Raw genomic sequence first — 56,355 nt, forward strand, 5'->3', positions numbered from 1 at the left:
GCTGGCCCCTGCGAAAACGCCTCCAGCCGCGATTGCCAGGATGAACGCGGCTCTGAATGAGACCTTGAAAAAGCCTGACGTCCGCGAGGGTCTGGTGAAGCTGGGTTTCCGCCTGGAAGAAGGGTCTTCCGCGCAATTCGGCCTATTGCTGGCCCGAGAAGATGCGAGATATCGGCAGGTGGCGTCTACCGTCAAGTTCGATCGCTGACCTCGGACGTTTTGCATGATCTGCCTTTCCGACGAAGCTTCGACCACCCCAGCCGGCCAAGTCTTGCGGGAGATATTTTCCGCGCGCTCGAGCATTGCGCGCATCATGGCCTTCGAGGCCGCGTTGGCGCGCGCGCAGGCGCGCCGCGGATTGATCCCTCAGGCCGCTGCCGACGACATTGCCGAGAAGGCGCATCTGGCGTTTTTCCCCCAGGATGAATGGGAGCGTCAGCGTGCGCGCCTGGGGCATCCGCTGGTGGCTATCCTTGAAGCGTGGATGACAGGACTGGCCCCTGAAAGCAGGGAATGGCTGCACTATGGGGCCACGACGGCAGATCTGTTCAATACGGTCCTGATTCTGCAATTGCAGGAGGCCGGACACCGATTGGTCGATCAGTTGCTCGATATCGAGAAATGCCTCGCGAAACTGGCTGCTGAATACCGTGATACGCCCATGGTGGCGCGCACGCTGGGGCGTCATGCATTGCCTTTCACCTTCGGCATGAAAGTTGCCACCTGGCTTGCGGAGCATGGCCGCAGCATCGAGCGCTTGCAGGTATGGCTTCAGAAATATCGTTCAGGAATCCTGAGTGGCGCCGTCGGCACATACGCGGCTTTCGGCGACCAAGGCCCCGCGATCGAACGGGAGGTCATGGCCGAGCTGGGGTTGGCGCCTCCGGAACCGGTGGACTGGAAAGGCAGCCGGGACCGATTCGCCGAATTCGGGTGTGCCGTGGCTCTGGCGGCCAGAACCTGCGGACATATTGCCCAAGAAATCTTCCTGCTCAGTGGCGATGACCTGGATGAGGTGCGGGAGGCCAATGGGGCGGTGGGCTCTTCGACCATGCCTCACAAGGCGAATCCCACGTTCTGTATTGATGTCGTCTCGCGGTCGCGCGAAGTCAGCGCGCGGTTGCAGCCGCTGCTGGAGTGGATTCTTGTCGTGTACGACCGGGACTCTTCGCAGCATGGGGATGCGCTGCGCGATATGTGCGTCGGGATGGGTGACCTCCTTGCCAATCTCAGGAGCTTGCTTGCTGTGTTGGTGGTGCTGCCCGAGAACATGCAGGCCAACCTTCATCGGACCAAGGGAATGATCCTGTCGGAGGCGATGGCCTTCGCATTGGCCAGGCGCGTGGGCAAGCACACCGCTCATGTCCAGATGCAAAGGCTGACCCGTGCCGCGCGCGAACGCGGATGCTCGCTTGAGGAGGCTGCGTTGTCCGATGACAGCTTTCGCTCCCTGCTGACGGAGGTGCCGGATCTTCTGGAGGTGGCCAAGTACACAGGGCAGGCACCGCAGATCGCCGACGCCGCCGTCGAATGGGTTCGTCAGAGGCGCTAGCGGGCTGAAGTTCTTACCAGGCGTGCTGCTCGTTATGAGGGAACGATCCGTCCTTGACGGCTGCCACATAGGCCGCAAAAGCAGCATCGATGCCTGGCGCCCCGTGCATGAAGTTGCGCACGAACTTCGCCATGCGTCCCAGATTCAGGCCCAGCATGTCGTGCATGACCAGGACTTGCCCCGCCGTGCCATTGCCCGCGCCAATGCCGATCGTCGCGCATGAGCGCATATCGCTGGTGATGCTGGCCGCCAACTGGGCGGGAACCATTTCCAGCACGAGCATCGAAGCGCCGGCTGCTTCAAGGGCTGCCGCGTCGGCCCGCATCTGGTGGGCGGCTTCGGCCTGGCGCCCCTGGACCTTGTAGCCGCCGAGCGCGGCGACGGTCTGCGGGGTCAGCCCGAGATGCGCGCAGACGGGAACGCCCCGCGCCGTCAGGAAGGCGACGACGTCGACCGTCCAGCCGCCGCCCTCCAGCTTGATCATCTGGGCGCCTGCCTGCATGAGCTGTATGGATGAAGCGATCGCCTGTTCGCGCGATTGCTGATAGCTGCCGTAGGGCAAATCTGCGATCAATAGCGCCGCGCTACCGTGGCGTTCGAGCCCGCGGGCCACGCATTGCGTGTGATAGCTCATCTCCTCCATCGACACGCCGACGGTGGAGGTCCTTCCCTGGCAGACCATGCCCAGAGAGTCGCCGACCAGAAGGCAGTCGACACCTGCTGCGTCTGCCACCGCCGCGAATGTGGCGTCATAGGCCGTGAGCATCGCGATCTTTTCCCCGTCCGCCCGCATCTGGGCAATCCGGGTGGTGGTGACCTTCCTGCGTTTCTGATCCACGCCTGGCTGGGGCTGGGCGCCGCCATAGGGCGCGGCGGCCGCATGGCCCGGGTCGGGGGAGACTATCCCTTCTTTGGGTTTGCTGTTTGTCATTTTCGGATGATCCAGGAGAAAGAAAAAAGCAAAAAAGAAAACCGCTTCATTGAAGGCGGTTCCACAGCGCGCATTCTTTCATGGATGGGATGCCCCGCTCTTTTTTGTTGGGCGGTGGCCATCATCCTTTGGTTTTCAGATATTCAAATGCGCGGAGATTCGTTGGCCTTCGCGGCAAGGGCTTGCAACATGCAGTCTTCAACCTCACCCACGGAGCATCTGTATGAATACGCGTCTCAACCCTGCCAAGGTTTCACGTTCAGCGGCCGTCAAGAATCGTCTCGATCACCCCGTCATCGATACGGATGTCCACGTGAATGATTACACGCCCGTCCTGGAGGACTATATCGGGCAGTACGGTGGCAGCAAGCTGGTGGACGCCCTGCGCAAGGCGCTGGGCGGGCGGTTCGTGACCCGCAACGGCGGAGGCAAGGACTGGTATCAGCAAACGCCCGAGGAGCGGGCCTACCACCGCACGCTGCGTGCGCCATGGTGGGCGCGCGTGACGCGCAATACCTACGATCTGGCGACCTACACCATTCCCGCGCTGCTGCATGAGCGCCTGGCTGAGCAAGGCTCGGACTACTCGGTGCTGTTTCCCAATGATGTGCTGTCGCCCGCTGCGGCAGGCACGGAGTTCCGCCAGCCGCTGCACCGTGCGCTCAATCACTTCCATGCCGATCAGTACCGCAAGTACGCCGACCGCCTCACGCCGGTGGCGGGCATTCCCATGAACACGCCACAGGAAGCGATCGAAGAGCTGGACTTCGCGATCAATACGCTAGGCCTGAAGGTCATCAATATCCCGGGTGGTGTGCGCCGGCCGATTCAGGCCATTGCCGACAAATACCCGAAGGAGCAGCACCCCGACATTGCCAAGCATACGGGCTATATCGATTTCTACGGCATTGACAGTCCCCATGACTACGATCCGTTCTGGGCGAGGGTAGTGGAGCTCGGCGTGCCGGTCACCACACACTATGGCAGCCAGGGCTGGACAGGGCGCAGTTCGATCACGAACTACATGAACAACCACATCGGCCACTTTGCCGATGGTTCGCAGGCGTTCGCGAAGGCGCTGTTCTTTGGCGGCGTGACGCGGCGCTTCCCCGGACTGCGCTTGGGCTTGCTCGAAGGCGGCGCGGACTGGGGTTCGCATGTCTATACGCATCTGGTCGACCGCTGGGAAAAGCGCAACCGGGAGGCCGTGCGCAACTACGATCCGGCGGAAGTGGATGTCGATCTGCTCGAAGCCCTATTCGAACGCCACGGCGCGGAGTTGCTGCAAGGCCGCAAGGTCGACAAAAGTTCTCTGGTGCGTGACAGCCTGGGCATTTCGGCATTGCCGCACAGCCGCGAGCCTCGTGAGGAGGAACTGGACGATTTCGCGCTGGCTGGCATCGAGAAGGTGGAGGACATCCGCGCGCGCTGGGTGGATTCGTTCTATTTCGGCTCCGAGGCGGACGACCGCACCGTGGCTGCGGCGTTCAATGACCGTGTGAATCCCGGCAAGGTGAAGATCAATGCGATCTGGTCGTCCGATGTGGGTCATTGGGATGTGCCCGAGTTCACCGAGCCGCTGGCCGAAACCTGGGATCTCGTGGAGCAGGGCGTGATCTCGCCGCAGGATTTCAAAGCCTTCGTCTTCGGCAATCCGCTGCGTTTTTATACCGAGGCGAATCCGCGCTTTTTCGAAGGTACGGAAGTGGGCCGCAAGCTGGCCTCAGCACCCACGAGCGCCACCACGCGGAAGAAGTGAGGGGAGGGTAGTTCCAATGGCTTTTCAGATTTTCTCTACGATCCGCCGGTGGTATGGTGCGCTTGGGGCTGCGCTGCTTCTAGGGGGGCCTTGAGCGCGCATGCGGCGCCGCCGGAAACCGTTCGCATTGGAGTGGCGACCGCTGGCGGTGGTGATCCGGTCACTTGGGGCGGCTCACCCGGCAGCGTGGCACGCAACCAGCGCTGGCTTGAAGATGCCTTCAAGGACTCCGGCGTCAAAGTGGAGTGGCTCTTCTTCAAGGGCGCTGGTCCCGCCGTGAACGAGGCGCTTTCCAACAAACAGATCGACTTCGCGTATCAGGGCGATCTGCCATCCCTGGTAGGCCGCTCGAACGGATTGAACACCAAGCTGCTGTTGGCGAGCGGCACCCGCAACAACCTCTATCTGGTTACGCCCGCCAAATCCGACATTCAATCCATTCAGCAGTTGAAGGACCGCAAGGTCTCGATCTTCCGAGGTACCAACGGGCATCTGGTGGTGGTCAACCTGTTGGCTGCCAATGGCCTGACAGAGCGTGACATCAAGGGCGTGAACCTGGATTCCGGCAGCGCGCAGGCGGCACTGGTGTCGAACGGGGTGGACGCGGCCTTTGGCGGTTACGAGTGGTTCAAGGTGCGCGACCAGGGGCTGGCCCGCATCGTGTTCTCTACCCAAGGCAAGGACCCGGCGTTTACACGGCAGGCAGGGCTGGTGGTGCGTTCGGAGTTCGAGCAGGCGCATCCGCAGGAAGTGCAGCGCGTGGTCGATGTCTTCGTGCGCGCTGCGCGGTGGGCCTCCGACGAGAACAATCGTAGCGCGTTGTTCGCCGAGTGGGCCAAGAGCGGAACGCCGGTGGCTTCGTGGACGGCTGAGTTCGAGGGCCAGTCGCTGGCACAGCGAAACTCTCCCTTGCTCGATGATTTCGTGGTGGGCCGCTACAAGGCCGTCGTGAGCGATGGGCTCAAGCTCAAGCTGCTGCGCAAGAGCGTGACCGTGGAAGACTGGGTCGAGCCCAAGTACTTGCGCGCCGCGCTCAAGAGCCAGGGACTGGAAAACCACTGGACGCCTTACGACAAGGCAGGCAAGCCTCTGGCGGCTCCTGCCTCGGTGGCTTCCGCCCGCTGAGACCGAACCAGGAGCACGAGCATGAGCGCCAAACAGACATTCACATTGTGGCCGACAGGGGCCGGCGGGCTGCCTGACCTACTTCCGACTGGAAAGATCGCCGCGCAGGTCCGCCGCGCGGCTTACGCAGCGGCACCCTGGCTGTTGCCGCTTGCATTGTTCGCGCTGTGGAGCTTGGGCGCCGCGCAGGGCTGGATCGCGCCACAGGTGCTGCCGGCACCGGCGCAGGTGTGGGAGGTTCTGCGAGATCTGGCCGTGAGCGGTGAGCTTTGGACGCACGTGGCCGCCAGTTTGCAGCGGGTGCTTGTCGGCTTCGCGGTTGGCGCTGTGCTTGGGCTCGTGCTGGGCGCCGCCATGGGCCTTTCACGAAGGGCCGAAGCGTATCTGCTGCCCAGCTTCAACGCGCTCGTGCAGATCCCGGTGCTGGGCTGGCTGCCGTTCGTGCTGCTGCTTGTGGGCATTGGCGAGCCGCTCAAATATATTCTCATCGCCAAAGCCGCTATGGTGCCGGTGGCGCTCAACACCTTGCAGGGATTCCGGCAGACACCGGCCTCATTGCGCGAAGTGGGGCGAGTCTATGGGTTCAGCCAGCGGCAACAGGTCCTGGAGATCGTGCTGCCGCACGCCGTGCCGACCTTGTTCACGGGGCTCCGGCTGGGCTTCACCAAAGCCTGGTTGTCGCTCGTGGTGGTGGAACTGGTGGCTTCGAGCGAAGGGCTGGGCTTTCTTATCGTCTATGGGCGGCAATTGTTCCAGCTCGATCAGGTGATGGCCGCCGTGATCGTGGTGGGGGCCATCGGCTTTGCTATCGATCGCGTCCTGGATGTGGCCGAGCGGCGCATGGCCCGGGCGAGGAGCACGCGATGAGCGCGCTGGCCAGCAGCAGCGACCGTGCGGAGCTGTCGTCCACGCTGACGCCGCTGCGCTTGCGTGGCAGCGGGCGTTGGCGTGGCTGGGTGCTGCCGCTCGCGGCGCTGGCACTGTGGTGGCTTTCGTCGCACCTGCAACTGGTGAACTCCGCGCTGCTGGTGTCGCCGGAAAAAGTGGTGACCACAGCCTGGGAGCAGATCGAGAGCGGCCGCTTGTGGCGCGCGCTGTCCGCGAGCCTGGCGCGCGAGGCCACGGGCTTTCTGATCGGCACGGTGGGCGGACTGGCCCTGGGCGCACTGCTGGGGCTCTCGCCCTGGTTCAACCGGCTGGTGGGGCCGAGCTTCAACACCTTCAAGCAGATTTCGCTGTTCGCATGGATCTCGCTCATTTCGGTGTGGTTCGGGTTGGGCGATGTGGCCAAGGTGGTCTTCCTGTCGCTCGCGGCGCTGGTGCCCGTGGTGGTCAACACCTGCGATGGCATCCGCACCACGCCTCCAGCCTTGCTGGACGTGGCGCGGGTGTACCGGTTCACGCGGTGGCAGACCGTGGCCCAGGTGGTGCTGCCCGCCGCGTTGCCCGCCATTTTCACGGGCATCTACCTGGCGCTGATCTATTCGTGGCTGGCGACCATTGGCGCGGAATACCTGCTCGTGGCCGGTGCAGGCATCGGCAACACGCTGGTTGAGGGCAGCGAGCACTTCCGTATGGACCTGGTGCTGTTCGGCATGGTGGTGATTGGCGGCGTGGGCTGGCTGCTCAATGCATCCGCACGCGTATTGGAGCGGCGCCTGTCGCGCTGGCTTGGGCGAGCTTGAGGATCAAGGAGAGGACATCATGACCCATCGAAACGGCCAAACCGGCATCGGCAATGAGCTGAGCATCCAGCACCTGTCGAAACGCTATGCAAGCGCGCAGGCCGAGGGCGGCCAGCTTCAGGTGCTGCAGAACATCAACCTGCATGCGAGCGCGGGCAGTTTTGTCAGCATCGTGGGGGCAAGCGGTTGCGGAAAATCCACGCTGCTACGATTGATTCTAGGCCTTGACGATGAGTACGACGGACGCATCGAGCTGGACGGCAAGCCGATCCAGGGCACAGGGCTGGAGCGCGGCATCGTTTTTCAGGACCACAGGTTGTTCCCGTGGCTCACGGTGGAGCAGAACATCCTGGTGGGCCTGCGCAATGCGCCGCTGTCGAGCGCCGAGAAAAAGGAACGTGTCGCGGAGCACGTCGCGCTCGTGGGCCTTGCGGGATTCGAGCAATCCTGGCCCCATCAGATCTCAGGCGGCATGGCGCAACGCGTGGCCATTGCGCGCGGTCTCGTGAACCGGCCGCGCGTGCTGCTGCTCGATGAACCCTTCGGCGCGCTCGACGCCTTGACGCGCGCGCGATTACAGAACGAGTTGCAGCGCATCTGGCAGACCGAGCGGATCACTATGCTGCTCGTGACGCACGATGTGGATGAGGCGGTGTATCTTGGCGATCAGGTCGTGGTGATGGAGCCTCATCCGGGCCGCATCCGGCGCATTGTCGATGTGGACCTGCCACGGCCCAGGCACCGCAGCGATCCGCGCTTCATTGCGTTGCGCGACGACGTGCTGGGGGATTTTCTGGAGCCGCAGGCATTGGCTCAGGCTGCTTGAAGTGGCAATGAAGCCGTAAACTTCAATAGTCAATGGCTATTTTTAGCCTTCGCGAAGGCACAAGGTGGCTTGCAAACGACAACGGCGCCCAAGGGCGCCGTTGTCGTTTCCGATAGCGGATCGGCCGATCAGAGTGCTGGAATGCGCAGCTTCTGGCCCGGGTAGATCTTGTTCGGATCGCTCAGCATGGGCTTGTTGGCTTCGAAGATCACGTTGTACTTGTTGGCATCGCCATAGTATTTCTTGGAGATGGCCGAGAGGGTGTCTCCGCTGACCACGTCGTGGTATTGGGACGCGGTGCCTGGGGGGTATTGGAGGTTGTTTTCCACATCGCTCACGCTGGAGACGTTGCCCGCTGAAAGGCCAGCCTTCTCGGCGGCTTCCTGGCTGGGGGCATTGCCGCTCAACGACACCTTGCCGGAGGCGCCATCAAAGGCCACGGCGAGATTGGAAAGACCCAGGTTCTGCTTGTCGATATAGCTCTTGATGGCTTCGGCAGCCTTGGCGTTCAGGTCTGCCAGATTGGGCGCGCTGGACGCTGCTGCTGCCTGGACTTCCTTACCTCCGAACAGCTTTTCACCGGCATCCTTGATGAAACTGAACAATCCCATGCGATTTCTCCTTTGCGTTTGTAAACGGGGAATACGGCGTGCCGTGCACGCTCCGAGCACTTTAACCGCAGAGCATGGCATTTATTTCATCGCCAGGCAGTGCGCTGCGTAGGACAAAGCCGTTATATTGCGGAACCATGACGTTTCTGGCAATTGATGTCGGGAATACGCGACTGAAGTGGACGCTCTACGAGCGCACCGGGCCCGGCGCTGCCGTGCTGGCTTCAGGCGCGGAATTCCTGGAGCAGATAGACCGCCTGGCCGAGGGGGCCTGGGCTCGCTTGCCTGAGCCGGCCACCATGCTGGGCTGCATTGTGGCTGGCCAGGCGGTCAAGCATCGGGTGCAGGAGCAGATGGAAATCTGGAATGTCGAGCCGCGATGGGTCGTCGCCAGCAACGCCGAGGCGGGCTTGAGCAACGGCTACGATTTCCCTTCGCGCCTGGGCGCGGACCGTTGGGTGGCCATGATCGGCGCCTACCATCGCATGCTGGCCAAGGGGCCCGCACGGCCGATGGTGGTGGTCATGGTGGGCACGGCGGTCACGGTGGAGGCCGTGGACGCGAGCGGGCGCTTCCTGGGGGGGCTGATCCTGCCGGGGCACGGGATCATGCTGCGCGCGCTCGAATCGGGCACGGCGGGGCTGCATGTGCCTACGGGCGATGTGTGCAAGTTTCCTACCAATACCAGTGATGGCCTGACCAGCGGGGGTACCTATGCCATCGCGGGCGCTTGTGAGCGCATGGCCCAGCATCTGCGGCAGCACTGCGGCACCGAGCCGATGTGCATCATGACGGGCGGTGCAGGCTGGAAGATGCTGCCCAGCATGGGGCGGCCGTTCGAGTTGGTGGAGAGCTTGATATTTGATGGGTTGCTGGTGATTGCGCAGGAGCGCGAGGCGGTGATGAGCCGGCTTTGAGGGCTGCGGCTCATTCACGAGCGTGTCATACGCGACCGGTTCTGCGGCCTTTCGCTTTCGTATTGATGTATTGATCTCCCCATACGTCATGACCCCGACCAACCGCCGATCCGATTTCCGCCCGAGCCGTCTCGAAGATCGCAGGCCGCCCATCGTCCGAAGTCTGCAAGACATCGTGTAGCAGGGCGGCAGGGTGCCGTGAAATCCATGGCAGATCTGAGATCATTCGAATCTCGGGCTACCCGGATCGTCGGGGAATTCAGTCTATTTGAAGTGGGTTGCCTGCTGCATCACCCCGGCAATATTCCTACCCTTTGCCAGGGTGTTCTGAAGTTCTTTAGCAAACATCACCGTAGATTTGAAAAACATTTCCCAATGTTGATAAGCGAAAATTTATTTATCACAAATCATCCACACCATTGCATGTGATAGAGGGTGACTGGCAAGAGAGCCGTATTTTCAACCTATCAAGCTTGACTCAGGGAGGGGGATTTCATGCATGCGTTTAACTTGGTCCTTTGTCGAGGTCGCGCGTACCTTGTTGCAGCGGCACTTTTGCTTTCTGGGGGTATGGCACAAGCGCAGCCGGCGCTGATTACCTGCCCTGTTGGTCAAGGCTATTCCCCAACCCTGGCCGTGTGCGCGGTGGTAATTCCGGAAGCTACCCCAGACTCGGGAAACGCGGTGGCGGGCGCGGCCTCAACCCCCATTGCTGATGTACGAGCAAATGACGGTCTGCTTTGGGGTGGCCTCCCCCCGCAGAAACCGCAAGCGCCAGCAATTCCGCATTAACTGTGGTGACAGCAGCCTCCAATGCAGGTGTGGTGCTGAATACGACCACTGGCGCGGTGACGACGACGGCAGCCGTACCGGCCGGCACTTACACCATCGACTACCAATTTTGCGTCTTCAATCAGTTCACCAGCACAGACACAGGCAATGTGCTCAGTCCCACCGCAACCGATGGGGCTGCATGTGCATCGAGCACGGCCACCGTGACCGTCACAGGGTCGCCGGCTGTAACTTCCGTGCCGACGCTGGGCGAATGGGGGCTGATCGCGCTGACTTCGCTGCTGGCGACATTGGGGCTGGCGCGTATGCGCAGGCGCCCATACTGAGGGTTGAGCCGCCTCCGAGCTACTCCACCTTCACCTTCCCTTGCTGAATCACCGTACGCCAGCGCGCAATCTCGCTCGTGATGAGCTTGGCGAACACTTCGGGCGGATTGGGAGTGGGCTCGGCGCCCTCGCTGGCCAGGCGCCCGCCGACTTCCGGCGACGACAGCATCAGATTGATCTGCTGATTGAGCTTGGTGATCACGTCTTTCGGCGTATTGGCGGGCGCCACCACGCCATACCACTGGTCGGCTTCGAAGCCGGGGTAGCCGCTTTCGGCCACGGTAGGCAGCTCCGGCACCGCTTTCACGCGCTGCGGCGATGACACCGCGATGGCCCGCAACTGCCCGGCTTTCACCTGGGTCATCACGGCCGGCACGCCGGTGAACATCAACTGGATCTGGCCAGCCACCAGGTCTGTCACGGCCGGCGCCGTGCCTTTGTAGGGGACGTGCTGCATCTGTGTGCCGGTTTGCAGCTTCAGGTATTCGGTGGCAATGTGGGCGGCACTGCCGTTGCCACCGGAGCCGTAGTTGATCTTGCCGGGATTGGCTTTGGCGTAAGCCACCAGTTCCTGCACGGTCTTGGCGGGCACCGAAGGGTGTACCACCAGCACGTTGGGCACCCGCGCCACCCAGGCCACCGCCGCGAACGCCTTGATCGGGTCGTAGGGGAGCTTGGCGTACAGCGAAGGCGTGACCGCCAGCGTGCCGATGTGGCCCATCAGCAAGGTGTAGCCGTCTGCGGGTGCCTTGGCCACTTTGTCCGCGCCGATGGAGCCGCCGGCACCCGGCACGTTCTCGATCACCACCGGCTGGTGCCAGGCCTGCGTGAGCTGCAAGCCGATGGTGCGGCCCAGGATGTCGGTGGAGCCGCCGGGGGTGAACGGCACGACCAGGCGAATGGGCTTGCTCGGGTAGGCCTTGGCGTCTTCAGCGCGCGCGCTGACAAAAGGCGCGGCCAGGGCGCCGGCCGCCGCGGCGGCCATCAGGCTGCGGCGGCGGATGTTGACTCGGCGGTTTTCTGGGGTGGATTGGGTGAACGATTTCTGCATGGTTTGTCTCCGTTAATGGTTTGTTCAGGTGATGAAATCGGCTGGCAGCACCTTGCCGGGGTTGAGCAGTCCGAGCGGGTCGAGCGCTGCCTTGATCCGCCGCAGCAGATCGGCTTCGACCGGCGATTTGGCGCGCAGCGATTCGTCGCGCCGCAACACACCCAGGCCATGCTCGGCGGAAATGGAGCCGCCGTACGCGATCGCGAGGTCATGCACGATGCGGTTGAGAGGATCTTCCAGGGCCTCGAAGACGCCCGGCGCTATGCCGCCTTCGGGTGGAGAGATGTTGTAGTGCAGGTTGCCATCACCCATGTGGCCAAAGACCACCAGGCGCACCGCCGGTGCGTAGGACCGTACCGCCTGGGCCGCCTCTTCGACGAAGCGGGCAATCGCCGAGATCGGCAAGCTAATGTCATGCTTGATGGTCTTGCCCTCCGCGCCTTGGGATTCGGAAATGCCTTCGCGCAGCAGCCACAGGGCTTTGAATTGGGCAAGCGAGGCGGAAACCGCGGCGTCTTCCAGCAGATTCTGCTCGAACGCTTCTTCCAGCAGGGCCTGCATGGCCGCGCCCGGTCCGCTGCCGGCGTTCTGATGCGGCTCCGATGCCTCCAGCAACAGGTACCAGGGGGTCGTGGTTTCCATCGGATGCCGCGCGGCGGGCAGATGGCGCAGCACCAGGGCCAGGCTTACATCGGAGATCAGTTCGCAGGCCGTCAGCGCGGGGCCGAGGTGGCGGCGCGCGAGATTGAGCACGTCGAGGGCCTGCTGCGGCGAGGCGATGGCGCAGAAGGCCGCCACGCGGCTAGCCGGTTGAGGCGCGAGCTTGAGTACCGCGCCGGTGATGATGCCCAGCGTGCCTTCGCTGCCGATGTAGACGTCGCGCAGCGCATAGCCGGTGTTGTCCTTGCGCAAGGCGCGAAGACCGTTCCAGATCTGCCCCTCAGCGGTCACCACTTCCAGCCCCAGGCATTGTTCGCGCGCGTTGCCGTAGCGCAGCACCTGCACGCCGCCCGCGTTCGTGGCCAGGTTGCCGCCAATGGTGCAACTGCCTTCGGCCGCCAGACTCAATGGGAACAGCCGGCCCGCCGATTCCGCGGCCTGCTGCACGGCCAGCAGGGTGCAGCCGGCATCGACCGTGATGGTGTCATTGATGGTGTCGATGCCGCGTATCCGCTGCATGCGCGCGAGCGACAGCACGACCCCGTGGCCCTCCGCATCGGGCGTGGCGCCGCCGGATAGGCCTGTATTGCCGCCCTGCGCCACGATGGGCCGCCGCTGCTGCACGCACCAGCGCACCACCGCCGCGACATCTTCGGCGCTCTCCGGCTGAGCCACGGCGTAGGCGCTGCCTGTCCATTTGCGGCGCCAGTCCGTGAGAAACGGCGCCATGTCTTCCGCAGCGGTGAGCCACCGGCCGGCGAAGGCCGGACGATGGGTGTCGCTCACGGCCTCCTTCATGCCTGGTCTGCCTTGCGCTGGGCCAGCAGCCGGTCGGCATAGTCCTGCCAGGGTGACTTGCCTGACAGGCCTTCGAAAACACCCGCGCGCGCCAGGCCGGCCACCCAGTCCTGTTTTTCGGCGATGGCGCTGGCCATGAAGGGATTGAAGCCAGCTTCCTTCACAGTATTGGCAGATTCACGCATCTCTTCCGCGCGGCGCTTGCCGTGCTGCACCACACGGCTGAAGAAGTAGGCGCCTTGCTGGCTCCAGTCGATCTGGGGAAAGGTTTCCTGCAGGGTGGGCAGCACGTGGTCTTCCACGCCGTAGGCGCGTGCATTGGTATAGGCCTCGATCACCAGCGCCTCCAGGCCCTTGATCATGATGCTGCGGCTCATCTTGATGGCCGATGCCACCCCCAGCTTTTCGGACACCGCCTTGGCGTCCATGCCCCATCTGTTCAGCGTGCGCGCCAGATCGGCCGCCTGCGCGCCGCCCAGCAGCATCGGCACCTTGATGCCGTAAGGGGGCACGGAGGTCATCACGCCCGCCTCGACATAGTGGCCGCCCGCGCTTTCGATGGCGGCAGCCGCGCGCTGCTTGGTGCCCGGCGAAGCGGAGTTGAGATCCAGGAACACCGTGCCCGGACGCAGATAGCGGGCGGCTTCTTCGGCCACAGCCAGGGTGTTGGATGCGGTCACGGCAGAAATGAGCAGCGTGGCCTGGGCGCACAGGCTTTGCATGCTGCCGGCGGGGGCGATGCTGTCGGCGCTGGCGGCCTCTTGCGCACGGGGGCCTTCGGCGCCGGCGAACTTCAGGTCCCAGGCATGCACGGCCTCTACGCCGTCCTTGCCGCGCAGCCCGCGGCCGAAGATGCCACCGACTTCGCCGAAACCGATGATGCCCAGAGTGATGCTTGCCATGTGTCGTGTCCTTGTGTCGAATGAAGAAAGATCTCAGCTATCCATTGCGCAGCGCGCCACCTGCGCTGCATGAAACATAAAAGCCCCAAAGGCCGCGGAGCAGGCCATACCAGGGCCACCGCGGAGCGGGCTTGGCCCGGCCGCCGGAGGCGTCCCCCTTGGGGGAGGGCGCGTAAGCGACTCAGGGGGGACTCCATTTCAGAATCCATAGAGCCTGGCGGGGTTGTCCACCAGCAGCCGTTGCAGCGTGGCGCCGTCTCCATCGTCATAGTGCGCGAGCAGGTCGACCAGATCGCCATCGTCGGGCATCTCACGCACGTTGGGGTGGGGCCAGTCGGTTCCCCAGACGGCGCGGTCCGGCGCGGCATCCAGGAGCTGGCGGGCGAAGGGCACCACATCATCGTAGGGGAACGCTCCGCCGCTGGCGAGCGTGCTGGAAATGCGTTCAGGCCCGCTCAGCTTGATCCAGGCCCGCGGGTCCGCCAGCAACTCCAGCAACACGGCGCAGGCCTCCTGCCGCAGGCCGCCCGTCACCGGCGTGCGGCCCATGTGATCGATGGCGAACGGGCTGGGCAACTGGCGAAGAAATCCCTGCTGGGCCATCACGTCTTCCGCGCCCAGATGCACTTGCACATGCCAGCCGAGCGGCGCGATGCGTTCCGCCAGCCGCAGGACGGCATCGGTATCAGGCGTTTCCCGCAGGTGCCGCACGAAATTGAAGCGCACGCCGCGCACACCTGCGGCGTGCAGGCGATGCAATTCGGCGTCGCTGATATCCGTGCGCACCAGCGCCACGCCACGGCTGTGCGCCGGGGCGCGGGCGATGGCATCCAGAATGGCCGCGTTGTCGTAGCCGTGCACCGTGGCCTGCACATAGACCGCGCGGCTGATGCCCAGCAGGGCATGCAGTTCCGACAATCGTTCTACCGGTGCGTCGTCCGGCGTGTAGGGGCGCTCGGCCGCGTACGGAAAGCGGGCGGCTGGCCCATAGACGTGCACGTGGCTGTCGCATGCATCCGGCGGCAATGCGAAGCGGGGGGCGTGTGGGTGCGGGTGCGGCGGAGGCACCTTTCGGGCTTCGGTCATTCCGGTTCAATGCCCGCGAGCTTGACGGCTTCGCGCGAGCGTTCGTAGTCGGTGCGAAGAAACTCGCCAAAACCCGCGGCTGTGCGTTCCTTGGGGCTGGCTACCTGGAGCCCCAGGCCTTTCAGCCGTTCGGCCATCTCGGGGGTGCCGATGGAGGCCACCGCGGTGGCCTCCAGCTTGCGCAGAATATCGGCGGGCGTACGTGCCGGGGCCAGCAGGCCGACAAAGCTTTGCGCGGTAAACCCGGCCACACCAGCGTCGATGAAGGTCGGCAGATCAGGTGCCAGGGGACTGCGCTGCGCGCCCGCGACCGCCAGAATGCGCGCCTTGCCCGCTTTATGTAGCGGCAGCGCCGTCGAAAACTCCATCGATGCCAGCGGCACGGTGCCGCTCAGCAGATCGGGCACCAGTGAACTGCCACCGCGGTAAGGGACGTGCGTGATGCGCGCGCCTGCCTGCGCCTTGAAGCGCTCCAGCGTCAGCTGCGTCGCGCTGCCGATGCCGGAAGAAGAGCAGGCTACATCCTGCTTCTTCGACAGGGCGATCAGCTCCTGCAGGTTCTTGGCCGGAAAGTTGTTGGCGGCGATCAGCACATGCGGCACGAAACCCACCAGGGCGATGGGCGCGAGATCCTTCAGCGGGTCGTAAGGCATCTTGGCCTGTACGAAAGGGTTGATGGTCAGTGGCCCGTTCGAACCCACCAATAGCGTGAGCCCATCAGCAGGGCCTTGGGCCACCACGCCGGCACCCAGGGTCCCGCCGGCCCCTGCGCGGTTGTCCACCACCACAGGTTGGCCCAGCGCCGGTCCCATGGCAGCGCCCAGCAACCGGCCCACACCGTCCACGTTGCCGCCGGCACCGAAGGGCACGATGAACTTGACCGGCCGATCAGGGAAGTTGGCAGCCAGCGCCGTGCGCGGCAGCGCTCCTAGGGTGGCCAGCATGCCTGAGACAGGCAGGGCGGCGGCCATGCGCAGCAGTTGTCTGCGCGCCGGTTGGCAGTAGGAAGATGACATGGCTGGTGTCTCCATATGTCTTTGTGTATGGGGCCCGCGGCGGGGCGATCGAGTGGCCTATTGTTGAAATTTATGCCGGACTCAAGGTTGCTTTGTGTGCCGATTACTGTTCGAATTCATGAATGAGCGGGGTGCGCTGGATATGATGAAATACCCGCATGCTTCCGTTGCATCACATCCGGACCCTCAGCGCGGTCGCGCGCGCGGGCGGGGTGCGGCCGTCATCGGAATCGCTGCTGCGCGCGGCCTCTGCCGTGAGCCGCTCAGTGGCGCTGCTGGAGGCCAGGGTGGGCATGCCCCTGTTCGAACGCAAGGGGCGCGGCATGTTGCCGACGTCCGCAGGGGCGCTGGTGCTGGCCCGTTTCGATCGCATCCAGCAGGAGCTGTCTGCTGTCCTGGAGGAGGCCGCTGACGGTACCGGGGCGGCGGTTCTACCTGCCGCAGCCGAGGATGTTCTCTACGACGAACGCCGTCTTCGGGCGGCATCCCTGGTGGCTGAATTGCACCACCTGCCCACGGTGGGCCGGCGGCTAGGCGTATCCCAACCGGCGGTGAGCAATGCCCTGGCCCGGCTGGAGAGCGCGCTGAGGCAGAAGCTGTTCCTGCGTACCGCCTTCGGCCTCATGCCCACTGATGCCGGGACACGCTGGGTGCTGCGCTTCGATCGGGCGCTGGCGGAGTTGCGCTACCTGGAAGACGACATGGCCGCTGCCCGGGGAAGCCTGCAGGGCTTGATCACCGTCGGCACACTCCCATTGGCCCGTACGCGCGTGCTGCCACGGGCGATCGGTGCATTGCGCGCGGCGCATCCGGGTCTGCGCATTCACTCCCTGGAGAGCCCCTATGAGCAGTTGTATGCAGGCCTCATGAGCGGCAAGGTGGATTTCATCATTGGCGCGCTGCGCCCGGTGGCCGACCGTGCGCTGGCGGTGGAAACCTTGTTCGAGGACGAACTGGGCCTGATGGCCGCGGCCACACACCCATTGGCACTCAAGCGCCACATAGGATTTGGCGATCTGCGCGGCCAGTCGTGGGTGCTGTCACGGCCTGGCACGCCGCTGCGCGCGTCGCTCGATCAGTTCTTCGTGGACCACGGCGAGCAGGCTCTGGTGCCAGCCGTTGAAACGGGCGATCTGGCCTTGGTGCGCGGCATGCTCATGGAAGGCGGCATGCTCACCGTGCTGTCCACCCACCAACTGCGCTATGAAGTCGATGCCGGTCACCTTCGGGTGTTGCCATTTCCGATGGACGGCCTGCGCCGCTACATCGGCCTGGCCACCCGCGCCGGGGCCAGACTGCCGCCGGGAACCTTGATGCTGATGGACGAGATCCGGCACTTCAGTCGATAGCTTTCGCGATTCCTGAGGATAGAACCTTATGAATTGATTCATTAGGTTCTATTTTTTTGTTTTCATTAAATATAATTAGTACAAAGGTTTTATTTTTATCAAAAAAAGACAAGGTGATGCGAATGAGTTTCCGGCTATTGAGCGAACTGCCGCTCAAACGTGGTGCCCAAGTAATGGCCTGTGTTCTGGCGCTGTGGTCTACCTGCCAAATGCCTGCAGCAGCGGCAGGCGCCGAAGCTCATCATTGCCCGGTCCATGGGTGCGATCTGCTGGCTGATGGTGATTACACCGGTGTGCTGATCGGCCGCCTCGAAGCCTTGCTGAGCGACAAGCAAAGTCGTCAATTGCTGCGAGCTGTTCAGGCCCAGGGGCGATGGGCCGGGTTGCCTGCCGACAGCCAGCAATTTGCCGAGCGCATCCAAGCCGTGGCCGTGCGCGTGCCCATCGGCACTGGCGGCAGCCTGCGCGTCATAGCCCTCATGTCTATGGAGGAAAGCGAGGCCATGCCGCTGAAAAAGGGTGATCTGGTGCGCTTTCGCCCCCATGGAGGCCCTGCAGGCAGTGCCATGAATCCAGCGCCCGTGGATAGCTTGGCCTTGGCTTATTGGAAAGCTGTCGGTTGCGTGACAGCGCTGTGCCGCGCGGGCGATAAGGACTGCCAGGCCACTTACATCCAAGGCGCCTGGCGTTTCACTGACGGCCGGCCCATCGAGGCACGCAGCGCCGCGCCGCTGGCCCGAGGCCAGCGGATCGACCCAATGACCTACATCCCTCTGACCTCCTCCGATTGACCGCACCCCGTAACGCTTGGCCGATAGACGGCATCGAACACTTTGCAGAACGAAATGACCTATAGGAAAAAAACGTGCACCGGGGCATTGCGCGCTTGGTTGCTCAGCACTGCGCTGGGCCTGAGCCTGAGCGCAAAAGCCGGCGTCACGAGCAAACCACCCGCGCCAGTGGAACCCGGCCATCCCGGGTGCCCGGCAAGTAGTTCGGGGGGCCCAAGCGGTTCTAGTGGACCTGGTGGTTCTGGCGGTCCTGGTTTTCCAGGTGGCCCTGGTGGATCCATTGGCATGGTTGTTTGCGGGCTCGGCGGCAGCGCCCACGCTGCCGCATACCTGAGCGACACCCCGCTGCTGAGTACCGCCAGCCTGGGGCCCTCTACCGCGTTTTCGCTTAGCCATGCTACCCGGGGGCGGCAGCAGCCGGCCAGCTTGCCTGGTGGTCACGTCGGCCCCGGCTGGCAGCACAACTGGCAAGCATGGCTTGAGGATATCCCCGCCGCGCCGGGAAAAGACGTGCAGATCTTCGCGCGCGACGGCGGCTACCTGGTTTACGCCGGATACAGCGCCGCCAACGGCGGTTTCGCTCTTGAGTCAAGCACGCAAGCGCGACTGGTGCTCGCCAGTGCCAACCCCGTGCAATACCAGCGCATCCTGCCCGACGGCACCACAGAAATGTACGCCCAAGCTGAAGCCCTGGCCAACGGCAAGCGTCGCATCCGGCTGAGCGCGATCACCGACCCTCATGGGCACAGCGTGCGGCTGGCCTATGACACTCAAGAGCGCTTGAGTAGCCTGACTGACGCGGCAGGCCGCATCACCCGTTTCTCATACGACAGCGCGGCCCAGCCTCAAAGTATCACCCGTGTCACGGACTTCGCGGGCCGCGAGGCCCAGTTCAGCTACGACGCTCAGGGCAGGCTGCAAAGCATCACTGATGTCATAGGTTTGACCAGCCAGATGGCTTACAGCGCTGCGGGTGGCATCAGCAGCGTTACCACCCCCTATGGCACCACTCAGATCGTCACCGGCCAGGACGGCTACCGGAAGTGGTCGCAGATCACCGACCCGCTTGGCCACACCGAGCGACAGGAAATGATGCATGGCGCACCAGGCCTGCCTTTCAGCTTGGGCGCTGACCAGATCCCAAGTGTGCCCAACGCGCCGGCCGTGTTCAACCGCTACATGAGCTCGCGCAATAGTTTCTATTGGAACAAGACCACCATGAGCGCCATGGGGGGCAAACTCGATTACACACGGGCGTACATCCGCCATTGGCATCATGCCGCGCGAGACCAGACCGCCCTTGCCAATACGCTTGAGGCTGAAAAATCTCCTCTTGAAAACTACATCTGGTATTTCTACAGCGGCCAGAGCTCCACCGGATTCCAATCGCCCACCTCCAACAACCCCATCGCCTTTGCCCGCAAGCTGCCCGACGGCAGCAGCCAGATCCATCGCATCAGCTATAACCCGCGGGGCAGAGTCAGCAGCCAGACCGACCCCGCTGGGCGCATCACCCGTTATGAATACGCCGCCAACGGGGTCGACCGCGTCGCCGCTCACCAAGTGGCCGGTAGCCGCCAGGAGGCCATCGGAAACTGGACCTTCGATGCCAAACATTTGCCGCTCACGGTCACCGACGCTGCCGGCCAAACTACCCAACTGAGCTACAGCGCGCTCGGCCAAGTCGCCCGTATCACGGATGCTCTCGGCAACGTCACCCGCTACGACTATGACGCTCAGGGGCAGCTCATTCGAGTGATCAACCCCAACGGGCAAGTCCAGCAAAGCTACGCTTGGGATAGCCAGGGCCGCATGGCCAGCCAGACCGATAGCGAGGGCTACACCCTTCGCTTCAGCCATGACGCGCTCAATCGCCAGACTGCCATCACCTACCCTGACGGCAGCAGCGAGCGCATGCAATATGACCGGCTCGATCTGGTGGCTCACACCGACCGCATGGGCCGGACTACCTCCTATCGTTGGGATGCCAACCGGCGTCTGGCCAGCCAGACTGATCCCAGTGGCATCACCGTGCGCTATGAATACGACCCCGACGGGCGCCTGGTCGCGCTGATAGACGGCAAAGGCCAGACCACCCGCTGGCAACGCGATATCCAGGGGCGTGTCATCAGGAAGACCTATCCCGGTGGCGATGTCCAAACCACGACATGGGACCGCGCCGGGCGCGTAAGCAGCCAAAGTGATTCGATGGGCCATGTTCGGACCTTCGCCTGGAGCATGGATGACCAGCCCCTGGGTTGGCAATACAGTGGGGGCCTCTACGCGGATGCTGGCACCGTCAAAATCCAGTACGACAGCTTGTACCCGCGCATGACCAGTTCGCAGAATCCGGTCAGCACCACGAGTTATCAATACCATGGCGCTGGTGTCCTGGGTACGGGACAGCTCGCCAGCCGAAACGTGCAATACCACCTGGGTAACGGCATTAGCACTCGACATGAGATTGCCTACGTCTATGATGCCCTGGGCCGCATCACGACTCGCACCTTGGACGGCCAATACTCCAGCCGCTACGTCTACGACGCGCTTGGGCGCTTGCAATCGGAGCAAAACCTGCTGGGTACCTTTGTCACGAGCTATCTGGGGCAAACCAGCCAACCCACCGGCCAGGCGCTGCAAGGCCAGCCCTGGCGCGTGAGCTACGACTGGGAGACCAATGCCAAGGACCGTGCTTTGAGCAAGATCAGCTTCGGCGGCAATGCCAGGCAGTCCAAGCATCTAGACGCCACGCCCCCGCTGGGCAACATCGTGGTTGCTCAGGAACCCTTGCCTCCCTTATGGATCGCCAATCCGGCACCATGGGAGGGGCAGTTGAATTACGCCTTCGATGCTCTAGGCCAATTGGTGCGCAGCCAGCAAGGCTCGGATCATCACCACTTCAAATATGACCTCTCGGGCCGCCTCATTCAGGACCTTCGCACCCCGCACAAGCACACGCAGGGCAGCTACGGCTACGACGAGGCCGGCAACCTCGTCTTGCTTGCCGATGCCAGCGGCTTCAGCAACTTCACCCACGACAGCCGCAATGCCATCGTTCTGCAAGACGGTAATACCCCTCAACGCTGGGTAGTCGACCTCGCGGGCCAAACGCGCGAAGATGCTCTCAACTACTACGGCTGGGACAGCGCCGGGCAGCTATTGGGGGTGCTCAATAAGCGCAGCGGCAGCCGTACCGATTTTGAGAGAGATCCCCAGGGCAGGCTGATCGGCAGTGTGAGCGGAACCCAACAGTATGCTTACCTGTGGTGCGACGAATACACGCCATGCGCACGCGTCAACGCCTATGGACAGATCGATGCGCTCTACTACGGCCAGGGAGAGGTTTCAGCCGCAGTACCCTATCGCCGCTACTATGCCAGGGACCATCTTGGCAGCGTACGGGCTGTCACGGATGCGCAAGGTCAGGTGGTGGGGCGACAAGACTACAGCCCGTATGGCAGCGTGGTGGCGCAAAGCGGGTTGATGCCGAGCGTGGGCTATGCGGGCATGTGGCAGCACCACGATAGTGGGATCAATCTGACGTTGTACCGAGGGTACCAACCGGCGGCGGGCAGGTGGTTGTCCAGAGATCCGATTGGGGAGGGTGGGGGCTTAAATTTATTTGCCTATGTGAGTGGCAATCCTTTGAAGTGGATTGATCCGCATGGTTTGAAGCGATATCCCAATGATTTTATGGGGCCACTTCCGTCGGACGGCTACTTTGAATCTCAGATGACCAAGACGCGTTGTGGACTTGTTCCACCATCCCCTCCAGGTGTTGATATATATGGGAATATGCGCGTCGCGAAGAATAGTGCCAATCCATTATGGTTCAGAAGCATGGTGAAGAATAAAGGTCCTTGGGATTTTAAGCAGCAAGGCTCTGTATATCAGGATTTTGGTAATTTCCACTTTGGAGCGACGGGCGCTTCGTTTGGGTTTTATCAAAATATTCTTCTGCAAGAGGCTGGAAGAGCTCAGCAGGCTGCAGGTACTTCACGCCCTGAATGGGGATATCCTCCAAATTCTAGGTGGGATATTTATGGAGGTAAATCTCCATACGGGGATGATCCCGATGATCAGGCTCAAATTGTTGATGGGATTAGTTTTTGTAGGTGTATGGGGTATTGAATGCGAGGGGTGTTAATTTTTCTCTGCATGCTGCTTGGCGGATGCATTCAGATATTTTCAGAGGATGATTGTTCTGATGAGTTAGTTGAATCTAAAGTCTCTGATGATGGTCAATTTATTGCAAATGTAGTAAGGCGGGATTGTGGTGCTACAACTGCACCTGCTAATATTGTCTATTTGAAGGGGAGGCTGGAGTCGAAAGAGGAGGACGGCCCTTGGGGGAGAAGGTGTACGTTCTACAAGGAAGTGAATCAATTCCTATTCATTGGGAGGGGCAGGTAGTTACGTTAGACGTGCCAGCTGTTGGGGAAAAGGTTTTCTTGGCAAAGAAGGAGTGGAGAGGGGGTCTTATTAGATATGATTGATGTCGAAAGAGAATGGTTTCCTGGAAATTAATCGTCGCCCCTGAAGGCTTTGCATGCGTCATGATGATTTGGTGACGTCCCGAATTTTGATAAATCAAGTGCGGCGAACTACGCCTTCTTAATCTTCTTTTGTGTGAATCTTTAGCGTTGCCGTGGCGAATCTGGAGGAAGTTTTTGATAATTAAAAATGTTTTTTATTCGACGCTTCTTGTTCTGGTAATGTCAATTTTTTTCTGCGGACTATTCGCATTTTTGTGGATAGATAGGGCGGTGACTCTTTCCTATGTAGAGCTGGGAGGGTAGTCTACTAAGCAGGCAAGAGATCTAGCCTTTTTGATAGTTGCGCAAGAATGGAAAAGCTTCCCTGGAGAGGAGGTTCTGGGACGACTCAATTCGGTGGCGACCCGTCGCCCACGAGATCAAATTCTTGTGAAACACGAACCGTTGGATCATATTATCTGGTTCGATGATGTGCGATTCCATTTCGAAGAAGGTCGTCTTTCGAAGGTGAATTAAGGTCAGCCAAGAGGACGCGCGGTTGCTTGGATGGGTAAGAATTGATGTAAAAATCCGATTTTGCGCTGAATCGGCTTTCATCGGGAATTCTCTCGTGAGGTACATTGATTCTTTTTGGTTAATGAGAATTTTTCTTCCTTGGATGCATTCATGGGTACTAGAGATCGCCTTTCATGCTACCGCTTGGTTGGCGGTTCTTCTTGCGATTTATTTTTCATTTGCGCGCGGTCAATGGTGGCCTATAGCCGTTGTTCTTGTGGTGGTTTTAACTATTGACGGGTTCTTGATTGTGAAGCGATGGAGGCGAAAGAGCAGGTAGATTGCGATGTAGCATCTCTAATGAAAGTCGTAGCTAACTTTCCCCTCGTCATTCCCGCGCAGGCGGGAATCCAGCGACAGCGCTCACCGCTATACCGGTCTGTATTCAATCCTGAAAAGCCTGGAACATCGCCTGTCGTTCCTGGTTGATGATCTGGCCCTTCCAGGCATCCGTGTCCGTTTAGAACGCGTGCTTCAGCCTCGCCTTGATATCAGCCGCCAGCTCCGCCGGAGCCTCGGGATGCTGCGCTAGCCAGTGGTCGCCGTGCAGGGCAAGGAGGTGAGCTTAAGCGCCCACACCATCGATCTCGGGGCGCAAGAAACCCATGCAAGCAACACCAGCCGCGACCAAAGCAGTGGCTGGACAGCTGGGGTGACCTACCACGGAGGCACCGCCTTCAGCTTCGATGCCAGCATCAGCACCAACCAAGGCCGTGCCGAGGGTCAAAGCACCCAGCAGAACAATACGCACATCCGAGCAACGGAGGGCGTCAGCTTTAGCAGCACCGGCGGCACGAGCCTGAAAGGGGCTCGCATCGAGGGTGAAACGGTCAAGGGTCAGGTGGGCGGCAACCTGACCATCGAGAGCCTGCAAGATACGGCTACAGCCAGTGCGCAGCAAAGCTCCTCGGGCCTGAACTTCAGTTACGGCGCTCAAGGCTCGGGTAGTGCACAAGGCACCAATGCGGGAGCCAACTTCAGCCAAGGCCGGGCCAATGGCAGCTATGCGGTGGTCACGGAGCAAAGCGGTATCGCGGCGGGCCAGGGCGGCTTCGAGATCAATGTAGGAGGCACCACGCAGGCGGGAATCCAGGATTACGTGGCGCTACGCCAGCAAAAGCACTCCCTTTGCATCCCCATTCTGCCAACCCCACTGCAAACCATGTTGGGTATCCGCGCCTCTTATCCCTGGATTCCCGCCTGCGCGGGAATGACGGGGATGAAATACAAAGATGTGTAGATACCTATGCCCAAAGAGGGAAGGAGCTAAGACCGCGGAGCCTTGTTCGATCAACTCGCCTTTCGCTGCCCTCGGGGCGGTGAATACACGCTCAGCGCGAACGGAGTTTTGCAGGCGCTTCTCAACGACTACAGTTGTCGTCAACGAAGAAAAAATGGATCTACCTTGCCGGTGTCATCGCTTTCGGTCTCGCATATCCTGGGCTGAAGGCGAACATGCGCGAGTCCGCCTTCTTTGTTGCGGCCATCGGCTACCTGCTGCTGCTACGACTTGTCGCCGAAAAACTTGGGAAGTAGGCAGGAATGAGCGTCAACGATGGCGTATGCCAGCAGGTCGTGACTCCTCTGGGCTACCTGGTTCAGGATCTGCGCGCTGAACAAGCACACACAGGGCAGCCACGGCAATGACGAAGCCGGCAATCCCGTGTGGGAGCGGCGGCCAATCGGGTGCCGCCCTTGGATTCCGGCTTTCGCCGGAATGACGGGGAAAAGGAACCCGCGACGAAATTGTCAACGGGCTACAAGGGATGGCGTTGCCTTCAGTTCAATCCTGAAAAGCCTGGAACATCGCCTGCCGCGCCTGACTGATGATCTGGCCCTTCCAGGCATCGGTGTCCGTATAGAACGCGCGCTTCAGCCTTGCCTTGATGTCAGCCGCCAGTTCCGCCGGAGCCTCGGGATGCTGGGCCAGCCAGTGGTCGCCGCGCAGGGCGTCCAGGATTTCAGTGACGGGCTCGGTCCCATATTCGAGCGCGATACCGGTGTATTCGGCCTGCGGCGCTTCTTCATGGATGGATTCCCACATCAGGCCCGTGAGCAGGGCGCTGGTGGAAGATCCGTCGTAGATCGAGGTGACTTTCTCACCCCACCAGCGGCGCGCGCGGGCGATGGCTTCTGCGTCGTTGCGGCCGGCATGGATGCGCTCGCCCACGCCTTGGGGGCCCAGGCCGGTATGCAGATCGATCCAGGCGACTTCGGCGGCCTGGCTGGCATATTTGCGCAGCACTTCACGCACCGTGCGGTTGCTCCAGGTAGGGGCGCTGCCGCCGTAGAACAGGCCATCGGCAAACTCGTACTGCCCGGCTGAAATCGCGGCTTGCCAGGTTTTGATGCCGTTTTCGGCGATGAAGGCCTCTGTGGCAGCGCGGTTGGCGGCACTGGGCGGCCAGGTATCGGGCAGCAGCAGCGAGTGCACGCGGCCGTAGGCGGGGTTGTTGGGCAGTAACTTCGAGAAATCCTGAAAATTGCGGTTCAGGTCTACGTTCTCCTGCGTCACGCGGCGCAGATGCGAAAAGCCGTAGGGGTTGAGCGCATGCAGATAGAGGACCGCCACGCCTGCTTCGCGGGCTTTTTCGCGCCACTCGGTGTCGTGCAGCGCGAACACCTGAACGCCCGAGCCGCAAAATCCTTCGACGCCATGGCAGCCGCTGCTCACGATGAGCAGGCGCTTGGCAGCGGGGTCGCCATCAAGCGCGACGTCGAGCGCGAGGGGCTCGCCTTCGCGGCCCGGCAAGGGGTGGTTGAACGACTCGATGCGGGTGCCGGCCGTGGCGGCGGCTTCCAGGAACTTGACGCGCGCCTTGGCGTAGCTGGCCGCAAAGGCATCTGGAATGTTGATCACGCCTTGCCTCCCGGCATGGGCCGGTCGGCAGGCGGCTGGTGGGCCAGCCATTCTTCTGCCAGCTTGATCCAGTAGGTGCCGCCCAGAGGAATCAGCTCGTCGTTGAAGTCGTAGTGCGGATTGTGCAGGGTGCAGGGGCCGGCATCGTGGCCGCCGCCTTCGTACTGGCCGCGGTGCGCGCCGTCGCCGTTGGCGATGAAGCAATAGGCGCCGGGGCGGGCCTGCAGCATGAAGGCAAAATCTTCCGCGCCCATGGTGGGCTCTTGCTGCAGGGCATTTTCAGGGCCGACGATGCCGGCCATCACGCGGCGCGCGAACTCGGCTTCGTAAGCAGTGTTGACGGTGGAAGGGTAGTTGCGCCGGAAATGGAACTTGCATTGCGCCCCGAAGGCCGCGCTGACACCTTCGGCCACTTCCTGCATGCGCCGCTCGATCAGATCCAGTACTTCGACGGTGAATGCGCGCACCGTTCCCCGGATTTCGCAGGAGTCGGGGATGACGTTGGTGGCTTCGCCAGCGTGGATCATGGTGACGGAGATCACGCCTGCATCCACCGGCTTCTTGTTGCGCGTGAGGATGGTCTGGAAGCCCTGCACGATCTGGCAGGCCGTGGGCACGGGGTCGATGCCCATGTGCGGCATGGCGGCATGGCCGCCCTTGCCGGTGATGGTAATGGTGAACTCGTTGGTGGAGGCCATGACCGGCCCGCTGCTGACGGCGAAGGTGCCCACCGGCAGCCCCGGCCAGTTGTGCATGCCGAACACGGCTTCCACCGGGAATTTCTCGAACAGGCCGTCCTTGATCATCTCGCGGGCGCCTCCGCCGCCTTCCTCGGCCGGCTGGAAGATCAGGTAGATGGTGCCGTCGAAATCACGGTGCTTGGAGAAATACTGCGCCGCGCCCAGCAGCATGGCGGTGTGGCCATCGTGGCCGCAGGCGTGCATCTTGCCCTGGTGCCGGCTGGCATGCGCGAAGGTGTTGAACTCGGTCATGGGCAGCGCGTCCATGTCGGCGCGCAGGCCAATGGCACGGCCACTTTTGCCGCCATCGCGCCCATGGACGATGCCCACCACGCCCGTGGTGCCCATGCCGCGGTGTATGGGAATGCCCCATTCCGTGAGCTTTTGCGCGACCAGATCGGCCGTGCGCACCTCTTCAAAGCAGAGTTCGGGGTGGGCGTGGATGTCGCGCCTGATGGCGGCGATATCCTTGGATTGGGCAAGGATGGCGTCGTTGAGCTTCATACTATCCAGTCTAGCCCGGATATCGGGATTCGGCATCAGGGCTTTCTAGGGTGATGCGGAGGGGCTTTCTTGGAGGACAGCGCGGAGATTTGAACGGCTCCCGATTTTCCGTCATACCGGCGAAAGCCGGTATCCAGGGATGGCGCATCCATCACCGCTGCTGCTGGATACCGGCTTTCGCCGGTATGACGAAGGCGGAGCGTCATCTTCTTCAGGTTTTCGGGCTGCGCAATGGCGCGGAGGCCTATTTCATCGTAAGTTCCCACATCATGAGCATTTCACGATCTTCCACCGCATCCAGAGGCCGCCGTTTCAGCTTCCGCCGGTGCGCAGGGTGGGGCGCTGTGGCACTGGCGGCGTTGGCATTGGCGGGGTGCTCGTCCATCTCCTATTACGGTCAATCGATAGGGGGGCATCTGGCCGTGATGAACGCGGCCCGTCCTATCGAGGATTGGTTGGCCGATCCCGCCACGCCGGCTGAGCTGCGCCCCCGGCTGGAGCTGGCGCGCCGCCTTCGGGCCTTCGCGTCCAGCGAGCTGGCCCTGCCTGATAACGCCAGTTATCACCGCTACGCGGATCTGAAGCGCAGTGCGGCGGTATGGAACGTGGCGGCGGCGCCGCCGGACTCGCTGGTGCTCAAGACCTGGTGCTTTCCCTTCGTGGGCTGTGTAGGTTATCGCGGGTACTACGACGAATCGGCGGCGCGGGAGCTGGCGGGGCAATTGCAGCAGCAAGACGGCCTGGAAGTGGCTGTTTACGGCATTCCCGCCTACTCGACGCTGGGCTGGCTGAACTGGGCAGGCGGTGATCCGCTTCTGTCTACCTTCATCCGCTACCCTGAAGGCGAGCTGGCGCGCATGATCTTCCATGAGCTCGCGCATCAGGTGGTGTACGTGGACGACGACACCATGTTCAATGAATCCTATGCCACGGCGGTGGAGCGTCTGGGCGTGGAGCGTTGGCTGAAGGAGCACGCCAGTGATGCGGCGCGGCGCGAATACACCGCTTTCGATGCCCGCCGCCGCGCCTTTCGCGCGCTCACCATGCAAACGCGCGAGGAACTGAGCGAGGTGTATGAAGGAAAGAGCCCATCCACGGCTGAGTTGGCGGGGCGCATGGCGGCCAAGAGCGAGGTGATGCAGCGCTTTCGGGGCCGCTATGCCGCGCTCAAGCAAGGCTGGGCGGCTGCCGGCGATCCATTCAATGGCTATGACCGCTGGGTGGAGCGGGCCAACAATGCCAGCTTTGGCGTGCAGGCCGCGTATGACGAACTGGTGCCGGGTTTCGAGGCCTTGTTCGCGCGGGAGGGTAGCGATTGGCCCCGGTTCCACGCCGCCGTGGCTGCGTTGGCGCGCCTGCCCAGGGAGGAGCGCCGCCAGAAGCTGAAGGAGATGGGCGGGAAAAGCGGCGAAGGCCTTCACGCCCGGCGCTGATCCTCGCCGGGGATTCCGCTTGGATCAGGCGTTGCGCAATTCTTCAATCAGATCGATGTACTGCTGCATGGCGTCCTCTGAGCTGGTGTCTTCCAGCTTCTTCCAGGCATCCCACTTGGCGCGCGCCACCATGTCGGTAAAGCCGGGCTTGGCTTCTTCGTTGTTACCCTGCGTGGCCTGCTTGTAGAGCGCGTAGATGCGCAACAGCGTGACGTTGTCGGGGCGTGTACTCAGGCCCTTGGAGTTGGCAACGGCTTCTTCAAAGCGGGTCTTGAGATCGGACATGGCGGTTTCCTTGGAAAAGGGCGTCAATATACGCGACACCCTTCAGGTGGCGCCTCTCAGGGCTACAAAGCCAATCCGGCGCGTGCCAAATCCACCCACAGGCCTTCTACCGCATCCCGTGCGGTGATGCAGGCGGCCTGTTCATACAACTGGGTGGCTTCTGTCAGCCGCGCTTCTCCTTCCAGCGTGACCAAGGCATCGGCATAGCCGATCATGGCGGCGGCTGAATCGGGTGCCATGCGCAGCGCTTCACGGAAATGCCACCGCGCGGCTTCGGCTCGGGCCCCGTAGGTCATGGCGCCTACCAGGGGGCCTACCTTGTCGATCACCTCGGCATCGAAGCCGCCCAGCGCCAGATGGGCATAGACATGGCCCGGCGCCAGTTGGAGGGCTTGCTCCAGCGCGGCGCGAATTTGCGTGCCCAGGCCCTGAGCCAGCGCACGGGCCACATGGATGCCCTGGCTGTAACGCCATAGCGCATAGCCCTGCCAGAACCAGGCGTTGGGGTTGCCGGGCTCATCGGTCACATGGGCGCTGGCGCGGGCATGGATGTTCTGAAACAGATCCAGCCGCGATTTCTCGCTTGACTCCACCAGCGCCGCGTAGGCGGTGGCCGCCCGGTTGGCCAGTGAAGCCCCGGCGCGCCCGGCGGCCAGGCCCGCCAGTTCGGCCTTCTCAAAGTCGCCAGCGTGAAACAGGGCCCAGCCCTCCAGCACGGCCGGATCTTCAGGCAGGGACTCGCAGTCGAGCACGTGCAGCCGTTGCCACTGGGAGGCTAGCTGCCTGCTGTCGAAGCGGTGTTCGCTGGCGTGGGATTGGTGGGCCGTCATGACGAGAAGTTTTTTGCATCATAGGCCGAAATCAGGGTCGTCAAGTGGGCACGTGCCTCATCGTTTACGTGGGGCGCCAGCATGCCGAGCACATGGTAGGCTCCGCGAAGAAGCGCATCTTCGGCATTGGCTGGCTCCATCGCGCCACGAGGGTTGAGGACATATTCATAGCTCAGCCAGTAGGTGAGCACCACCACCATGGTGGCTGCCACGGCGTTTCGGGCATGATCTTCCTCGAGCGTGGGCGGCGTGCCGTTGCCCGGCGCGGCCAGGGTGTCGAGTATCTGGCGCACGGCGGTGCGCTTGCGCATCAGGATGGCGGGGAAATGCGTCTCCAGGCGCCGGTTGCGTGAAAGCAGGTGGTTGAGGTCGCGGTACAGGAAGCGGTATTGCCAGATCAGCTCGAACAGCGAATGCAGGAAGAACCAGGCGTCTTCCACATCACGCACACCTTCTGCAGCACCCAGCAATTCATGCAGCGCCGTTTCGAACTGGCCGAACAGCGTGTTGACCAGTTCATCCTTGGACGGGTAGTGGTAGTAGAGGTTGCCGGGACTGATGTTCAGCTCGGCCGAGATCATCGTGGTGGACACATTGGGTTCACCATACCGGTTGAATAGATCGAGCGTGGTCAGCAATATGCGCTCGGCGGTGCGTCGGGGCGCTTTCTTGGCCATCCTCGTTTCTCCAGTCGAAGGTCGTTATCTCCTATGGCGAGATCATAAACATGCGGCTGGCATGTGCCGCTATGGCCTCATGGTGCTACGGCAATGAGCGGCGCGCGGAGAGGTCCGGGGCCAGCGCTTCGCGCTCATCGAAGACAAAGCAGTCGCCCCGGTAGTGGGCTCCGCCCACTTCCTCGAAGTACTTGAGGATGCCGCCTTCCAGCTGCAGCACATGGGGCAGCCCTTGCTCGCGCATGTAGATCGCCGCCTTCTCGCAACGGATGCCGCCTGTGCAAAAGCTCACCACTGTCTTGCCTTCGAGTTCGGCCCGGTGTTCCTGCACGGCCTGCGGGAATTCGGTGAACTTGTCGATGCGCCAGTCAATCGCGCCTTCGAAACTGCCGAAATCGACCTCGAAGGCATTGCGCGTGTCCAGCAGCACCACGGGCTGTCCGGCATCGTCATGCCCCTGGTCCAGCCAGCGCTTGAGGGTGGGCGCATCCACTGCGGGCGCCCGGCCGGCGGCCGGCTGGATGGCGGGATGGTTCATGCGGATGATCTCGCGTTTGAGCTTCACCAGCAGGCGCCGGAAGGGCAATTCGGCCGACCAGCTCTCCTTGGCTTCGAGCGCGGCAAAGCGCGCATCGCCGCGCAATTCGGTCAGAAACGCGCGCAGGGGCTCAGGCTCGCCGGCCAGGAAAAGGTTGATGCCTTCTTCGGCCAACAGGATCGTGCCCACCAGAGCCCGTGCCTGCGCGGCGGCCAGCAATCGGGGTTGCAGGGTTTCACGGTCGTCCAGGGGAACGAACAGGTAGGCGGCGATATTGAGGATGGGAAGTGGCACGGGCTCGATTTTAAGGATTCACGCGGCACGGATCAGGGGGTGCGCGCATCAGCCGGTTGGGGGCGATTGCCCGTAAATGAGAATGGGTCTTATTCGGTGCGGTATGCTCGGAATGCTCATCGGAGCGTCGGATGGTGTCAACAGAGCGTTCAGTATCGGCTTCCAGAGCGTGTCATTCGTACGGATTCCTGATGCTTGTTCCTTTTCTCATCATGTTGCGCGAGGGCATTGAGGCCGCGCTGATCGTCGGTATCGTTGCCAGTTATCTTGCCCAGAGCGGGCGCCGGGATTTCATGCCCGCGGTGTGGGTGGGCGTGCTGCTGGCGACGGCGCTGTCCCTGTTCGCCGGGGCGGGCCTGCAGCTCGTGGCAGCCGAATTTCCACAGAAGCAGCAGGAATTGTTCGAAGGGATCGTGGGGCTGATCGCCGTGGCCATGCTGACGTCCATGGTGTTCTGGATGCGCAAGACGGCACGCTCGATCAAAGGACAGCTTCAGCACTCGATCGACAAGGCGCTGGGGCAGGGGGACGGACAGGCCTGGGCCTTGATTGGCATGGTTTTCCTGGCCGTTGCGCGCGAAGGCCTGGAGTCCGTGTTTTTCCTGCTGGCCATTTTCCAGCAGAGCAGCGGGTGGGAGGCGCCGGTGGGCGCGCTTGCCGGGATTCTGGTCTCCGTGGGGATCGGATATGGCCTCTACTCCGGCGGTATCCGGCTGGATCTGCGGCGCTTTTTCCGCTTGACCGGGCTTTTCATCCTGCTCGTGGCGGCGGGCCTTTTGGCCAGCGTGCTTCGCAAATTCCATGAAGCCGGCATCTGGAATCATCTGCAGGCAGTGGTCTTCGACATGAGCGAGACGCTGCCCATGGACAGCCCCCTGGGGGCCGTGTTGTCGGGCTTGCTGGGCTACCAGGCTGCGCCGGTGGTGGGCGAGGTGATCGTTTACCTGGCCTTCCTGGCCGGCTCGCTTTATTTTTTCCTGCGGCCCGTGGCTACGCCGGCGCGCTGAGTTTCTTTTTCCCGATGCCTTCGAATCCTTCATCCAAATCCTTGGCCAAGCCTATGCGCCTGGCCGTGGCCGCATCGGCCTTGCTGGCCGCGGCCGGCCTGGCGGCCTTCTGGTATGCCTCGGGCGTGGCGCGCAAGGCGCCGCCCAAGGTCAGCGACCACGCCGTGACGGTGACCATCCAGGGCAATGAATGCCAGCCCAACGAGATCACGGTCCCCGCCGGGCGTACGACTTTCACCATCGTCAACCAATCCAGCCGCGCGCTCGAGTGGGAGATCCTCGACGGTGTGATGGTGGTGGAGGAGCGTGAGAACATCGCTCCCGGCTTTTCGCAGACCATGACCGTCAAGCTGCAGCCCGGCGAGTTCGACATCACCTGCGGGCTGCTGAGCAACCCGCGCGGCAAGCTGCGCGTCACGCCCTCGGCGGCGTCGGATGCCGAGGCGGCCCGGCCCTCGCTGGTCAACTACGTGGGCGCGTTGGCAGAGTACCGCGTGTTCCTAACGCTGGAAGCTGGGAGCCTGGATGATGCGGTCCATGCGTTGGCCCACGCGATTGGCGCTGGAGATCTGAAGCAGGCTCAGACGCTCTATGCGCCTGCGCATCAGGCCTACAAGCGCATCGAACCCATGGCAGAGCTGTTCGCCGATCTCGACACGCGGATCAACGCGCGCGCCGATTATTTTGGAGAGCGCGAAGCCGATGCCGCCTTCGCCGGCTTCCATCGTATCGAGTACGGCCTTTTCAGTGCCGATGCGGCCAAGAATGACGCCCAGAAGCTGATCCCGGTGGCCACGCGGCTGGTGGCCGATGTCGCTGAGCTCAAGGAGCGGCTGCGCGCGCTGAATATCCCGCCCGAACGCCTTGCCAGTTCCGGCGCCAGGCTGTTGCGCCGCGTAGCCGACAACCTGCCGGCCGGAGGCGAAGACCACTATGGCCATGGCGAGTTGGCGAACCTGCAGGGCAGCCTGGACGGTACGAAGAAAATCGCCGACCTGCTCTCGCCGCTGCTCGTCAAGGCGTCGCCTGATCTGCAGAAAAGTGTCGATCAGCGCTTTTCGGAATTGAGTGCCGCCCTGGATCCGTACCGGGAAGGGGAGGGGTTCAAGCCCGTGCGGCTCGACGAGGCGCAGCGCAAGGCGCTGGCGGGTACGGTGCGCGCGCTGAGCGATGAGATGGCCAAGGTGAATGCAGCGCTGGGACTGGAATGAACATGAAGACAACCCAAGGTATTTCCTCCGGCGCGCAGCCTTCGGAACCATTGCTTTCGTCGCCGCACCGCCGCCGCATGCTGGGCGGGCTGGGGGCCGCGGGCGCGGCGCTGGCCGCTGGCCTGGCGGCGCCGGGCCGTGGCGTTGCGGCGCAGGCGCCCGCGGAGGCAGGTGCGCAGGTCACAGATGCGCCCACGAGCGTCCACACGCAAGACCGTGTTCCCTATCTGGGTGCTCACCAGGCAGGGGTGACGACGCCGCGCCCGACGGCGGGCATGATCGCGTCCTTTTTCGTGCTCGCCGAGAACCGCAAGGATCTTGAGCGCCTGTTCCGCACGCTCACCGAACGTATTGCCTTTCTGACCCAAGGCGGCCCCCAGGCTGATCCTGATCCCAAGCTGCCTCCCGCCGGATCCGGCATCCTGGGGCCCGTGGTTCAGCCTGATGCGCTCACGGTGACGGTATCGGTGGGCCATTCGCTTTTCGATGAACGCTTTGGTCTCGCGAAAGTGAAACCCCTGCGCTTGCAGCAGATGCAGCGGCATCCCAATGATGCGCTGGATGCCGCGCTATGCCACGGCGATCTGTCGATCCAGTTCTGCGCCAATACCCCTGATACCAATATCCACGCGCTGCGCGACATCATCAAGAACACGCCAGATCTGCTGGTGCTGCATTGGAAACAGGAAGGCAGCGTGCCGCCGATCCCGGCCGTGCCGGGCCAGCCCGCCGAAAGCGCGCGCAATTTTCTGGGTTTTCGCGATGGCTCCGCCAATCCTGACTCCGGCAACGTGAAGCTGATGGACTCGCTGGTCTGGATTGGCGCCGACGATGCCGGGGAGCCGGCCTGGACGCGCAGCGGCACCTATCAGGCCGTGCGCATCATCCGCAATTTTGTCGAACGCTGGGACCGCACGCCGCTGCAGGAGCAGGAAGCCATCATGGGCCGCATCAAGCCCACCGGTGCGCCGATGGATGGTGGCCGTACCGAGCACGACGTGCCGGACTACGCCAAGGATCCAGAGGGCAAGCGGACGCCGATGGATGCGCACATCCGCCTGGCCAATCCGCGTACGCATGCATCCGAGGCCAACCTGATCTTGCGGCGGCCTTTCAACTATTCCAACGGCGTGACCAAGTCAGGCCAGCTGGAGATGGGGCTGCTGTTCATCTGTTACCAGGCCGATCTGGAAAAGGGGTTCATCACCGTACAGAAACGCCTGGACGGCGAGCCGTTGGAAGAGTACATCAAGCCCATTGGGGGCGGTTTCTTCTTCACGCTGCCCGGCGTGCGGAGCGAGCGCGATTGGCTCGGCCGCACGCTGATCGAGGCTTCCGCCTGAGAGGCCGTGCCGCCGCCCCAAGCATTCATGACCGTATTGTTATAGAAGGAGCATCATGTCCGCGCAAATTCGCCGCCGCTTTCTCGTCTCTGTGGCGGCCCTCGCTGCCGGCTTCGGCACGGGAGTGGCCCAGGCGGCCGTATCGCCTCTCGAACTGGTCGCGCCCATCGCCGAATACAAAATCTACGTCTCGGAGAACGTGCGCAAGCTGGTGGCCGATACACGCGTTTTCGTGGCCGCCGTGAAGGCCGGCGATGTGGAAAAGGCCAAGAAGCTGTACGCACCCACGCGCACCAGTTACGAGAAGATCGAGCCGGTGGCCGAACTCTTCAGCGACATGGACAGCGCCATCGACTCGCGCGCTGATGACCATGAGAAGGCCGAGAAGGACCCGGGGTTCGGCGGCTTTCACCGCATCGAATACGCGCTGTGGGTGCAAAAGAACACCAAGGAGGTCGGCAAGACCGCCGACAAGCTGCTGGCTGACGTGCTCGAGTTGCAAAAACGCCTGGGCACGCTCACCTTTCCGCCCGAGAAAGTGGTGGGCGGGGCGGCCGTGCTGATGGAAGAAGTGGCCGCCACGAAGATTTCCGGGGAAGAGAACCGGTACAGCCACACCGACCTCTGGGATTTCCAGGCCAATTTCGAGGGCGCCTACAAGATCGTGGAACTGCTGCGCCCCCTGGTCGTGAAGGAGAGCAAGGCCTTCTCGGACAAGAACGATGCGAACTTCAAGGTGGTCTTCGACACCCTGGCCAAATACCGCGCGGCGGACGGCGGTTTCGAGACTTATTCCAAACTCACCGAGCGCGATCGCAAGCTTCTGGCTGGCCGTGTCAATACGCTTGCCGAGGATCTGTCCAAGTTGCGGGGCATGCTGGGCTTGAACTGATCGGCGGCGCCGGAATATGGCGCCTTAGCGCGGTGAATCCGGCAGCGAGCGGATCACATCCGTTCCAAAGGCCTGGTGCACCGCATAGTCGACCGTGTCCCCGTTGGCTTCCGCCGTACGGATGCGTGCGGGCAGGTATTCCAGCGCCGGAGCGAGCCACAGTTCCATCCTGGTGTCGGTCTCGCCGGTGGATTCGTGCGTCAGGTGAATGGTTTTCAACGGTTTGCCGTTGATCATGCCTGGCACGACTTCCTCTTCGCCGACCACAAACGACCACTCCAATACCGAGGGCGGGTTCTGAATGGCCACCGGCAGGGTGATCGTCGTGCCCACGGGATAGCGTCCGGGCTCCCCGGCCAGTAGAGCGGCCAGTTGCATGATCAGACTCAGCCGGTCCTGCGTGCCGGGTGGCATCTTGATTTCCTGGATGACCGGGGTGTCCTGAGTCTGCGGAGCCGAGGCCGTTTCCTGAGGCTTTAATGATCGCGGCGGCGTCTTTGGCGCGGCAAGCAGGCGCTCGCCGGCGTGATCGAAGTTCATCTTCTGATCGCCTTTGGTGCGATACATGGCGTTGAGCGGCGCCAAGCCCTGTGGCGTGACCAATCCGTCGGAATAAAGCGATTGTTCACCCGCCTTGACGTGGTAGATGATCCACTTGCTTTCGTAGTAGGTGCCGTCGTGCCGCCAGGTCAGCCTGGAAGGCATGTCGATCGGAATGCCGCCGATGGTGCCTACAGACTTGTAGATCACCTCGGCTGGATGCGGTACTTGGGCGGGCGCGTCGCCGGCGCTTTTGATGCTGGCGCGGATTTGGCGGTTGTCCTCGTCGGTCGGCCGGATGGCAATGGGCGTCACGGGCGGGAAGGGGGCGAACTGCGGTGGGGGCGGGCCAGCCAGAATGGAGGGCTCCTGGTCGGCGCCATTGCCAGGGGTGCCTGCGGCGCCGCCGGCGGCAGGGGGCTTCGGCACGCTGGTGTCGGATGTTTCCGGTTTCGGCTCGGCAGGGGCCGTCGTGGGCCTTGGTTTCTTGGGCACGGCCGGGCGCTCGGGCGCGGGCTCAGGCTTGCTGGGCTTGGGCGCCGCCGGGGGCTCGGGGGTGTTTCCGTTTTTGGCTGAGGTGGCGCGGGGGGCGCAGGCTGCGCGGCCTCCTGTGCCGGCTCGGGCGTTTTGGGCCCGACGATGCGGGTGACCAGCGTGCCGGTGGCCAGCCCGGGGCGTCCGGTGGTGCCCCAGTGCGGCAGACCCAGAATCAAGAGCGCATGCGCAGCCAGCACCAGGGCGGTGCACAGCATCAGTCGGCGCTGCGGGGAAGCTTTTGGGGAGGAAGGGAAAGTAGCAGCAGCCAAGGGTAAGCCAGTGAGAGCGTGATCGCCGGGCGGCGGATTATTCTTTTTGCGCGCGGGGCGCACAGGGCGTTGAGCGGCAGGGCTGGCCGGTGCCTGGGCATCGGCTTTGGGGCGCTGCTGCAGAGCATGCTCGATGGCATCGAGCCGTTCCGAGAGGCTTTCCAGGTCAGCCGCTGATGGGATCCCCAGCCGGGCCAAGGCCCGTGCCACGCGCTGCTCGAAAATGCCTTCGATCTTGTCCCAGCGGTCCGTGGCCACGTTGCTGGCCCGCGCCGCCAGTTCTTCCATTTGCTGCGTGGCTTCGTTGATGCGCTCCTGGGCCATGGCATGGGTTCTACGCTGAAGCGCAATGCCTTCGCTCACCAGGGATTCGAAAGCTTTGGTCCCCTCGGCCTGCGCCTTGGCGAAGGCGCCCAGGCCCGCCAGCCAGATGTTGTGGCGCGCGGCATCGTCTGCACCAGGCGCGGCGCCGTCTTCAGGGGCGGGGCCGGTGGAGGAGGCTGATTTTTTCGTGACCATGGCGGATTCTCCTGCGCGCCTATCGAAAACTGCAGCCGCCCGACGCGAAAGGGGCCGCAAGCAACGCTTGCATCGCAAGCCCTCAATTATGGCTCCCCGGCCTTGCTTGGGTCGTTGGCGGATCGTGAAATAATTGTTCGCTTCTATAGGACTCGCAGATTGAAAACGTCTGCAGCAGAAGGCTCATTCATGATTCTCGTGACCGGCGGCGCCGGATTCATCGGCGCCAACTTCGTGCTTGACTGGTTGGCCGGCAGCGATGAACCGGTGGTCAACCTCGACAAACTGACCTACGCGGGCAACCTGGGAAATCTGGCCGGGCTTCAAGGCCATGCCGGACACCTTTTCGTGCAAGGCGACATTGGCGACACGGCTTTGCTCACCCGCCTGCTGCAGGAGCACCGCCCGCGCGCCATCGTGAATTTCGCCGCGGAAAGCCACGTGGACCGCTCCATCCATGGGGCCGAGGACTTCATCGCCACCAACATCGTGGGCACCTTCCGCCTGCTCGAGGCCGCGCGCGGCTATTTTGGCGGCCTGGCCGAGCGCGAGAAGGCGGCATTCCGGTTTCTGCACGTCTCCACGGACGAGGTCTACGGCTCCCTGGCGCCCGAGGCCCCGGCTTTTGCCGAAGACCATGTCTACGAGCCCAACAGCCCCTATTCGGCCAGCAAAGCCGCCAGCGACCACCTGGTGCGCGCCTGGCACCATACGCACGGGTTGCCGGTGCTCACCACCAATTGCTCCAACAATTACGGCCCGTATCACTTTCCAGAGAAGCTGATTCCGCTGATGATCGTCAATGCCCTGGCCGGCAAGCCGCTGCCGGTCTACGGCGACGGCCAGCAGGTGCGCGACTGGCTCTACGTGAAAGACCACTGCAGCGCCATCCGGCGGGTGCTCGAAGCCGGACGCGTGGGCGAGACCTACAACGTGGGCGGCTGGAACGAGAAGGCCAACCTGAGCATCGTGCACATCGTCTGCGACCTGCTCGACGAGCTTTCTCCCCGTGCCGACAAGCAAAGCTACCGGACCCAGATCACCCATGTGACCGATCGCCCTGGCCACGACCGCCGCTATGCCATCGATGCCCGCAAGATCGAGCGCGATCTGGGCTGGAAGCCGGCCGAGACATTCGAGACCGGCATCCGCAAGACGGTGCAGTGGTATCTGGCCAACCCTGAGTGGGTGAAGAATGTGCAAAGCGGCGCCTACCGGGAGTGGGTGGCGGCTCAATACGGCGCGGGGGGCCCAGCTTGAGTATTTTGCTGCTGGGCAAGAACGGGCAGGTCGGCTGGGAGTTGCAGCGGGCCCTGGCGCCGCTGGGACGGCTGACGGCGCTCGATCGCCATGGAGCGGATGGCCTGTGCGGCGATCTGGCCGATCTGGAAGGCCTTGCCGCCACCGTGCGGGCCTTGCGCCCCGAGGTAATCGTCAATGCCGCGGCCCATACCGCTGTGGACAAGGCCGAGAGCGAGCCCGATCTGGCGCAGCGGCTGAACGCAGAGGCGCCCGCCGTGCTGGCGCGCGAGGCCGCCGCCCTGGGGGCCACGCTCGTGCACTACAGCACGGACTACGTGTTCGATGGCAGCGGTATCTTGCCATGGCGGGAAGATGCGGCCACCGGCCCCTTGAGCGTCTATGGCCGCAGCAAACTGGCGGGCGAGCAGGCCATTCGCGCCAGTGGCTGCCAGCATCTGATCTTTCGTACCAGTTGGGTTTATGCCGCGCGCGGCGGCAATTTCGCCAGGACCATGCTCCGCCTGGGCGCCGAGCGCGAGCGCCTCACCGTGATCGACGATCAGTGGGGCGCCCCCACCGGTGCCGAGCTGATCGCGGATGTCACCGCCCACGCCATCCGGCACCTGCGGGTACAACCGCAAGATGCGGGCACCTATCACCTGGCGGCCAGCGGTTTCACCACCTGGTGCGCCTATGCCAAGCATGTGCTGAGCTTCGCCAGAACCGTGTCGCCTTCCCTGGCGTTGGCGGTGAAAGAGATCGCTCCGGTGCTGACCGAAGCTTTCCCGTTGCCGGCGCCGCGCCCACGCAATTCACGCCTGGACACGCAGCGCCTGCAAGCCACCTTTGGACTGATGTTGCCGCCCTGGCAGCAGGGGGTGGAGCGGATGCTCGCTGAAATTCTCTGATGAGTCCCCAGCCCGACATGATGGCGCTGCACCGGCAGCTTCTCGAAGGCGCGGCGCTGCAGAAGGCGGGTGACTGGACGGCGGCTGAGCGGATCTACCAGGGTGTCATTGCCCAGGTGCCGGGGCATCCGCTGGCGCTGCACCTGGCTGCCAGCGTGGCGGCTAGCCGCGGCCAGTTCGTACAGGCCATCGATTTTTACCGGCGCAGCCTTGCCGTGCGGCCGGAGGATGCGACGGCCTGGCAAGGCCTCGCACAGGCCTGCTGGTCAGTGGGGGACGACGGGGGCGCCTTGAGTGCCGCCCAGCGGGCCATTGCCCTGGCGCCACAGTCCGCCAGGAGCTGGTACGTGCATGCAGGGGCGATGCAGCGCCAGTATGACTGGAGCCGGGCGCGTGATTCACTGGCCAAGGCGCAAGCGCTTTGCAATGATGAACCTACATCGGCCCTGATCTTGGGAGAACAATGGAACGTGGCCCAGCAGCTTTGCGACTGGGATGCCCTGGAGCGCTTCAGGCAAGCTGTGCGCGATCGGGGCCACTTGCCGCTGCCGTTTGTGGCGCTGGCCTTGGCCGACGATCCGGCCCTCCACCGGCGCGCCGCGGAGAAGAGCTGGCAGGGGGCTGGCCCCCGCAACCCATCGCCAGCGGCCACCGCTCCCGCCACGAACGCATCCGGATCGCCTATCTGTCGGCGGACTTTCATGACCACGCCACCGCTCACCTGACGGCGGAGCTTTTCGAGCGCCATGACCGCCGCCGTTTCGAGTTGACCGGGATTTCCTGGGGACCGGATGATGGCTCCCGGATGCGCCGCCGACTTATGCGGGCGTTCGATCAGTTCTGGGACGTGCGGGGGCAAGATAGCGTCCAGATCGTGGCGCGCATGCGTGCGGCCGAGATCGATGTCGCGGTGGATCTGAAAGGCCATACGATGCTGGCCAAGCCGGAGCTTTTTCTGAACAAGCCCGCGCCCGTCATTGTCAACTATCTGGGCTATCCGGGCACGATGGGCGTAGCCGTGTACGACTACATCATTGGCGATGCCACGGTGACGCCTTTTGAGGCGGCCGGGCATTACAGCGAGCGGATCGTGCAGATGCCGCACAGCTACCAGGTGAACGATAGCCAGCGTGCCATGGCTGCGCATGTGCCCAGCCGGGCCGACGAAGGCCTGCCGGCCCAGGGCTTTGTGTTCGCGGCGTTCAATAGCCCTTATAAGATCCGGCGCGAGTTTTTTCGCGTCTGGATGGATTTGCTGAATCAGGTGCAGGGCAGCGTGCTCTGGCTGGTGTGCGAACACCCCGCGACCCAGCAGAATCTGCGCGCGGAAGCAGCGGCTTGCGGCGTGGCGCCTGAAAGGCTGGTGTTCGCTCGGCGGGTTCCTCCGGACCTGCATCTCGCCCGGCACGCCCATGCAGGTGTCCTGCTGGACAATTTGCCTGTGAATGCCCACACCACGAGCAGCGATGCCTTGTGGACGGGCGTGCCCGTGGTGACTTGCCGGGGGCAGGCTTTTGCTGGCCGCGTGGCGGCCAGCCTGCTGCGTGCCGTGGGCTTGCCGGAGTTGGTAGCTGAAAATCTCGAGGGCTACCGTGCGCTGGCGCTGCGGATTGCACAGGATGCCGCCTACAGGGAGCAGCTTCGTGCCCATCTGCGCGCTGCCCGCGTCAGCGCGCCGCTGTTCGATGCGGCCCGCTTTGCCGGCGATATCGAAATGGCTTTTGAACACATGCATGATTGCTGGCGGCAAGGCTTGCCGCCGAAAGCCTTCGCTGTGGCCGAACTGCCTGGGTACATAAGATCACCATAGTTGAAATACCCCCCGGGGCCGCCCCTACACTATCGGGTATGGCCTGGAGGGGCGGCCTGCCTGTCGCCTGCGGGCATCAAGGCCCGATACGCCAGTAAGCCAATACGCATACGCATGAACATTCGAAAACCACATCGCATCTTGCAGGAGACCAGGTAAGCCATGGCTGCGCAACGTAAAGGCATCATCCTCGCGGGCGGCTCCGGTACCCGCCTGCATCCGGCCACGCTGGCCATCAGCAAGCAACTGCTGCCGGTGTATGACAAGCCGATGATCTACTACCCGTTGGCCACGCTCATGCTGGCCGGCATCCGCGACATTCTGGTCATCAGCACGCCGCAGGACACGCCGCGCTTCCAGCAACTGCTGGGCGATGGCGGGCAATGGGGCATGAATCTGCAGTACGCGGTGCAACCCAGTCCGGACGGCCTGGCACAGGCCTTCATCATTGGCGAGCAGTTCGTCGGAGGCGCGCCGAGCGCCCTGGTGCTGGGCGACAACATCTTCTACGGCCACGATATCGAAACCCTGCTGGCGCGGGCCGACGCGCAGGCCGCGGGCGCCACGGTCTTCGCCTATCACGTACAGGATCCGGAGCGCTACGGCGTCGTGGCCTTCGATGCCCAGGGTAAGGCCGTTTCCATCGAGGAAAAGCCGGCGAAGCCGAAGTCCAACTACGCGGTCACGGGTCTTTATTTCTACGACAGCGAGGTGGTGGACATCGCCAAGGCCGTCAAGCCCAGCGCGCGCGGCGAGCTTGAAATTACTGCGGTCAATGATGCCTATCTGCAGCGCGGCCAGTTGAGCGTGCAGATCATGCAGCGCGGCTATGCATGGCTTGATACCGGCACGCACGAGAGCTTGCTCGAAGCAGGCCAGTTCATCGCCACGCTGGAGCACCGCCAGGGCCTGAAAATCGCCAGCCCCGAGGAAATCGCGTGGCGCCGGGGCTTCATCGATGCCGAACAGCTCGAACGCCTGGCGCAGCCGCTGGCCAAGAGCGGCTACGGGCAGTACCTGCTGCAACTGCTGAGCGAATCTTCCCCCGCCGGCGGGCGCGCCTGATGCCGGCCGTGCCCGCTCCCATCACGGTCCCCCTGTTTTGCGCCGCTTCGGCCGCGCAGGGGCTGGATTTGCCCGCGCTGCTGCGCAGCGTGGTGGACAGCCAGCGCTACATGCTCGGCCCGCGCGTGCAGGCCTTCGAGGAGGCCTTTGCCGCTTATGTGGGGGTGCGCCATGCCATTGGCGTGGCCAACGGAACCGATGCCCTGGAGCTCGCGCTGCGAGGCTTGGGGCTGGGCCCCGGCCAGCGCGTGCTCACCGTGGCGAATGCGGGGTTTTACGCCAGCACGGCGATACGCGCTGTGGGCGCCGAGCCGGTGTACGCCGAAATTGACGACGCCATGCTCACCCTGGCTCCCGCGGTGCTGGCCGAGGCCCTGGCCGGGCAGCGGCTGCATGCCGTGGTGGTGACGCACATGTATGGCCAACTGGCCGACATGCCGGCCATCGCGGCGCAGTGCAAGGCCGCCGGTGTTCCCTTGATCGAAGACTGCGCGCAGGCCCACGGCGCCCGCCGCGATGGGCGGCAGGCAGGTGCGTGGGGCGATATCGGCTGCTTCAGCTTTTACCCCACCAAGAACCTGGGGGCTTTGGGTGACGGAGGGGCGCTGGTAACTACGGACGATGCGCTGGCCGCTCGCCTGCGCGCCTTGCGCCAATATGGCTGGGGCACCAAGTATGAAGTGGTTCACGAAGGCGGGCGCAACAGCCGCCTAGATGAGCTGCAAGCCGCGGTGCTGGAGGCCAAGCTGCCCCTGCTGGATGAAGCCAACGCGCGCCGCCGCGCCATTGCCGCGCGCTATGGCGCGGCTTTCGCCGGGCTGCCGCTGCAGGCGCCGCTGGCGCAGGGCGAGGATTATGTGGCGCACCTGTATGTGGTTCGCAGCACCCAGCGCGAGGCCTTGCGTGCGCACCTCTCGGCCCAGGGGATCGCGAGCGACGTGCACTATCCGCTGCCTGATCACCGCCAGCCGGTAGTGGCAGACGCCTGCGCTGGTGTGCGCTTGCCTCTCACCGAAGCGGCCTGCGCGCAGGTGCTTTCGCTCCCTTGTTTCCTGGGCATGACCGACAGTCAGGTGGAGCAGGTGATCTCCGTCGTGGCCGATTTTCATGAGCGCGTGGCTTGAGCATCATGAGCGCCCGCGACCTCAGCCTCATCATTCCCGTCTACAGGAACGAGGATTCCCTGCCTGATCTGCTGGCGGCGCTGCACCAGCTCGATGCCAGCCTGAATGGCCGGTTGGAAGTGATTTTCGTGATCGATGGCAGTCCTGACCGCTGCTATGAGTTGCTGCGCCAGCAATTGCCGGATTACCCTTTTGCAGCCACGCTGGTGTTGCTCTCACGTAATTTCGGGGCTTTCTCGGCAGTTCGTATGGGCCTGGCACACGCCACAGGGACGAAATTTGCCGTGATGGCTGCTGATTTGCAGGAGCCGCCAGAGTTGGTGCCGGAGATGTTCCGCGTGCTCGATGAGAAGGACACCGATGTCGTGGTAGGCGTACGCGCGGCGCGCGGCGATCCGCTGCTGCAACGGTGGCAGGCACGGATCTTCTGGGCCTGCTACCGGCGCTGGGTGGTACCGGACATGCCGCCAGGCGGGGTCGATATCTTCGCTTGCAACCGCGCTTTCCGCGATGCGCTGCTGGCACTCGAGGAGAGCAGGAGCTCGCTGATCGCGCAGATCTTCTGGCTTGGCTTCCGCCGGGCGGAGGTTCCCTATGAGCGGCGCGCACGCGAGCACGGCACTTCCGCCTGGACATGGCGCAAGAAAGTGGCGTATCTCGCCGACAGCGTGTTTTCGTTCACTGATCTGCCCATCCGCTGGCTGTTGCTGGTGGGCACCTTGGGGGTGCTGGCCGCGCTGGCGCTGGGGGGCACCGCGGTGGCAGGCCGCCTGCTGGGGCTGATTGCCGTGCCGGGCTACGCCATGACGATCGTGGCCATCCTTTTCTTCGGCGCGCTGAATCTGCTCAGCTTGGGCATCGTGGGCGCCTACGCCTGGCGGGCCTACGAAAATACCAAGCAACGCCCTCAGGCTGTCGCCTTGACGGTGCAACACTTCCAGGCAGCCGAACACGCGCGCAGCACACCATGACTGACAAGATGATCCACCCTTCAGCGGTTGTGCTGGCAGACCAGGTCGGCGCGGGCGTGCAGGTCGGCGCGCTCGCCTGCGTGGCCGCGGGCGCCACTCTCGGCAAGGGCGCGCGCGTGGGTGAGGGGGCCGTGGTGGCGCCCGGTGTGCGCATCGGCGAGTACGCGCAAGTGGATCCGGGCGCGGTGGTCACGCGCGATGTGCCCTCCAATGCGGTGGTGCAGGGACACCCAGCCGTGATTACGGGCTACGTCGATGCGCCGGCACGCCTGCCGTATTCCGCCGAGGCGCTGGCAGGTTCGGCGGCTCAAGCCGCCCCTGGTGTCAGCGCCAGCGTGGTGCGTGGCGTGCAACTGCATCATCTGCGCGAGGTGCAGGACATGCGGGGTTTCCTCTGCGCGGCCGAGTTTGATGCCAATCTTCCCTTCGTGCCGCGCCGCTGCTTCTGGGTGTATGCGGTGCCCAATCAGCAGATCCGCGGCGAGCATGCCCACCGGCGCTGCGCGCAGTTCCTGGTGGCCGTAACCGGCCGCTTGCGCGTCGTCGCCGATGACGGAGAGCGGCGCGAAGAGTTCTGGCTGGACCGCCCCCACCTCGGTTTGTACCTGCCGCCCATGACCTGGGGCATTCAGTATGGCTACTCCGAGGATGCCGTGCTGATGGTGCTGGCCTCCGACCCCTACGAGCCGCAAGACTACATCCGCGATTACGCCGAGTTTCAGCATCTGGCGAACGTGGCACGCCAAGAAACCGCGTGAGCCTGCTTTCCACACTGCCGCGCTATCTGCTGGCCGGGGCCGCCAACACGGCCTTCGGCTATCTGCTGTATCTGGCCTTGCTGCAGGTGACCAGCTACCGCGTGGCCTACGTCACTTCTTTCGTCGCCGGCATTGCCTTGTCCTACCTGCTGATGCGCTTTGCCGTGTTCCGGGCGCCCGGCAGGCGGTTTTCGCAGGTCTGGGTGGCGGCCAGCCATTTGATGCAATTGGCCTTGGGGCTCGTGATCGTGGAGGTTTGGGTCAAGGTGCTGCACGGCCCGCCCGAACTGGCGGCACTGGCTGCCGTGACCGTATGCGTGCCGCTCATGTTCGTGGTGCAGCGCTGGATTTTTTCGAGCGGAAGGCGGCCATGAGAAATGCGCTGCTTCGCCTGTGCTGGATCGTTCCGGTGCTGATGCTGGCCGCCAATGCGCTGGCCTGGCTGCGCTGGGGCACGGATTTTCCGTTCTTCGATGATTGGCGTGCCTATGCGTCGGGCGATATCGAGTCATTCAGCGTGGCGCGTCTGTTCCAGGTGGTCAACAACACCATGTCGCCGGTGGGCTTCGCGCTCGACACCCTGGCCCAGCGCTGGCTTGACGGCAATACGGTGGCCTATCAGCTGTTGTCGATGCTGGTGGTGCTCGGCGGGCTGCTCTGGCTGCAATGGAAACTGCTGGAATGGGCTGTGGCCGACCGGCTGGTGCGTGCGGTGGCCTTTGCGTTCACGGTCTTCATGCTCCAGGCCTCCACCTATTGGGGGGAGCAGAACCTGGCCTATCACCAGGCGCTGCCGCTGCTGTTCCTGTTGGCGGCCCTCCATGTGATCACCGCCAGCCGGCTGGGCACGCTTGCGCTGTGCGGCGTGGTGGCGCTGCTGGGCTTGCTGGCGGGCCTTTCCTATATCTCCGGCGCAGTGGCTGCGGTGGTGATGGGCGGTCTCTTGCTGCTGCGCATTTGCTTCTTCCCACTGGAGGGAGAGGCGGCGCTCAAAACCAGGGTGCGTTACGGCAGCGCGGCCCTGCTGCTGGCTGGATTGGCCACCACGGCTTTCCAGTACTACGCCACGCGCATGGTCGGCGGCAGCGACCGCTCAGAATCATTCCCCGTCCGGTTGCCGGTGCACCCCGATTTCTGGGCCTACCTGCTGGGCAAGGTCGGCAGGAGCTTCGGCTCGGCATTTCAAGGTACCGGCAAGGAGCTGGCATTTGCCTTGGCGCTGGGGGGCGTGCTGGCCGCAGTGTGCCTGCTGTTCATCAAGCGCCTTGCCGTGCGCGATACCTCCCCTGAAGGCACCTCAGGCAGGACATCCGTCGACCGCCTGTCCTGCGTCTACCTGCCCATGGCGGGAGCCGTCGCGGTGTATCTGGGCCTGGTCGCTTTTGGGCGGGCAGGCTTTCGGGACGCTTCCATCCAGAGCTTGCCGGACGTTTTCCAGTTTGCCTACCAGCGTTTTCATTTTTTCTGGATCACGCTGCTGTTCCCCTGGACCGTAGCGGCGCTGCTGCTGATGTGGCGCAAGGGGCAGCGCCGCGCGGGCGCATTCATTGCGGTGGCCGTGCTGGTGCTCGGCTGGGGTTTGGCTGGTGCGCGCGGCGTGTTCGATATCGGCACGTATTACAAGCAGGGCGCGCAGGCCCGCGCGGCCACCATTCGCTGCATGAGCCAGCAACTGGGCTCAGGGGGCCCCATCATGTGCCCCGAGTTCGGGCTGCCGGGCTGGACGGATTGGACGCCGGCCTACGTGCATGCGCGGGAGATCGGCGCCTCTTTCACCAAATACTTCCCACTGGTCGGGCACGAGCCGCCCCGGCACTGGCTGTTCGAGGGCGCGCCCGGGGCGCAGGCAGGGGTGGCCTGGCACGATGCCGATGCGGTCGGCAGCGGCTGGCGCAAGGGCGAGGCTGATCCGCAGTTGCTGATCGAAAGTACCGACGCCGGGGCCTATGCGCATTGCCGCGTGCTCGATGTGCGGGTGCGTGTGCGCAGCGACAAAGCCAGTTTCGCGCAGGTGTTTTACCGCCCGGCAGGCACGGAAGGGTTCTCCGAATCGCTGTCGAGCCGCGGTCCTGTGGCCGCCAATGCAGACGTGCCGGTGGAACTGCGTTTCGCGCTGGAAAGCCCGCAAGGTTTCGCGCCCGTGCTTCGGATCGATCCGGTGCAGGGCGATGCGCGCTTTCTGGTCGACGATGTGCGCGTGGGCTGTGGGTTGCAGAGGCCGTGACGATGGCAGCCATTCGCAAGGCAGCCTCCATCGAGGGCAGCAAACTGCGTTTGCGCAACGCGGTGGAGGCCGACGCGGCCTTCATCTTCAGCCTGCGCCATGATCCCGCGCGCAACCGCCATATGTCGGCCACCTCGCCTGTGCTCGATGATCAGCGCCAATGGCTGGAACGCTACGCCACGGATCAAGGCCAAGCCTATTTCATCATCGAGACGCTGGCCGATGCCCAGCCACTCGGCACGGTGCGGCTGTACGATGCCCAGGGAGATTCCTTCTGCTGGGGCTCGTGGATGCTCGAGCCGGGCGCGCCGTCTTTCGCGGCCATTGAGTCGGCGTTGATGGTCTACCGGTACGCGCTGGATCTTGGGTTTACCTCGGCGCACTTCGAAGTGCAGGACGGTAACCTGCCCGTATCCCGCTTCCATGAGAATTTTGGCGCCGTGCGGGTGGGCCACGCCGGGGGGCAGATCCAGTACAGCCTCAGCCATGAGAACATCCTTCAATCATTGCACCGCTACCGCAGATACCTGCCAGGCGGCATCCAATACAGGTCTTAACCGATCTTCTTGAAAACATGCAGGCTATTCCTACCGCCATCGAAGGCGTTTTCATTCTCGAACCCAAGCTGTTCGGCGATTCACGCGGCTTTTTCATGGAAAGCTACAACCGCCGCGTCTTCGCGGCAGCCACGGGGGTGGATCCGGAGTTTGTGCAGGACAACCAAAGCCGCAGCCGAAAAGGGGTGCTGCGCGGCCTGCACTATCAGATCGAACAGCCGCAGGGCAAGCTGGTCCGCGTCACGCAAGGCGCCGTGTTCGATGTGGCGGTCGATATCCGCAAAGGCTCTCCCACCTTCGGCCGCTGGGCCGGCGTGGAACTGACGGGCGACAACCATCGCCAGTTCTGGGTGCCTGCCGGCCTGGCGCACGGTTTCGTGGTGCTCAGCGACACGGCTGATTTCCTCTACAAGACGACCGACTACTACGCCCCCCAGCATGAGCGCTGCATCGCCTGGAACGATCCCGCGATCGGCATCGAATGGCCGCTGGCTGCGCATGGCATCACCGAACCCATTCTGTCCGACAAGGACCGCGCCGGCCAAAGCTTTAGCGCAGCAGTGTGAATATCACGGTTTCACTTGTCAGCCATGGCCACGGCCAGGAGGTGCTGGTGTTGCTCAAGGAGCTGGGCGCACTGGCGGGTAGCGGCTCTGGTTTCGTCCTGCGCCGCGTTCTGCTCACGCTCAATCAGCCGGAATCCGAACTGGCGGGCGCCTTGCAGCCGCAAGCCTTTCCTTTCGAGCTGATTCTGACGGAAAACCCCAGCCCGCTCGGCTTCGGTGCCAACCATAACTGCGCCTTCGCCCGCGACGCGGCCTTGGGCGCCAGCGAAGCTTTCGCGGTGTTCAATCCGGACCTGCATCTGCGCGGCAACCCGCTGGCCGCCATGGCGCAAGTCCTTCTGCAGAACCCGCAGGCCGGCGCCGTGTATCCGAGGCAGGTGGATTCCACGGGTGTTCCGAGCGACAGCGAACGCCTGCTGCCCACGCCGCGGCGCCTGCTGGCGAGATACTTGGGCGGGCGCAGGCGAGAGGTGGCTCCCGGAGCCAAGCCGGACTGGGTCAATGCCGCCTGCCTGCTGCTGCGGCGCGAAGCGTACGAGCAGATCGGCGGCTTCGACGAGCGCTATCACATGTATTGCGAAGACGTCGACCTTTGCCTACGCCTGCAACTGGCCGGCTGGGGTCTTCTGCGTGCGGACGATGCCGTGGTTGAACACGCCGCCCAGCGCGCAAGCCACAGGAACTTCCGCCATCTGGTCTGGCACCTGGCCAGCCTGGGGAGGCTATGGCGTTCCGCTCCCTATCGAGACTGGCTAAACTCGTAGGGCGTGTACACCCTACATGTACGCCTTGAATCGCTCAATTGACGGAGGTGACACCATGAGTATCCCAGTGGAGCTGTCCGGGTTGGCGGAAACGCTGGCACGCTACCGCTATGCCTATTTGATGACGGCCGGTTCTCAGGGCGCACCGCATGCGGTGGCGGTCAGCCCGGCTTTGCAGGAGGGCGAACTGGTGATTGCGGGTGCGGGCCGGCGCACGCGGGCCAACGCCGAAGAGCGCGCGGCCGTGGGCCTGGTGTGGCCGCCCGTGAAAGACGACGATTACTCACTCATCGTCGACGGCGAGGCCCGGATGGTGGGCGAGCAACTGCACATCCGGCCTCAGCGGGCCGTGCTGCATCGCCCCGCGCCAGCGCCGCAGGCCAAGGCAGAGGGCAGTTGTGCTTCGGATTGCATGGAGATCAGCCTGAAGCCTTGCGGAAGCACAAGCTGACAGCTGATTATTCTTCGAATTTGACGGCCGTGCCCTTGGCGTCCATGTAGCCCCAGGTTGTCAGGCCGACGCCACTTTTGTAGGTCACATTGACCACGGCATCCGCCGCAATGGCGGCGGCTTTGTCCTTGAGCGCTTCGTCAGCTTGCTCTTTGGTTGGATCTTTGTGGAATATCGTCAGCTTCTTGACGCTGACTTCAACCGGTCCGACTTCCTTGTATTTCTTGCCGGGCAGCGAGTCTTCCGAAATCAACACCTTGTTGCGGCTTTCCTTGCTGATGGCTGCGCTCGGAATCACCTTGATCGCCGGGGCGGCGGGCGTTTCGCTGGAAATGCCGCTAGCTGGCATCGGTACTTGTGTATCCGAAGGGATATTGGATTCCACGCGGTAGGAGGCGCAGCCGGTGGTCATGGCGAGGGTAGCCAGGGCACTCAGCAAGAGGAAATTCTGTTTTTTCATTTTTTAAATGAGTAAAAAAGAATTCATTTTAAGATGAATGCAATCCCTGCTCGCGAAGAGCACTGGCTGTTGGAGAGCCGAGGTTGTCGGGCACTGTGATGAGGAGATTGGGAAAGGAACAGCCGGGTGGACGTGGCGCTGTGAAAGCCCCCACTCCAGCTCTCCCCCAGAGGGCATAGGTATCTACACATCTTTTCCCGTCATTCCCGGATGGCCGGCCCCCGCTCAGGCGGGAATCCAGGGTTACGTGACGCTACGCCAGCAAAAGCACTCGCGTTGCATCCCCATTCTGCCAATCCCACTGCAAACCATGTTGGGTATCCGCGCTTCCTATCCCTGGATTCCCGCCTGAGCGGGGGCCGGCCATCCGGGAATGACGGTGATGAAGTCCAAAGATGTGTAGATACCTATGCCCAGTGGGGGAGGGAGTAAGACAGCGAAGCCTGTTGATGCCAGGGCCGAGCGCAGCAATGGCCCGAGCCACGGGTCCCCTCTGCCCGCGCTGAGAAGCGCAGGGCAAGGGGCGGGCAAGGGCACTGCAAGATGCCCTTGCTTCGTGCTCTAGTTTGCTGCAGCTGTTTGAGCGGCGTGAACGAAGTGAACATAGCGAGTTCTGCAGCACCGCCCCTTGACCGAGCATCGCAGGCTGCCCGGAGCGTAGCGCAGGGACGCGGGAAGTGGGGTCGCCTTTTCTTGGGTTACCTTCTTTTGGCGACGCAAAAGAAGGTGACTGCACCGCCGGGGGCAATCCCGGCCTCCGACTGCAATTCAAACAGCAGAAGGTCATTGGGAAGCAGAAGGCTGTTCAGATTAACCGACGTGAAAGCCCTCACCGGATGGCCGGCCCCCCCGGCCCTCTCCCAAAGGGAGAGGGAGCAAGGCATCCGCGCGGGCATAAATGCTCGCCCTACGAGCGAACGAGCCCCTGCATGGCAAAGCCTTTGAAAGGCACGGATTGGAAATCGCCCCTCTCCGGCCTAATTTCCCTCCAGCGCCTCATCATCCCCCCGGTTGAACAGCGCCCAGAATGCCATGAACATCGCGGCGATCGTCGGCCCGATCACGAAGCCGTTGAGGCCGAAGAGCGACATGCCGCCGATGGTGCTCACCAGCACGAGGTAATCAGGCATCTTGGTGTCCTTGCCTACCAGCAGCGGCCGCAATAGGTTGTCCGAGAGGCCGATCGCCAGTACCCCCCAGATGATCAGGCCCACGCCCTGCAGGACTGCATCGGTGGAGATCAGGTAAATGGCCACAGGCACCCAGACCAGTGCCGCGCCCACGGCCGGCAACAGCGACAGCAGCGCCATGACCACGCCCCAGAACACCGCCGCGTGAATACCCAGCACCCAGAACGCGAGGCCGCCCAAGGCGCCTTGCACCACCGCCACGACCACATTGCCCTTCACGGTGGCGCGGACCACGGTGGTGAACTTGCGCAGCAAGTAGCTGGTGTGGTCACGCTCCATGGGCGCGGATTCGAGCACCAGCTTCGACAGATCCCGCCCATCGCGCAGCAGAAAGAAGAGCAGATACAGCATGATCACGAAGCTGACCAGAAAATCGAACGTGTTCTGGCCGATCGCCAGTGCATTCGACGCCAACACCTGGCCGGCCTGCGCCAATCCGCTTGAAACGCGGTCGAGCACGCCCTGCAGATTGGACAGGCCCAGGCGATCCAGCCAGTCGAGCAGCCAATGGGGCAGAGCGGAGAGGATCTGCTGGAAGTACAGGCGGAAATTGAGTTCCCCCTTTGATCCGCTGCGCCAGGGCCGAGGCTTCCGCGACCAGCGTGGAGGTCACCAGGGCCATCGGCAGAATGACGATTACCAGGCAGATCAGCAAGGTGATCAGAGCCGAAAGATTGGTGCGTCCGCACACGGCGCGGAGAATGCGCTGATAGATCGGATCGAACATCAGCGCCAGCGTCACGGCCCAGAATACGGCGCCGAAAAAGGCTTCAATACCCATCCGAACGCCACGGTGACCAAGGTCAGCAGCAGCAGGAAGACAACGCGTTTCAAGGTCGGGGTATTCATGGCCCGCTCACTATAACCTGAGGGGGCTTGCACCTCACCGCGCCGTGGGCAGGCACAATCGGGGAGCCGCCCTAGCCTTTAGCCTTTACCTAGATCGCAGATATGCCCAGCCATCCCGCCACCCCCATGCCCGCTCCCGAAACGCTCGTCGTGCACGGCAAGTCACGCATGATCGAGCTGGCCTGGCCCGATGGGGCCCGGTTCCGTATTCCCTTCGAGCTGATGCGGGTCTATTCGCCTTCGGCCGAAGTGCAGGGGCACGGCGCCGGCCAGGAGGTGCTGCAGACCGGCAAACGCCAGGTCACCATCATCGAGTTGGCCCCCGTCGGCAACTATGCCGTCCAACCCACGTTTTCGGATGGCCATGACAGCGGCATCTATACCTGGGACTATCTATACTTTCTGGGTTCGCGCCAGGATGAGCTTTGGCGCGAGTATGAAAGCCGCCTGGCCGCTGCCGGCGCGGATCGTGATGCGCCCATGCCGCAGAAGGCGGGCGGCGCGTGCGGCCATCATTGACCTCTTCCCTTTGATTTTCTACCGGTAACCCAACATGGCGACCACCCATTTCGGCTTCCAGGACGTGGACGAACGCGACAAGGCACGGCGCGTGCGCGGCGTATTCGATTCAGTCGCTACCCGCTACGACCTGATGAACGACCTGATGTCAGGCGGCCTGCACCGGCTCTGGAAAGCCTACACGGTCACCGTGGCCAACGTGAAGGAAGGCCAGCGCGTGTTGGACATCGCGGGCGGCACGGGCGATCTGGCGCTCGCTTTCTCCAAAAAAGTGGGTGCCCGCGGCCAGGTAGTGCACACCGACATCAACGAAGCCATGCTGCGCACCGGGCGCGACCGTCTGCAGGATGCCGGCGTCATCCTGCCCACCACCGTGTGCGATGCCGAGAAGCTGCCCTTCCCGGACAACCATTTCGATGTCGTCAGCGTGGCTTTCGGTCTGCGCAACATGACCCACAAGGACGCGGCGCTCCGTGAAATGGCCCGCGTGCTCAAGACCGGCGGCAAGCTGCTGGTGCTGGAGTTCTCTCGCGTCGCCAAGCCGTTGCAAAAAGCCTACGACCTGTATTCATTCAAGGTTTTGCCCCGCCTGGGCAAATTGGTGGCTGGCGACGAAGACAGTTACCGCTATCTGGCTGAATCCATCCGCATGCACCCCGATCAAGGGGAACTTAAGGCGCTGATGAAGATCAATGGGTTTGGCCATGTCGACTTTCACAACATGACAGGCGGGGTTGTCGCCCTGCATGTCGGCATCAAATGTGATTAGTCTTCAAGGGTTATCTTTACTTTGTCTTTCATATAAGTAACCATTCGGGGCACTACACCCCGTAAATAAAAGGAGAACTGACCGCATGAATCTATCCGCCATCGTTACGCGCCTCTTTACCGTCCTGCTTGCTGCAGTGGTGGTCGGTGGTGCCTTCACCTTCGACGCCGAGGCGCGCCGGCTGGGCGGCGGGAAGTCCATGGGTCGTCAATCCAGCAATGTGACGCAGCGCCAGGCCACGCCGCCAGCGGCAGCTCCGGCTCAGCCTGGCCAAGGGGCCGCTGCTGCGGGTGCAACAGGTGCCGCGGGCGCGGGCGCCGCAGCCGCTGCGCGCAAACCCTGGGGCAGCATGCTGGGCGGCATCGCCGCCGGCCTGGGCCTGGCATGGCTCGCGCATTCGCTCGGCCTGGGGGCGGCGTTCGGCAACATCCTGCTGATCGCGCTGTTGGCCGTGGCCGCCGTGGTCGTGTTCAACATGCTGCGCCGCCGGTCGGCAGGGCAAGGCACCTCCATGGCCTATCAAGGGGCTGGGGCCGGTGCGGCCAATCCCGTGACGCCGCGTCAATACAGCCCGGCGAAGGTCGGTAACGACGCCTCGGCTCGCCCGTGGGAAGGCCAGGCCGCCCAATTTGATTCATCGGCGGCAGGCGGCTCCATCATCGGCTCCGGCATTTCCTCCGGTCTTTCTGGGTCGCAAAGCTGGGGTGTGCCGGCTGATTTCGACATCGCCGGCTTCACCGAGGCTGCCAAGCGCAACTTCATCAGCCTGCAAGACGCCTGGGACCGTTCCGACATCCCGGCTTTGCGCGCCATGATGACCGACGACATGCTCACCGAAATCCAGAGCCAGTTGGCGGAGCGCGAGCGCACCGCGCCCGGCCAGGCCAACAAGACCGAAGTGGACATGCTCGAAGCCCAACTGCTCGGCATCGAGGAGCTCGACGACGCCTATATGGCCAGCGTCGAATTCAGCGGCATGATCCGTGAAGACCAATCGGCCGGGCCCAATCCTTTCCGCGAGGTCTGGAACATGACCAAGCCGCGGAATGGACGTGGCGGCTGGCTGGTGGCAGGCGTACAGGCACTCCAGTGAAGTAAGCGTGGGCATTCCACGCACACTTCACTGCTCAACCGATAATGGGGACTATGGCAACACAGTCCCCATTTTCTTTGCTCGCCGAAGCGTTCGCCAAGTTGACCGAGAAGTTGTCGGCTCCGGCCTGGCTCGTCGACGAAATGCAGCACCGTGCGGTGCTGTTCCTCAACCACGTCCTGATGCAGGAGCCCGAGGCCCAGGCCCGCCTGATCCGGCAGAAGGGCCGCGTGGTGCGCCTGCAGTGGCGCGACTTCGCCATGCAGCTGGCGGCCACACCGGCTGGCCTGCTGGAGCTGGCGCCCGCCGCCACCCCTGATCTGCTGCTCACGATCACCGATACCTCCCCCCTGGATCTGGCCAGGGGCGCCCTGCGGGGCGATAGGCCGGCAGTCCGCATCGAGGGCGACGTGCAGTTCGCCGGTGAGGTCAACTGGCTGGTCGACCATGTGCGCTGGGATGCTGAGGAAGACCTGGCGCGCCTGATCGGCGATGCGCCGGCCCATACCCTGGCGAACCTGGCGCGCACCGCCGCCGCAGGCTTGCGGCAGTTCGCCAGCAAGGCCGGCCTGCGCGAAACCAACCCGCACGACACCGATTCCGCTGCCGGCAAGGCCGATTCATGAGGCGTTTGCTTCGAGCCATCACCATCGCATGGGTGGCGTTGCGCTATGGGCTCGACGAACTGGTGCTCACCAGTTTCCAGAAGCCCTGGCTGCGGCTGATTGCGCGCATCGCGTCGATCGGGCGTGATCTCTCCGCCCCGCGCGGGCAGCGTCTGCGCGAGGCACTGGAGCGGTTGGGCCCGATTTTCGTGAAGTTCGGCCAAGTGCTTTCCACCCGGCGCGATCTCCTGCCCGCCGACATTGCCGACGAGCTGGCCCTGCTGCAAGACAGAGTGCCGCCGTTCCCGGCCGAGGTGGCGGTGGCCACCATCGAGCGCGCCTTCCGTCAGCCCATCGACCAGATATTCACCAGCTTCGAGCGCGTGCCGGTCGCCAGCGCGTCCATTGCCCAGGTGCACTTTGCCACTTTGCTCGATGCCAACGGGCGCGAGCGGGAAGTGGCCGTCAAGGTGCTGCGCCCCGGCATGCAGCGCGTGATCGAAAAGGATCTGGATCTGATCCGCATGATGGCCGGCTGGGTGGAAGGCCTCTCGGCCGATGGCAAGCGCCTGAAGCCGCGTGAGGTGGTCGGCGAGTTCGATAAGTACCTGCACGACGAACTCGATCTCGTGCGCGAAGCGGCCAGCGCCGCGCAATTGCGGCGCAACATGGCTGGGCTGAACCTGGTCATGATTCCGGAGATATTCTGGGACTATTGCCGCT

53 protein-coding genes and 3 pseudogenes (2 of these 56 only partly in view) are annotated in these 56,355 nt (G+C 63.2%); 38 read left to right on the forward strand and 18 right to left on the reverse strand.

Annotated features, from left to right (window positions below):
- Both WJU18_RS06085 and WJU18_RS06090 read left to right on the forward strand, forming a co-directional pair.
- Nucleotides 1-208: the 3' portion of a Bug family tripartite tricarboxylate transporter substrate binding protein gene (locus tag WJU18_RS06085; RefSeq protein ID WP_423459220.1), read on the forward strand. The gene continues 794 nt to the left of window position 1, outside the view; 208 of the gene's 1,002 nt are visible here — the last part of the coding sequence; its start codon lies beyond the left edge, outside the window; it ends in the stop codon at nt 206-208.
- Between the two features lie 15 nt (nt 209-223).
- On the forward strand, nt 224-1,552 hold the full coding sequence (locus tag WJU18_RS06090; RefSeq protein ID WP_423459221.1) for a lyase family protein: 1,329 nt from the start codon (nt 224-226) through the stop codon (nt 1,550-1,552).
- A gap of 13 nt (nt 1,553-1,565) precedes the next feature.
- On the opposite strand, the gene panB is transcribed toward WJU18_RS06090, so the two are convergent.
- Nucleotides 1,566-2,483, reverse strand: coding sequence for a 3-methyl-2-oxobutanoate hydroxymethyltransferase (gene panB, locus WJU18_RS06095; protein ID WP_423459222.1), 918 nt, complete (start codon nt 2,481-2,483; stop codon nt 1,566-1,568).
- Nucleotides 2,484-2,706: 223 nt separating this feature from the next.
- Between panB and WJU18_RS06100 the strand changes: the two genes are divergently transcribed.
- The 5 genes from WJU18_RS06100 to WJU18_RS06120 all read left to right on the forward strand — a co-directional run bounded on the left by WJU18_RS06100 (nt 2,707) and on the right by WJU18_RS06120 (nt 7,878).
- Nucleotides 2,707-4,242, forward strand: a complete 1,536-nt coding sequence (locus tag WJU18_RS06100) for an amidohydrolase family protein (protein WP_423459223.1) — start codon at nt 2,707-2,709, stop codon at nt 4,240-4,242.
- Between the two features lie 90 nt (nt 4,243-4,332).
- The gene (locus WJU18_RS06105; RefSeq protein WP_423459224.1) at nt 4,333-5,367 is read left to right on the forward strand and encodes an ABC transporter substrate-binding protein; all 1,035 of its coding nucleotides are present in this window, start codon (nt 4,333-4,335) and stop codon (nt 5,365-5,367) included.
- A gap of 21 nt (nt 5,368-5,388) precedes the next feature.
- Nucleotides 5,389-6,234: an ABC transporter permease gene (locus WJU18_RS06110; protein WP_423459225.1), complete on the forward strand. Its 846-nt coding sequence runs from the start codon at nt 5,389-5,391 to the stop codon at nt 6,232-6,234.
- A complete protein-coding gene (locus WJU18_RS06115) occupies nt 6,231-7,052 on the forward strand; it encodes an ABC transporter permease (RefSeq protein WP_423459226.1) in 822 nt (273 codons plus the stop codon). The genes WJU18_RS06110 and WJU18_RS06115 overlap by 4 nt, the downstream gene beginning before the upstream one ends.
- Nucleotides 7,053-7,071: 19 nt before the next feature.
- A complete protein-coding gene (locus WJU18_RS06120) occupies nt 7,072-7,878 on the forward strand; it encodes an ABC transporter ATP-binding protein (RefSeq protein ID WP_423459227.1) in 807 nt (268 codons plus the stop codon).
- A gap of 128 nt (nt 7,879-8,006) precedes the next feature.
- Here the strand turns inward: WJU18_RS06120 and lysM are convergent, their stop codons facing one another.
- Nucleotides 8,007-8,489, reverse strand: a complete 483-nt coding sequence (gene lysM, locus WJU18_RS06125) for a peptidoglycan-binding protein LysM (RefSeq protein ID WP_423459228.1) — start codon at nt 8,487-8,489, stop codon at nt 8,007-8,009.
- 137 nt (nt 8,490-8,626) lie between these two features.
- Here lysM and WJU18_RS06130 point away from each other — a divergent pair, with 137 nt between their 5' ends.
- Nucleotides 8,627-9,406 (forward strand): type III pantothenate kinase, encoded by a 780-nt coding sequence (locus WJU18_RS06130; RefSeq protein ID WP_423459229.1) that lies wholly within the window; start codon nt 8,627-8,629, stop codon nt 9,404-9,406.
- Between the two features lie 797 nt (nt 9,407-10,203).
- Nucleotides 10,204-10,524, forward strand: coding sequence for an IPTL-CTERM sorting domain-containing protein (locus WJU18_RS06135; protein WP_423459230.1), 321 nt, complete (start codon nt 10,204-10,206; stop codon nt 10,522-10,524).
- 19 nt (nt 10,525-10,543) lie between these two features.
- On the opposite strand, the gene WJU18_RS06140 is transcribed toward WJU18_RS06135, so the two are convergent.
- The 5 genes from WJU18_RS06140 to WJU18_RS06160 all read right to left on the reverse strand — a co-directional run bounded on the left by WJU18_RS06140 (nt 10,544) and on the right by WJU18_RS06160 (nt 16,037).
- Nucleotides 10,544-11,575: a Bug family tripartite tricarboxylate transporter substrate binding protein gene (locus WJU18_RS06140; protein ID WP_423459231.1), complete on the reverse strand. Its 1,032-nt coding sequence runs from the start codon at nt 11,573-11,575 to the stop codon at nt 10,544-10,546.
- A gap of 24 nt (nt 11,576-11,599) precedes the next feature.
- Nucleotides 11,600-13,033, reverse strand: coding sequence for an FAD-binding oxidoreductase (locus WJU18_RS06145; protein ID WP_423459232.1), 1,434 nt, complete (start codon nt 13,031-13,033; stop codon nt 11,600-11,602).
- Nucleotides 13,030-13,935: a DUF1932 domain-containing protein gene (locus WJU18_RS06150; RefSeq protein WP_423459233.1), complete on the reverse strand. Its 906-nt coding sequence runs from the start codon at nt 13,933-13,935 to the stop codon at nt 13,030-13,032. The genes WJU18_RS06145 and WJU18_RS06150 overlap by 4 nt, the downstream gene beginning before the upstream one ends.
- 198 nt (nt 13,936-14,133) lie before the next feature.
- The gene (locus tag WJU18_RS06155) at nt 14,134-15,021 is read right to left on the reverse strand and encodes an amidohydrolase family protein (protein ID WP_423459234.1); all 888 of its coding nucleotides are present in this window, start codon (nt 15,019-15,021) and stop codon (nt 14,134-14,136) included.
- Nucleotides 15,018-16,037: a Bug family tripartite tricarboxylate transporter substrate binding protein gene (locus WJU18_RS06160; protein WP_423459235.1), complete on the reverse strand. Its 1,020-nt coding sequence runs from the start codon at nt 16,035-16,037 to the stop codon at nt 15,018-15,020. Before WJU18_RS06160 ends, WJU18_RS06155 begins: the two co-directional genes overlap by 4 nt.
- 158 nt (nt 16,038-16,195) lie before the next feature.
- Here WJU18_RS06160 and WJU18_RS06165 point away from each other — a divergent pair, with 158 nt between their 5' ends.
- The 4 genes and pseudogenes from WJU18_RS06165 (at nt 16,196) to WJU18_RS06180 (ending at nt 23,189) form a co-directional block, all read left to right on the forward strand.
- Nucleotides 16,196-17,386, forward strand: coding sequence for a LysR family transcriptional regulator (locus WJU18_RS06165; protein ID WP_423459236.1), 1,191 nt, complete (start codon nt 16,196-16,198; stop codon nt 17,384-17,386).
- Nucleotides 17,387-17,508: 122 nt separating this feature from the next.
- Nucleotides 17,509-18,177, forward strand: a complete 669-nt coding sequence (locus WJU18_RS06170; RefSeq protein ID WP_423459237.1) for a hypothetical protein — start codon at nt 17,509-17,511, stop codon at nt 18,175-18,177.
- 285 nt (nt 18,178-18,462) lie between these two features.
- Complete coding sequence (locus WJU18_RS06175; RefSeq protein ID WP_423459238.1) at nt 18,463-22,308, forward strand: RHS repeat-associated core domain-containing protein; 3,846 nt, start codon at nt 18,463-18,465, stop codon at nt 22,306-22,308.
- 539 nt (nt 22,309-22,847) lie between these two features.
- A pseudogene (locus tag WJU18_RS06180) lies at nt 22,848-23,189 on the forward strand (Imm58 family immunity protein).
- Nucleotides 23,190-23,613: 424 nt separating this feature from the next.
- Here WJU18_RS06180 and WJU18_RS06185 read toward each other — a convergent pair.
- Nucleotides 23,614-23,781, reverse strand: a pseudogene (locus WJU18_RS06185) (DUF2817 domain-containing protein); the annotation flags it as partial.
- A 6-nt stretch (nt 23,782-23,787) separates the two neighbouring features.
- Here WJU18_RS06185 and WJU18_RS06190 point away from each other — a divergent pair.
- The gene (locus WJU18_RS06190; RefSeq protein WP_423459239.1) at nt 23,788-24,468 is read left to right on the forward strand and encodes a hemagglutinin repeat-containing protein; all 681 of its coding nucleotides are present in this window, start codon (nt 23,788-23,790) and stop codon (nt 24,466-24,468) included.
- 543 nt (nt 24,469-25,011) lie between these two features.
- Here the strand turns inward: WJU18_RS06190 and WJU18_RS06195 are convergent.
- Both WJU18_RS06195 and WJU18_RS06200 read right to left on the reverse strand, forming a co-directional pair.
- Complete coding sequence (locus WJU18_RS06195; RefSeq protein WP_423459240.1) at nt 25,012-26,088, reverse strand: M14 family metallopeptidase; 1,077 nt, start codon at nt 26,086-26,088, stop codon at nt 25,012-25,014.
- Nucleotides 26,085-27,332: a M20 aminoacylase family protein gene (locus WJU18_RS06200; protein WP_423459241.1), complete on the reverse strand. Its 1,248-nt coding sequence runs from the start codon at nt 27,330-27,332 to the stop codon at nt 26,085-26,087. Before WJU18_RS06200 ends, WJU18_RS06195 begins: the two co-directional genes overlap by 4 nt.
- Nucleotides 27,333-27,601: 269 nt before the next feature.
- Between WJU18_RS06200 and WJU18_RS06205 the strand changes: the two genes are divergently transcribed.
- On the forward strand, nt 27,602-28,765 hold the full coding sequence (locus WJU18_RS06205; protein WP_423459242.1) for an aminopeptidase: 1,164 nt from the start codon (nt 27,602-27,604) through the stop codon (nt 28,763-28,765).
- Nucleotides 28,766-28,789: 24 nt separating this feature from the next.
- Here WJU18_RS06205 and WJU18_RS06210 read toward each other — a convergent pair whose 3' ends face one another.
- The 4 genes from WJU18_RS06210 to WJU18_RS06225 all read right to left on the reverse strand — a co-directional run bounded on the left by WJU18_RS06210 (nt 28,790) and on the right by WJU18_RS06225 (nt 31,389).
- Nucleotides 28,790-29,050: an acyl-CoA-binding protein gene (locus tag WJU18_RS06210; protein ID WP_423459243.1), complete on the reverse strand. Its 261-nt coding sequence runs from the start codon at nt 29,048-29,050 to the stop codon at nt 28,790-28,792.
- A 62-nt stretch (nt 29,051-29,112) separates the two neighbouring features.
- Nucleotides 29,113-29,880: a hypothetical protein gene (locus tag WJU18_RS06215; protein WP_423459244.1), complete on the reverse strand. Its 768-nt coding sequence runs from the start codon at nt 29,878-29,880 to the stop codon at nt 29,113-29,115.
- Entirely contained in the window at nt 29,877-30,557 is a 681-nt protein-coding gene (locus WJU18_RS06220) for a TetR/AcrR family transcriptional regulator (protein ID WP_423459245.1), read from the reverse strand. Before WJU18_RS06220 ends, WJU18_RS06215 begins: the two co-directional genes overlap by 4 nt.
- An 85-nt stretch (nt 30,558-30,642) precedes the next feature.
- A complete protein-coding gene (locus WJU18_RS06225) occupies nt 30,643-31,389 on the reverse strand; it encodes a sulfurtransferase (protein ID WP_423459246.1) in 747 nt (248 codons plus the stop codon).
- A 191-nt stretch (nt 31,390-31,580) separates the two neighbouring features.
- Between WJU18_RS06225 and efeU the strand changes: the two genes are divergently transcribed.
- The 4 genes from efeU to efeO (WJU18_RS06245) are packed head-to-tail and all read left to right on the forward strand — an operon-like array spanning nt 31,581 to nt 35,842.
- Nucleotides 31,581-32,396 carry an iron uptake transporter permease EfeU gene (efeU, locus tag WJU18_RS06230; RefSeq protein WP_423459247.1) on the forward strand — a complete coding sequence of 272 codons (816 nt, stop codon included), beginning with the start codon at nt 31,581-31,583 and terminating at the stop codon, nt 32,394-32,396.
- A 14-nt stretch (nt 32,397-32,410) separates the two neighbouring features.
- Nucleotides 32,411-33,607 carry an iron uptake system protein EfeO gene (gene efeO, locus WJU18_RS06235; protein WP_423459248.1) on the forward strand — a complete coding sequence of 399 codons (1,197 nt, stop codon included), beginning with the start codon at nt 32,411-32,413 and terminating at the stop codon, nt 33,605-33,607.
- A gap of 2 nt (nt 33,608-33,609) precedes the next feature.
- Nucleotides 33,610-34,950 carry an iron uptake transporter deferrochelatase/peroxidase subunit gene (gene efeB / locus WJU18_RS06240; protein ID WP_423459249.1) on the forward strand — a complete coding sequence of 447 codons (1,341 nt, stop codon included), beginning with the start codon at nt 33,610-33,612 and terminating at the stop codon, nt 34,948-34,950.
- 55 nt (nt 34,951-35,005) lie between these two features.
- A complete protein-coding gene (efeO, locus tag WJU18_RS06245; RefSeq protein ID WP_423459250.1) occupies nt 35,006-35,842 on the forward strand; it encodes an iron uptake system protein EfeO in 837 nt (278 codons plus the stop codon).
- 24 nt (nt 35,843-35,866) lie between these two features.
- Here efeO (WJU18_RS06245) and WJU18_RS06250 read toward each other — a convergent pair whose 3' ends face one another.
- Both WJU18_RS06250 and WJU18_RS06255 read right to left on the reverse strand, forming a co-directional pair.
- On the reverse strand, nt 35,867-36,811 hold the full coding sequence (locus WJU18_RS06250; RefSeq protein WP_423459251.1) for a DUF3108 domain-containing protein: 945 nt from the start codon (nt 36,809-36,811) through the stop codon (nt 35,867-35,869).
- Nucleotides 36,694-37,707 carry a phasin family protein gene (locus WJU18_RS06255; protein WP_423459252.1) on the reverse strand — a complete coding sequence of 338 codons (1,014 nt, stop codon included), beginning with the start codon at nt 37,705-37,707 and terminating at the stop codon, nt 36,694-36,696. Before WJU18_RS06255 ends, WJU18_RS06250 begins: the two co-directional genes overlap by 118 nt.
- Nucleotides 37,708-37,896: 189 nt before the next feature.
- On the opposite strand from WJU18_RS06255, the gene rfbB reads away from it, so the two are divergent.
- The 14 genes from rfbB to WJU18_RS06325 all read left to right on the forward strand — a co-directional run bounded on the left by rfbB (nt 37,897) and on the right by WJU18_RS06325 (nt 50,147).
- Nucleotides 37,897-38,967, forward strand: coding sequence for a dTDP-glucose 4,6-dehydratase (gene rfbB / locus WJU18_RS06260; RefSeq protein ID WP_423459253.1), 1,071 nt, complete (start codon nt 37,897-37,899; stop codon nt 38,965-38,967).
- A complete protein-coding gene (gene rfbD / locus WJU18_RS06265) occupies nt 38,964-39,857 on the forward strand; it encodes a dTDP-4-dehydrorhamnose reductase (protein ID WP_423459254.1) in 894 nt (297 codons plus the stop codon). The genes rfbB and rfbD overlap by 4 nt, the downstream gene beginning before the upstream one ends.
- The gene (locus WJU18_RS06270) at nt 39,857-40,582 is read left to right on the forward strand and encodes a tetratricopeptide repeat protein (RefSeq protein WP_423459255.1); all 726 of its coding nucleotides are present in this window, start codon (nt 39,857-39,859) and stop codon (nt 40,580-40,582) included. The genes rfbD and WJU18_RS06270 overlap by 1 nt, the downstream gene beginning before the upstream one ends.
- Nucleotides 40,543-41,667 carry a UDP-N-acetylglucosamine-peptide N-acetylglucosaminyltransferase gene (locus tag WJU18_RS06275; RefSeq protein WP_423460948.1) on the forward strand — a complete coding sequence of 375 codons (1,125 nt, stop codon included), beginning with the start codon at nt 40,543-40,545 and terminating at the stop codon, nt 41,665-41,667. Before WJU18_RS06270 ends, WJU18_RS06275 begins: the two co-directional genes overlap by 40 nt.
- Before the next feature lie 162 nt (nt 41,668-41,829).
- Nucleotides 41,830-42,732: a glucose-1-phosphate thymidylyltransferase RfbA gene (gene rfbA / locus WJU18_RS06280; RefSeq protein ID WP_423459256.1), complete on the forward strand. Its 903-nt coding sequence runs from the start codon at nt 41,830-41,832 to the stop codon at nt 42,730-42,732.
- A gap of 8 nt (nt 42,733-42,740) precedes the next feature.
- Entirely contained in the window at nt 42,741-43,856 is a 1,116-nt protein-coding gene (locus WJU18_RS06285; RefSeq protein ID WP_423459257.1) for a DegT/DnrJ/EryC1/StrS family aminotransferase, read from the forward strand.
- 5 nt (nt 43,857-43,861) lie between these two features.
- Nucleotides 43,862-44,827, forward strand: coding sequence for a glycosyltransferase family 2 protein (locus WJU18_RS06290; protein WP_423459258.1), 966 nt, complete (start codon nt 43,862-43,864; stop codon nt 44,825-44,827).
- A complete protein-coding gene (locus tag WJU18_RS06295) occupies nt 44,824-45,585 on the forward strand; it encodes a WxcM-like domain-containing protein (protein WP_423459259.1) in 762 nt (253 codons plus the stop codon). Before WJU18_RS06290 ends, WJU18_RS06295 begins: the two co-directional genes overlap by 4 nt.
- On the forward strand, nt 45,582-45,959 hold the full coding sequence (locus WJU18_RS06300; RefSeq protein ID WP_423459260.1) for a GtrA family protein: 378 nt from the start codon (nt 45,582-45,584) through the stop codon (nt 45,957-45,959). The genes WJU18_RS06295 and WJU18_RS06300 overlap by 4 nt, the downstream gene beginning before the upstream one ends.
- Nucleotides 45,956-47,809 (forward strand): hypothetical protein, encoded by a 1,854-nt coding sequence (locus WJU18_RS06305; protein WP_423459261.1) that lies wholly within the window; start codon nt 45,956-45,958, stop codon nt 47,807-47,809. The genes WJU18_RS06300 and WJU18_RS06305 overlap by 4 nt, the downstream gene beginning before the upstream one ends.
- A gap of 2 nt (nt 47,810-47,811) precedes the next feature.
- Entirely contained in the window at nt 47,812-48,366 is a 555-nt protein-coding gene (locus WJU18_RS06310) for a GNAT family N-acetyltransferase (protein ID WP_423460949.1), read from the forward strand.
- A 17-nt stretch (nt 48,367-48,383) separates the two neighbouring features.
- Nucleotides 48,384-48,932 (forward strand): dTDP-4-dehydrorhamnose 3,5-epimerase, encoded by a 549-nt coding sequence (rfbC, locus tag WJU18_RS06315; protein ID WP_423459262.1) that lies wholly within the window; start codon nt 48,384-48,386, stop codon nt 48,930-48,932.
- Complete coding sequence (locus tag WJU18_RS06320) at nt 48,929-49,696, forward strand: glycosyl transferase (protein WP_423459263.1); 768 nt, start codon at nt 48,929-48,931, stop codon at nt 49,694-49,696. Before rfbC ends, WJU18_RS06320 begins: the two co-directional genes overlap by 4 nt.
- A gap of 55 nt (nt 49,697-49,751) precedes the next feature.
- Nucleotides 49,752-50,147, forward strand: coding sequence for a hypothetical protein (locus tag WJU18_RS06325; RefSeq protein ID WP_423459264.1), 396 nt, complete (start codon nt 49,752-49,754; stop codon nt 50,145-50,147).
- A gap of 7 nt (nt 50,148-50,154) precedes the next feature.
- Here the strand turns inward: WJU18_RS06325 and WJU18_RS06330 are convergent, their stop codons facing one another.
- Nucleotides 50,155-50,607 (reverse strand): heavy metal-binding domain-containing protein, encoded by a 453-nt coding sequence (locus WJU18_RS06330; protein WP_423459265.1) that lies wholly within the window; start codon nt 50,605-50,607, stop codon nt 50,155-50,157.
- A 977-nt stretch (nt 50,608-51,584) separates the two neighbouring features.
- A pseudogene (locus WJU18_RS06335) lies at nt 51,585-52,646 on the reverse strand (AI-2E family transporter).
- 102 nt (nt 52,647-52,748) lie between these two features.
- Between WJU18_RS06335 and WJU18_RS06340 the strand changes: the two are divergent.
- From WJU18_RS06340 to ubiB, 5 genes are all read left to right on the forward strand, one after another.
- A complete protein-coding gene (locus WJU18_RS06340) occupies nt 52,749-53,165 on the forward strand; it encodes a gamma-butyrobetaine hydroxylase-like domain-containing protein (RefSeq protein ID WP_423459266.1) in 417 nt (138 codons plus the stop codon).
- 34 nt (nt 53,166-53,199) lie between these two features.
- On the forward strand, nt 53,200-53,934 hold the full coding sequence (gene ubiE, locus WJU18_RS06345) for a bifunctional demethylmenaquinone methyltransferase/2-methoxy-6-polyprenyl-1,4-benzoquinol methylase UbiE (protein WP_423459267.1): 735 nt from the start codon (nt 53,200-53,202) through the stop codon (nt 53,932-53,934).
- A gap of 85 nt (nt 53,935-54,019) precedes the next feature.
- Entirely contained in the window at nt 54,020-55,027 is a 1,008-nt protein-coding gene (locus WJU18_RS06350) for a Tim44 domain-containing protein (RefSeq protein ID WP_423459268.1), read from the forward strand.
- 53 nt (nt 55,028-55,080) lie between these two features.
- Entirely contained in the window at nt 55,081-55,653 is a 573-nt protein-coding gene (locus WJU18_RS06355; RefSeq protein WP_423459269.1) for a hypothetical protein, read from the forward strand.
- Nucleotides 55,650-56,355: the start of a ubiquinone biosynthesis regulatory protein kinase UbiB gene (gene ubiB / locus WJU18_RS06360; protein WP_423459270.1), read on the forward strand. The gene runs 863 nt beyond the window's last position; only the first 706 of its 1,569 coding nucleotides appear in the window; it begins with the start codon at nt 55,650-55,652; the stop codon falls past the right edge of the window. The genes WJU18_RS06355 and ubiB overlap by 4 nt, the downstream gene beginning before the upstream one ends.

Origin of the sequence: Ottowia sp. VDI28 (assembly GCF_049532675.1) — a bacterium.
Classification (GTDB): domain Bacteria; phylum Pseudomonadota; class Gammaproteobacteria; order Burkholderiales; family Burkholderiaceae_C; genus Ottowia.

Excerpts from the sequence above, each read along its gene's own strand:
- WJU18_RS06090 (WP_423459221.1), top strand. The coding sequence starts at position 224 with ATGATCTGCCTTTCCGACGAAGCTTCGACCACCCCAGCCGGCCAAGTC.
- panB (WP_423459222.1), bottom strand. The coding sequence starts at position 2,483 with ATGACAAACAGCAAACCCAAAGAAGGGATAGTCTCCCCCGACCCGGGC.
- WJU18_RS06100 (WP_423459223.1), top strand. The coding sequence starts at position 2,707 with ATGAATACGCGTCTCAACCCTGCCAAGGTTTCACGTTCAGCGGCCGTC.
- WJU18_RS06110 (WP_423459225.1), top strand. The coding sequence starts at position 5,389 with ATGAGCGCCAAACAGACATTCACATTGTGGCCGACAGGGGCCGGCGGG.
- WJU18_RS06115 (WP_423459226.1), top strand. The coding sequence starts at position 6,231 with ATGAGCGCGCTGGCCAGCAGCAGCGACCGTGCGGAGCTGTCGTCCACG.
- WJU18_RS06120 (WP_423459227.1), top strand. The coding sequence starts at position 7,072 with ATGACCCATCGAAACGGCCAAACCGGCATCGGCAATGAGCTGAGCATC.
- lysM (WP_423459228.1), bottom strand. The coding sequence starts at position 8,489 with ATGGGATTGTTCAGTTTCATCAAGGATGCCGGTGAAAAGCTGTTCGGA.
- WJU18_RS06130 (WP_423459229.1), top strand. The coding sequence starts at position 8,627 with ATGACGTTTCTGGCAATTGATGTCGGGAATACGCGACTGAAGTGGACG.
- WJU18_RS06140 (WP_423459231.1), bottom strand. The coding sequence starts at position 11,575 with ATGCAGAAATCGTTCACCCAATCCACCCCAGAAAACCGCCGAGTCAAC.
- WJU18_RS06145 (WP_423459232.1), bottom strand. The coding sequence starts at position 13,033 with ATGAAGGAGGCCGTGAGCGACACCCATCGTCCGGCCTTCGCCGGCCGG.
- WJU18_RS06150 (WP_423459233.1), bottom strand. The coding sequence starts at position 13,935 with ATGGCAAGCATCACTCTGGGCATCATCGGTTTCGGCGAAGTCGGTGGC.
- WJU18_RS06155 (WP_423459234.1), bottom strand. The coding sequence starts at position 15,021 with ATGACCGAAGCCCGAAAGGTGCCTCCGCCGCACCCGCACCCACACGCC.
- WJU18_RS06160 (WP_423459235.1), bottom strand. The coding sequence starts at position 16,037 with ATGTCATCTTCCTACTGCCAACCGGCGCGCAGACAACTGCTGCGCATG.
- WJU18_RS06165 (WP_423459236.1), top strand. The coding sequence starts at position 16,196 with ATGCTTCCGTTGCATCACATCCGGACCCTCAGCGCGGTCGCGCGCGCG.
- WJU18_RS06170 (WP_423459237.1), top strand. The coding sequence starts at position 17,509 with ATGAGTTTCCGGCTATTGAGCGAACTGCCGCTCAAACGTGGTGCCCAA.
- WJU18_RS06175 (WP_423459238.1), top strand. The coding sequence starts at position 18,463 with ATGGTTGTTTGCGGGCTCGGCGGCAGCGCCCACGCTGCCGCATACCTG.
- WJU18_RS06200 (WP_423459241.1), bottom strand. The coding sequence starts at position 27,332 with ATGAAGCTCAACGACGCCATCCTTGCCCAATCCAAGGATATCGCCGCC.
- WJU18_RS06205 (WP_423459242.1), top strand. The coding sequence starts at position 27,602 with ATGAGCATTTCACGATCTTCCACCGCATCCAGAGGCCGCCGTTTCAGC.
- WJU18_RS06210 (WP_423459243.1), bottom strand. The coding sequence starts at position 29,050 with ATGTCCGATCTCAAGACCCGCTTTGAAGAAGCCGTTGCCAACTCCAAG.
- WJU18_RS06215 (WP_423459244.1), bottom strand. The coding sequence starts at position 29,880 with ATGACGGCCCACCAATCCCACGCCAGCGAACACCGCTTCGACAGCAGG.
- WJU18_RS06220 (WP_423459245.1), bottom strand. The coding sequence starts at position 30,557 with ATGGCCAAGAAAGCGCCCCGACGCACCGCCGAGCGCATATTGCTGACC.
- efeU (WP_423459247.1), top strand. The coding sequence starts at position 31,581 with ATGCTTGTTCCTTTTCTCATCATGTTGCGCGAGGGCATTGAGGCCGCG.
- efeO (WP_423459248.1), top strand. The coding sequence starts at position 32,411 with ATGCCTTCGAATCCTTCATCCAAATCCTTGGCCAAGCCTATGCGCCTG.
- efeB (WP_423459249.1), top strand. The coding sequence starts at position 33,610 with ATGAAGACAACCCAAGGTATTTCCTCCGGCGCGCAGCCTTCGGAACCA.
- efeO (WP_423459250.1), top strand. The coding sequence starts at position 35,006 with ATGTCCGCGCAAATTCGCCGCCGCTTTCTCGTCTCTGTGGCGGCCCTC.
- WJU18_RS06255 (WP_423459252.1), bottom strand. The coding sequence starts at position 37,707 with ATGGTCACGAAAAAATCAGCCTCCTCCACCGGCCCCGCCCCTGAAGAC.
- rfbB (WP_423459253.1), top strand. The coding sequence starts at position 37,897 with ATGATTCTCGTGACCGGCGGCGCCGGATTCATCGGCGCCAACTTCGTG.
- WJU18_RS06270 (WP_423459255.1), top strand. The coding sequence starts at position 39,857 with ATGAGTCCCCAGCCCGACATGATGGCGCTGCACCGGCAGCTTCTCGAA.
- rfbA (WP_423459256.1), top strand. The coding sequence starts at position 41,830 with ATGGCTGCGCAACGTAAAGGCATCATCCTCGCGGGCGGCTCCGGTACC.
- WJU18_RS06290 (WP_423459258.1), top strand. The coding sequence starts at position 43,862 with ATGAGCGCCCGCGACCTCAGCCTCATCATTCCCGTCTACAGGAACGAG.
- WJU18_RS06295 (WP_423459259.1), top strand. The coding sequence starts at position 44,824 with ATGACTGACAAGATGATCCACCCTTCAGCGGTTGTGCTGGCAGACCAG.
- WJU18_RS06305 (WP_423459261.1), top strand. The coding sequence starts at position 45,956 with ATGAGAAATGCGCTGCTTCGCCTGTGCTGGATCGTTCCGGTGCTGATG.
- WJU18_RS06310 (WP_423460949.1), top strand. The coding sequence starts at position 47,812 with ATGGCAGCCATTCGCAAGGCAGCCTCCATCGAGGGCAGCAAACTGCGT.
- rfbC (WP_423459262.1), top strand. The coding sequence starts at position 48,384 with ATGCAGGCTATTCCTACCGCCATCGAAGGCGTTTTCATTCTCGAACCC.
- WJU18_RS06325 (WP_423459264.1), top strand. The coding sequence starts at position 49,752 with ATGAGTATCCCAGTGGAGCTGTCCGGGTTGGCGGAAACGCTGGCACGC.
- WJU18_RS06330 (WP_423459265.1), bottom strand. The coding sequence starts at position 50,607 with ATGAAAAAACAGAATTTCCTCTTGCTGAGTGCCCTGGCTACCCTCGCC.
- WJU18_RS06340 (WP_423459266.1), top strand. The coding sequence starts at position 52,749 with ATGCCCAGCCATCCCGCCACCCCCATGCCCGCTCCCGAAACGCTCGTC.
- ubiE (WP_423459267.1), top strand. The coding sequence starts at position 53,200 with ATGGCGACCACCCATTTCGGCTTCCAGGACGTGGACGAACGCGACAAG.
- WJU18_RS06350 (WP_423459268.1), top strand. The coding sequence starts at position 54,020 with ATGAATCTATCCGCCATCGTTACGCGCCTCTTTACCGTCCTGCTTGCT.
- WJU18_RS06355 (WP_423459269.1), top strand. The coding sequence starts at position 55,081 with ATGGCAACACAGTCCCCATTTTCTTTGCTCGCCGAAGCGTTCGCCAAG.